The 57,671-nt window shown below is 46.8% G+C and carries 56 protein-coding genes, 3 tRNA genes and 1 pseudogene (2 of these 60 running past the window's edge); 40 read left to right on the top strand and 20 right to left on the bottom strand.

The features are described 5' to 3' along the window. A protein-coding gene (gene bamC / locus FAH67_RS04710) for an outer membrane protein assembly factor BamC (RefSeq protein ID WP_425271373.1) crosses the window boundary here: on the bottom strand, positions 1–159 show its beginning. It extends 927 nt beyond the left edge of the window; only the first 159 of its 1,086 coding nucleotides appear in the window; it begins with the start codon at positions 157–159; the stop codon falls past the left edge of the window. 126 nt (positions 160–285) lie between these two features. Further along, positions 286–1,161, bottom strand: coding sequence for a 4-hydroxy-tetrahydrodipicolinate synthase (dapA, locus tag FAH67_RS04705; RefSeq protein WP_003679022.1), 876 nt, complete (start codon positions 1,159–1,161; stop codon positions 286–288). A gap of 336 nt (positions 1,162–1,497) precedes the next feature. Here dapA and FAH67_RS04700 point away from each other — a divergent pair, with 336 nt between their 5' ends. The 4 genes from FAH67_RS04700 (at position 1,498) to nrdD (ending at position 6,843) form a co-directional block, all read left to right on the top strand. Then, positions 1,498–2,889 carry a nucleobase:cation symporter-2 family protein gene (locus FAH67_RS04700; protein WP_003679024.1) on the top strand — a complete coding sequence of 464 codons (1,392 nt, stop codon included), beginning with the start codon at positions 1,498–1,500 and terminating at the stop codon, positions 2,887–2,889. Between the two features lie 116 nt (positions 2,890–3,005). After that, positions 3,006–4,148 carry a THUMP domain-containing class I SAM-dependent RNA methyltransferase gene (locus FAH67_RS04695; RefSeq protein WP_003679026.1) on the top strand — a complete coding sequence of 381 codons (1,143 nt, stop codon included), beginning with the start codon at positions 3,006–3,008 and terminating at the stop codon, positions 4,146–4,148. Between the two features lie 286 nt (positions 4,149–4,434). Beyond that, on the top strand, positions 4,435–4,944 hold the full coding sequence (gene nrdG / locus FAH67_RS04690) for an anaerobic ribonucleoside-triphosphate reductase activating protein (RefSeq protein WP_003679030.1): 510 nt from the start codon (positions 4,435–4,437) through the stop codon (positions 4,942–4,944). 117 nt (positions 4,945–5,061) lie between these two features. Further along, a complete protein-coding gene (gene nrdD / locus FAH67_RS04685; protein WP_003679031.1) occupies positions 5,062–6,843 on the top strand; it encodes an anaerobic ribonucleoside-triphosphate reductase in 1,782 nt (593 codons plus the stop codon). A 266-nt stretch (positions 6,844–7,109) separates the two neighbouring features. Here the strand turns inward: nrdD and FAH67_RS04680 are convergent, their stop codons facing one another. From FAH67_RS04680 to rfbD, 5 genes are all read right to left on the bottom strand, one after another. Then, positions 7,110–7,583: an REP-associated tyrosine transposase gene (locus FAH67_RS04680; RefSeq protein WP_003679032.1), complete on the bottom strand. Its 474-nt coding sequence runs from the start codon at positions 7,581–7,583 to the stop codon at positions 7,110–7,112. 264 nt (positions 7,584–7,847) lie between these two features. Beyond that, positions 7,848–8,336, bottom strand: coding sequence for a hypothetical protein (locus FAH67_RS04675; protein WP_003679033.1), 489 nt, complete (start codon positions 8,334–8,336; stop codon positions 7,848–7,850). A gap of 14 nt (positions 8,337–8,350) precedes the next feature. Then, entirely contained in the window at positions 8,351–8,776 is a 426-nt protein-coding gene (locus FAH67_RS04670; RefSeq protein WP_003679034.1) for a hypothetical protein, read from the bottom strand. A 47-nt stretch (positions 8,777–8,823) separates the two neighbouring features. Further along, positions 8,824–11,673 (bottom strand): excinuclease ABC subunit UvrA, encoded by a 2,850-nt coding sequence (gene uvrA, locus FAH67_RS04665; protein ID WP_039863496.1) that lies wholly within the window; start codon positions 11,671–11,673, stop codon positions 8,824–8,826. A gap of 150 nt (positions 11,674–11,823) precedes the next feature. Continuing rightward, positions 11,824–12,687: a dTDP-4-dehydrorhamnose reductase gene (gene rfbD / locus FAH67_RS04660; protein WP_003679045.1), complete on the bottom strand. Its 864-nt coding sequence runs from the start codon at positions 12,685–12,687 to the stop codon at positions 11,824–11,826. 596 nt (positions 12,688–13,283) lie between these two features. On the opposite strand from rfbD, the gene FAH67_RS04655 reads away from it, so the two are divergent. From FAH67_RS04655 to dld, 4 genes are all read left to right on the top strand, one after another. After that, entirely contained in the window at positions 13,284–14,264 is a 981-nt protein-coding gene (locus FAH67_RS04655; RefSeq protein WP_003679046.1) for a calcium-binding protein, read from the top strand. A gap of 163 nt (positions 14,265–14,427) precedes the next feature. Then, on the top strand, positions 14,428–15,291 hold the full coding sequence (locus tag FAH67_RS04650; RefSeq protein WP_003679048.1) for a phosphoribosylaminoimidazolesuccinocarboxamide synthase: 864 nt from the start codon (positions 14,428–14,430) through the stop codon (positions 15,289–15,291). 233 nt (positions 15,292–15,524) lie between these two features. Then, complete coding sequence (pnp, locus tag FAH67_RS04640) at positions 15,525–17,648, top strand: polyribonucleotide nucleotidyltransferase (RefSeq protein ID WP_003679050.1); 2,124 nt, start codon at positions 15,525–15,527, stop codon at positions 17,646–17,648. A 165-nt stretch (positions 17,649–17,813) separates the two neighbouring features. Further along, entirely contained in the window at positions 17,814–19,505 is a 1,692-nt protein-coding gene (dld, locus tag FAH67_RS04635) for a D-lactate dehydrogenase (RefSeq protein ID WP_003679052.1), read from the top strand. A gap of 62 nt (positions 19,506–19,567) precedes the next feature. On the opposite strand, the gene FAH67_RS04630 is transcribed toward dld, so the two are convergent. From FAH67_RS04630 to FAH67_RS04615, 3 genes are all read right to left on the bottom strand, one after another. Next, positions 19,568–20,932 carry a sodium-dependent transporter gene (locus FAH67_RS04630; protein WP_003679054.1) on the bottom strand — a complete coding sequence of 455 codons (1,365 nt, stop codon included), beginning with the start codon at positions 20,930–20,932 and terminating at the stop codon, positions 19,568–19,570. A gap of 780 nt (positions 20,933–21,712) precedes the next feature. Further along, positions 21,713–22,396 (bottom strand): 16S rRNA pseudouridine(516) synthase, encoded by a 684-nt coding sequence (locus tag FAH67_RS04620; protein WP_003679061.1) that lies wholly within the window; start codon positions 22,394–22,396, stop codon positions 21,713–21,715. Positions 22,397–22,542: 146 nt separating this feature from the next. Beyond that, entirely contained in the window at positions 22,543–23,019 is a 477-nt protein-coding gene (locus FAH67_RS04615; protein ID WP_003679063.1) for an NGO0322 family iron-responsive protein, read from the bottom strand. A 341-nt stretch (positions 23,020–23,360) separates the two neighbouring features. Here FAH67_RS04615 and dnaQ point away from each other — a divergent pair, with 341 nt between their 5' ends. From dnaQ to FAH67_RS04590, 5 genes are all read left to right on the top strand, one after another. Continuing rightward, entirely contained in the window at positions 23,361–24,098 is a 738-nt protein-coding gene (gene dnaQ, locus FAH67_RS04610; RefSeq protein ID WP_003679064.1) for a DNA polymerase III subunit epsilon, read from the top strand. Then, on the top strand, positions 24,095–24,781 hold the full coding sequence (gene ispD, locus FAH67_RS04605) for a 2-C-methyl-D-erythritol 4-phosphate cytidylyltransferase (protein ID WP_003679069.1): 687 nt from the start codon (positions 24,095–24,097) through the stop codon (positions 24,779–24,781). Before dnaQ ends, ispD begins: the two co-directional genes overlap by 4 nt. 32 nt (positions 24,782–24,813) lie before the next feature. After that, complete coding sequence (gene ispF, locus FAH67_RS04600; RefSeq protein WP_003679071.1) at positions 24,814–25,293, top strand: 2-C-methyl-D-erythritol 2,4-cyclodiphosphate synthase; 480 nt, start codon at positions 24,814–24,816, stop codon at positions 25,291–25,293. Positions 25,294–25,336: 43 nt separating this feature from the next. Beyond that, positions 25,337–26,008, top strand: a complete 672-nt coding sequence (gene rpiA / locus FAH67_RS04595; protein WP_003679072.1) for a ribose-5-phosphate isomerase RpiA — start codon at positions 25,337–25,339, stop codon at positions 26,006–26,008. Positions 26,009–26,081: 73 nt separating this feature from the next. Further along, positions 26,082–26,819, top strand: coding sequence for a thermonuclease family protein (locus FAH67_RS04590; protein WP_003679074.1), 738 nt, complete (start codon positions 26,082–26,084; stop codon positions 26,817–26,819). Positions 26,820–26,998: 179 nt separating this feature from the next. Here FAH67_RS04590 and FAH67_RS04585 read toward each other — a convergent pair. From FAH67_RS04585 to FAH67_RS04575, 3 genes are all read right to left on the bottom strand, one after another. Then, positions 26,999–27,089 (bottom strand) — tRNA-Ser (locus tag FAH67_RS04585). Between the two features lie 63 nt (positions 27,090–27,152). Beyond that, positions 27,153–27,239, bottom strand: a tRNA-Leu gene (locus FAH67_RS04580). A gap of 38 nt (positions 27,240–27,277) precedes the next feature. Beyond that, a tRNA-Leu gene (locus FAH67_RS04575) sits at positions 27,278–27,364 on the bottom strand. 94 nt (positions 27,365–27,458) lie between these two features. Between FAH67_RS04575 and rnr the strand changes: the two genes are divergently transcribed. The 4 genes from rnr to recR all read left to right on the top strand — a co-directional run bounded on the left by rnr (position 27,459) and on the right by recR (position 33,055). Continuing rightward, entirely contained in the window at positions 27,459–29,939 is a 2,481-nt protein-coding gene (gene rnr, locus FAH67_RS04570) for a ribonuclease R (RefSeq protein ID WP_100066413.1), read from the top strand. Positions 29,940–30,020: 81 nt separating this feature from the next. Then, complete coding sequence (locus tag FAH67_RS04565) at positions 30,021–30,368, top strand: ArsC family reductase (protein WP_003679076.1); 348 nt, start codon at positions 30,021–30,023, stop codon at positions 30,366–30,368. A gap of 145 nt (positions 30,369–30,513) precedes the next feature. Continuing rightward, on the top strand, positions 30,514–32,367 hold the full coding sequence (locus tag FAH67_RS04560) for a SurA N-terminal domain-containing protein (RefSeq protein WP_003679077.1): 1,854 nt from the start codon (positions 30,514–30,516) through the stop codon (positions 32,365–32,367). A gap of 82 nt (positions 32,368–32,449) precedes the next feature. Continuing rightward, complete coding sequence (recR, locus tag FAH67_RS04555; protein WP_003679078.1) at positions 32,450–33,055, top strand: recombination mediator RecR; 606 nt, start codon at positions 32,450–32,452, stop codon at positions 33,053–33,055. Positions 33,056–33,117: 62 nt separating this feature from the next. Here the strand turns inward: recR and FAH67_RS04550 are convergent, their stop codons facing one another. Further along, entirely contained in the window at positions 33,118–33,405 is a 288-nt protein-coding gene (locus FAH67_RS04550) for a hypothetical protein (RefSeq protein ID WP_003679079.1), read from the bottom strand. 213 nt (positions 33,406–33,618) lie between these two features. On the opposite strand from FAH67_RS04550, the gene FAH67_RS04545 reads away from it, so the two are divergent. From FAH67_RS04545 to FAH67_RS04530, 4 genes are all read left to right on the top strand, one after another. Next, complete coding sequence (locus tag FAH67_RS04545) at positions 33,619–34,869, top strand: lipoprotein-releasing ABC transporter permease subunit (protein ID WP_003679080.1); 1,251 nt, start codon at positions 33,619–33,621, stop codon at positions 34,867–34,869. Continuing rightward, complete coding sequence (gene lolD / locus FAH67_RS04540; RefSeq protein ID WP_003679081.1) at positions 34,862–35,545, top strand: lipoprotein-releasing ABC transporter ATP-binding protein LolD; 684 nt, start codon at positions 34,862–34,864, stop codon at positions 35,543–35,545. The genes FAH67_RS04545 and lolD overlap by 8 nt, the downstream gene beginning before the upstream one ends. Before the next feature lie 132 nt (positions 35,546–35,677). Further along, entirely contained in the window at positions 35,678–37,441 is a 1,764-nt protein-coding gene (recD, locus tag FAH67_RS04535) for an exodeoxyribonuclease V subunit alpha (RefSeq protein ID WP_003679084.1), read from the top strand. A gap of 177 nt (positions 37,442–37,618) precedes the next feature. Continuing rightward, positions 37,619–38,737: a hypothetical protein gene (locus FAH67_RS04530; protein ID WP_370446686.1), complete on the top strand. Its 1,119-nt coding sequence runs from the start codon at positions 37,619–37,621 to the stop codon at positions 38,735–38,737. A 94-nt stretch (positions 38,738–38,831) separates the two neighbouring features. On the opposite strand, the gene FAH67_RS04525 is transcribed toward FAH67_RS04530, so the two are convergent. Next, positions 38,832–39,233: an RNA-binding S4 domain-containing protein gene (locus FAH67_RS04525; RefSeq protein ID WP_003679090.1), complete on the bottom strand. Its 402-nt coding sequence runs from the start codon at positions 39,231–39,233 to the stop codon at positions 38,832–38,834. Positions 39,234–39,439: 206 nt separating this feature from the next. On the opposite strand from FAH67_RS04525, the gene FAH67_RS04520 reads away from it, so the two are divergent. From FAH67_RS04520 to FAH67_RS04490, 7 genes are all read left to right on the top strand, one after another. Beyond that, positions 39,440–40,399: an acetyl-CoA carboxylase carboxyltransferase subunit alpha gene (locus FAH67_RS04520; RefSeq protein WP_003679092.1), complete on the top strand. Its 960-nt coding sequence runs from the start codon at positions 39,440–39,442 to the stop codon at positions 40,397–40,399. A gap of 89 nt (positions 40,400–40,488) precedes the next feature. After that, entirely contained in the window at positions 40,489–41,814 is a 1,326-nt protein-coding gene (gene tilS / locus FAH67_RS04515) for a tRNA lysidine(34) synthetase TilS (protein ID WP_003679093.1), read from the top strand. Positions 41,815–42,170: 356 nt separating this feature from the next. Further along, positions 42,171–42,530, top strand: coding sequence for a hypothetical protein (locus FAH67_RS04510; protein WP_003679097.1), 360 nt, complete (start codon positions 42,171–42,173; stop codon positions 42,528–42,530). 156 nt (positions 42,531–42,686) lie between these two features. Next, positions 42,687–43,286, top strand: coding sequence for an RNA polymerase sigma factor RpoE (rpoE, locus tag FAH67_RS04505; protein ID WP_003679099.1), 600 nt, complete (start codon positions 42,687–42,689; stop codon positions 43,284–43,286). 5 nt (positions 43,287–43,291) lie between these two features. Continuing rightward, positions 43,292–43,840, top strand: a complete 549-nt coding sequence (locus FAH67_RS04500; RefSeq protein ID WP_039863498.1) for a sigma-E factor negative regulatory protein — start codon at positions 43,292–43,294, stop codon at positions 43,838–43,840. 118 nt (positions 43,841–43,958) lie between these two features. Further along, positions 43,959–44,750: a TrmH family RNA methyltransferase gene (locus tag FAH67_RS04495; protein ID WP_003679103.1), complete on the top strand. Its 792-nt coding sequence runs from the start codon at positions 43,959–43,961 to the stop codon at positions 44,748–44,750. A 34-nt stretch (positions 44,751–44,784) separates the two neighbouring features. After that, positions 44,785–45,444, top strand: coding sequence for a YecA family protein (locus FAH67_RS04490; protein ID WP_003679105.1), 660 nt, complete (start codon positions 44,785–44,787; stop codon positions 45,442–45,444). A gap of 61 nt (positions 45,445–45,505) precedes the next feature. On the opposite strand, the gene FAH67_RS04485 is transcribed toward FAH67_RS04490, so the two are convergent. The 3 genes from FAH67_RS04485 to FAH67_RS04475 all read right to left on the bottom strand — a co-directional run bounded on the left by FAH67_RS04485 (position 45,506) and on the right by FAH67_RS04475 (position 47,595). After that, positions 45,506–45,994 (bottom strand): DUF456 domain-containing protein, encoded by a 489-nt coding sequence (locus FAH67_RS04485; protein WP_003679107.1) that lies wholly within the window; start codon positions 45,992–45,994, stop codon positions 45,506–45,508. Positions 45,995–46,153: 159 nt separating this feature from the next. Beyond that, positions 46,154–47,113, bottom strand: a complete 960-nt coding sequence (gene ttcA / locus FAH67_RS04480) for a tRNA 2-thiocytidine(32) synthetase TtcA (protein ID WP_003679109.1) — start codon at positions 47,111–47,113, stop codon at positions 46,154–46,156. 128 nt (positions 47,114–47,241) lie between these two features. Next, positions 47,242–47,595: a RidA family protein gene (locus FAH67_RS04475; protein WP_003679113.1), complete on the bottom strand. Its 354-nt coding sequence runs from the start codon at positions 47,593–47,595 to the stop codon at positions 47,242–47,244. 98 nt (positions 47,596–47,693) lie between these two features. On the opposite strand from FAH67_RS04475, the gene ybaK reads away from it, so the two are divergent. From ybaK to FAH67_RS04415, 12 genes are all read left to right on the top strand, one after another. Beyond that, entirely contained in the window at positions 47,694–48,179 is a 486-nt protein-coding gene (gene ybaK / locus FAH67_RS04470; protein WP_003679115.1) for a Cys-tRNA(Pro) deacylase, read from the top strand. 15 nt (positions 48,180–48,194) lie between these two features. Continuing rightward, entirely contained in the window at positions 48,195–48,782 is a 588-nt protein-coding gene (locus tag FAH67_RS04465) for a DnaJ domain-containing protein (RefSeq protein WP_003679117.1), read from the top strand. A gap of 3 nt (positions 48,783–48,785) precedes the next feature. After that, a complete protein-coding gene (locus FAH67_RS04460; protein ID WP_112890791.1) occupies positions 48,786–49,658 on the top strand; it encodes a DMT family transporter in 873 nt (290 codons plus the stop codon). 160 nt (positions 49,659–49,818) lie between these two features. Continuing rightward, a complete protein-coding gene (locus tag FAH67_RS04455; protein ID WP_003679122.1) occupies positions 49,819–50,529 on the top strand; it encodes a DUF6973 domain-containing protein in 711 nt (236 codons plus the stop codon). Positions 50,530–50,561: 32 nt separating this feature from the next. Continuing rightward, positions 50,562–51,563, top strand: coding sequence for a porphobilinogen synthase (gene hemB, locus FAH67_RS04450; RefSeq protein WP_039863499.1), 1,002 nt, complete (start codon positions 50,562–50,564; stop codon positions 51,561–51,563). Between the two features lie 465 nt (positions 51,564–52,028). Next, positions 52,029–52,676 (top strand): heteromeric transposase endonuclease subunit TnsA, encoded by a 648-nt coding sequence (locus FAH67_RS04445; RefSeq protein ID WP_003679124.1) that lies wholly within the window; start codon positions 52,029–52,031, stop codon positions 52,674–52,676. After that, positions 52,673–54,010 carry a helix-turn-helix domain-containing protein gene (locus FAH67_RS11505; RefSeq protein WP_003679125.1) on the top strand — a complete coding sequence of 446 codons (1,338 nt, stop codon included), beginning with the start codon at positions 52,673–52,675 and terminating at the stop codon, positions 54,008–54,010. Before FAH67_RS04445 ends, FAH67_RS11505 begins: the two co-directional genes overlap by 4 nt. A 1-nt stretch (position 54,011) precedes the next feature. Further along, a complete protein-coding gene (locus tag FAH67_RS12050) occupies positions 54,012–54,524 on the top strand; it encodes a Mu transposase C-terminal domain-containing protein (protein ID WP_003679126.1) in 513 nt (170 codons plus the stop codon). After that, entirely contained in the window at positions 54,521–55,414 is an 894-nt protein-coding gene (locus FAH67_RS04430; protein ID WP_003679127.1) for a TniB family NTP-binding protein, read from the top strand. Before FAH67_RS12050 ends, FAH67_RS04430 begins: the two co-directional genes overlap by 4 nt. Continuing rightward, on the top strand, positions 55,411–56,169 hold the full coding sequence (locus FAH67_RS04425) for a TniQ family protein (RefSeq protein WP_003679128.1): 759 nt from the start codon (positions 55,411–55,413) through the stop codon (positions 56,167–56,169). The genes FAH67_RS04430 and FAH67_RS04425 overlap by 4 nt, the downstream gene beginning before the upstream one ends. A 332-nt stretch (positions 56,170–56,501) precedes the next feature. Beyond that, the gene (locus FAH67_RS04420) at positions 56,502–56,774 is read left to right on the top strand and encodes a type II toxin-antitoxin system TacA family antitoxin (protein ID WP_003679131.1); all 273 of its coding nucleotides are present in this window, start codon (positions 56,502–56,504) and stop codon (positions 56,772–56,774) included. Then, positions 56,771–57,238 carry a GNAT family N-acetyltransferase gene (locus FAH67_RS04415; protein ID WP_003679134.1) on the top strand — a complete coding sequence of 156 codons (468 nt, stop codon included), beginning with the start codon at positions 56,771–56,773 and terminating at the stop codon, positions 57,236–57,238. Before FAH67_RS04420 ends, FAH67_RS04415 begins: the two co-directional genes overlap by 4 nt. A 131-nt stretch (positions 57,239–57,369) precedes the next feature. Here FAH67_RS04415 and FAH67_RS04410 read toward each other — a convergent pair. Continuing rightward, positions 57,370–57,657, bottom strand: a pseudogene (locus tag FAH67_RS04410) (site-specific DNA-methyltransferase); the annotation flags it as partial. 9 nt (positions 57,658–57,666) lie between these two features. Then, on the bottom strand, positions 57,667–57,671 hold the 3' portion of the coding sequence (locus FAH67_RS04405; RefSeq protein WP_003679139.1) for a hypothetical protein. The gene runs 1,492 nt beyond the window's last position; 5 of the gene's 1,497 nt are visible here — the last part of the coding sequence; its start codon lies beyond the right edge, outside the window — the gene reads right to left on this strand; it ends in the stop codon at positions 57,667–57,669.

Genomic DNA, 57,671 nt, shown 5'->3' with positions numbered 1-57,671 from the left:
GCTGGCGCGGACGGCGCCGCTGCCTGCCGGTAATTGATAGAGGTTGCCTTGGTCTGGGTTGTTCAAATCAGGTGGTACTTCCAGTTTGACCAAGCGGTGTGATTGACTTTGATAGTCGAGTTTGGGTTGTTCTTTTTTGCTGCCGGAACAGGCAGTCATGCTAATCAGGGCGAGGGCTACTACGATGGGTTTGATATAGGTCATCTTGTTTTCCTGTGGATGAAGTTCTTAACAGGGAGGCCGTCTGAAAAGGGTGTTTGGGATTCAGACGGCCTTATTTTCGGATCAGATTTGTCCTGATTTTTCCAGAGCGGCTCGGACTTTGGCTTGACCGGCTTCGGTCAGTGCTACCAAAGGCAGACGAACATGGGGTTCGCATTTGCCCAATAAGCTCAGACCCCATTTGGGCGCGGCTGGGCTGGGCTCGCAGAACATGGTGTTATAAATTGGGATAAGTTGCTCGTTTAGACGACGGGCGGTCGCAATATCGCCCTCAAGGGCGGCTCGGCACATGTCGGCAAAGAGTTTCGGTGCAACGTTGGCTGCGACGGTTACCACGCCATGACCGCCACACAGCATGAAAGGCAGGCCGGTAGAGTCGTCGCCGGATAAAACGGCAAAACCTTCAGGAGCGCTGTTGATCAATTCGATGTTGTTGCCGATATTGCCGCTGGCTTCTTTCACACCAACGATATTCGGAATTTCGGCCAAACGTAAAATAGTGTCATTGCTCATGCTGACGACGGTACGGCCGGGAACATTATAGATAACCATCGGAATCGAAGTGGCTTCGGCGATGGCTTTGAAATGTTGGTAAATGCCTTCTTGCGAAGGTTTGTTGTAGTAGGGAACAACAGATAAGGTGTAGTCCGCACCGGCTTGCTCGGCGGCTTTGGAAAGGGCGATGGCTTCGACAGTATTGTTGGCGCCTGTGCCGGCGATAACGGGAACGCGCTTGTTGACGTGTTTGACAGTGGCTTCAATAACGGCCAAATGTTCTTCGACAGGCAGGGTGGCTGACTCGCCGGTGGTGCCGACTGCGACGATGCCGTCGGTGCCGTTTTCAATGTGCCAGTCGATTAAGTCATGAAGTTGTTCGTAGTTGATGCTGCCGTCTTGATTCATCGGAGTAATCAGGGCAACCAGACTGCCTTTTAACATACGGAAACCTTTAATTTTATGGTGTGGGTGAATTATGCAGTGGATTGTAGCTTACTTTGTTGTTTGTGTGAAACATATCCGCTAAGCGGCTTTGACGTTTAATGGTGACTTGTCATTATCTTAATGAATAATACATTTTTAAATCATTGGTTTGTTTGTTTTGAGATGGAAAAATGATGTCAAGAATTAAAATGTGTTAAGGCGGTTTGAGGCCGTCTGAAAACGGTTGGGCGGAACTTTCAGACGGCCTGATGGTTTTGAATTTGCTGATACATTTCAAATTGGTTAAAATACGCATCTTAATATTTTTTAACGATTCTTGAGAGAAGGTTCAACATGGCCGGAATGACAGAAAAACAGGCGGAATCGCTTGATTTGGTTTATGGTTTGGAAGATAAGCCGCCGTTTGGAAATGCGTTGTTGAGTGCGGTTACGCACCTTCTGGCGATTTTTGTTCCGATGATTACTCCGGCACTGATTGTCGGCGGAGCATTGGAGTTGCCGGTTGAAATGACGGCTTATTTGGTGTCGATGGCGATGGTGGCTTCCGGTGTCGGTACTTATTTGCAGGTCAACCGTTTTGGACCGGTCGGTTCGGGCATGTTGTCGATTCAGTCGGTCAACTTCTCTTTTGTTACCGTGATGATTGCACTCGGTACCGGCATGAAAGAGGGCGGTTTGACTGAAGATGCGATGATTTCAACGCTTTTGGGCGTGTCCTTTGTCGGTGCGTTTTTGGTGTGCTTCTCCGCTTGGCTTTTGCCTTATTTGAAAAAAGTGATTACGCCGACGGTAAGCGGCGTGGTCGTCATGCTGATCGGCTTGAGCTTGGTACATGTCGGCATTACCGATTTCGGCGGCGGCTTCGGTGCGAAAGCAGACGGTACGTTCGGCTCGATGGAAAACTTGGGTTTGGCATCGCTGGTGTTGCTGATTGTATTGGTTTTCAACTGCTTGAAAAATCCATTGCTGCGTATGAGCGGTATCGCGGTGGGTTTGATTGTCGGTTATATTGTTGCGCTGTTTTTGGGCAAAGTGGATTTTTCCGCCCTGCAAAACCTGCCTCTGATTACTCTGCCTGTGCCGTTTAAATATGGTTTTGCATTTGATTGGCACGCGTTTATCGTTGCCGGTGCGATTTTCTTGTTGAGCGTATTTGAGGCGGTAGGCGATTTGACGGCGACTGCGATGGTCTCCGAGCAGCCGATTGAGGGTGAGGAATATACCAAACGACTGCGCGGCGGCGTATTGGCAGATGGTTTGGTGTCTGTGATTGCGACTGCGTTGGGCTCTTTGCCTTTGACCACTTTTGCGCAAAACAACGGCGTGATTCAAATGACCGGCGTGGCTTCACGCCATGTGGGCAAATATATTGCGGCAATTTTGGTATTGCTGGGTTTGTTCCCTGTCATCGGCCGCGCGTTTACCACGATTCCGAGTCCGGTTTTGGGTGGCGCGATGGTGTTGATGTTTGGTCTGATTGCGATTGCTGGTGTGCGGATTTTGGTCAGCCACGGTATTCGCCGTCGTGAAGCAGTCATTGCGGCTACTTCTGTCGGTTTGGGTTTGGGCGTGGCGTTTGAGCCGGAAGTGTTCAAAAACCTGCCGGTATTGTTCCAAAACTCAATTTCAGCCGGCGGTATTATGGCGGTATTGTTGAACTTGGTGTTGCCGGAAGATAAAACCGATAAAGCGGTTAAGGTTGAAACCGACAGTTTGGATCACTAAGCAAGCTTTGTTCAAAGGCCGTCTGAAGTTTCAGACGGCCTTTGGTTTTTCGGCTATAATATTGTTTTTATTTGTTATCCGAGTGGTTCGGATAGCTCTACCCGGAAAGGTTTTATATGACGGTTTATTCACTTTTTATCACTTGTCCTCGCGGTTTGGAAGCGCCTTTGACGCAGGAACTCGAAAACATGGCATGTCAGGATATCCGCGCTGTTGACGGCGGTGTGGCATGTAAAGGCACGATGGAGCAGGTGTATCGCATCAACCTGCATTCGCGCGTTGCCAGCCGTGTTTTGCTGCGTTTGACCAAAGGCGGTTATCGCAACGAACACGATATCTACAAACTGGCACGAAATCTGCATTGGACAGGTTGGTTTAAGCTGGAGCAGACCTTTAAAGTTAAAGTCGAAGGCAAACGCGCCAATGTGAAAAGCTTGGATTTTGTCGGTTTGAAAATCAAAGATGCCGTCTGCGATGCCTTCCGCGATATTTATGATGCGCGTCCGAGCGTGGGCAAAATCAACCCCGATATCCGCATTCATGCCTTTATCGATGAGCGCAATGTGGAAATCTTTATCGATACTTCCGGTGAAGCACTCTTCAAACGCGGCTATCGTCAGGATACCGGCGAAGCGCCATTGAGAGAGAATTTGGCGGCAGGTTTGCTGCTTTTGGCAGGCTATGACGGTACGCAGCCTTTCCAAGACCCGTTTTGCGGCAGCGGTACGATTGCCATCGAGGCTGCATGGATTGCGACACACCGTGCGCCAGGTTTGATGCGCCGTTTCGGTTTTGAAAAACTGCAAAACTTCGACAAAGAAAAATGGCAAGCTCTGCGCCGTGAGGCTGAAAAACAAATCAAACCGGCCGCTGCGCCTATTTCCGGCAGCGACAACGACCGTTATATGATTCGTGCCGCATTGGCCAATGCCCAAGCCGCCGAAGTGGATAACTTCATCCGCTTTGACGTGCAAGATGCGCAGGCCGCGCGGCCAAACGGCGAACACGGCATTATGGTTTCCAATCCGCCTTATGGCGTGCGCCTTGCCGAAATTCAGGCTTTACAGGCGCTTTATCCTCAACTGGGCACATGGTTGAAACAGCATTACGCAGGCTGGCTTGCCGGAATGTTGACCGGCGATCGCGATATGCCGAAATTTATGCGCCTTTCTCCGAAGCGTAAAATTCCATTGTTCAATGGCAACTTGGATTGCCGATTGTTTTTGATGGATATGGTTAAAGGCTCGAATCGGGGCTAAAACCTGAAATAGAGGCCGTCTGAAAGATGATTTCAGACGGCCTTTTTTGTTTTATTTAGATAGACTTTGCTATAACGGAGTTTGCTTTTCTTATTTTAATTTCAGGCCGTCTGAATCGTGTTCAGACAGCCTTTTTATTGGCTTAAAACTGCTATTTTATAGTAATAGACAATCATATAAATAATAAAAATCTATCATATGAGTAAAATGCATTGTTAAATAAAAATACTATATCTAGTAGTCTTGTGTTTTAATTCGCACCATATCTTGTGTTTATGGTATTGCAATGAGCAGCTTGAAATTTACGGTTGAGCAAATTGTTTGGCAGGAAGTGCCGGGTGAAGTGTCGCTGGCGTTTCTGTTTTCAGGCTGTCCGCTGCGTTGCAAAGGTTGCCACAGTGCCGATACATGGAAAGAGGGCATTGGCACGGAATTGACCGAGGATTATTTAAAAGGCCGTCTGAAACGCTATCGCGGATTAATCAGCTGCGTGTTGTTTATGGGCGGGGAGTGGCAACCGAAAGCCTTGCAGAAAATGCTGGCCATTGTTGCCCAGGAAGGTTTGAAAGCCTGCTTGTACACCGGCCTGGAGCGTGAGGAGCTGGAAGCGGTTTCAGACGGCATCCTGCCTTATCTGACGTATCTGAAAACCGGCCGCTGGCAGATGGAGCTGGGCGGCTTGGACAGCCCGACCACCAATCAGAAGTTTGTCGATTTGCGCACGGGCGAAGTGTTGAACCAATTGTTTATCAAAGACAAACCTACGCCCAAAGTTTTTCCAGTGGCTTCAATTTAGCTCAATGTTGTATTGCACTGATTTAAATTGAATTTATTGTATTCGCTGACAGCGATGTTTCAGACGGCCTGACCGTCATTGCTTGATAAATCATTCAAACCTTACAGGAGAATTAACATGATTCGGCTGCATCCCGAACAGTTAAACGGAAAACTACAATTCATGCACGACTACATCAGCGCGCAAAACGCGGCGGACGGTTCGAAAATGGACGCCAACGCCAACGTTACCCAGAAAAACATTGCCACGATGGAAGCGGAAATCATGAAAGACTTTTTCGTGCAGATTAACCGCGCCCAAGTGTCGCGCAAAATCGCCGAAATTTTCGACCAATCCGTTGCCAACGAATACATCCGCCAGATTGAGGCGCACGAGATTTATGTGCACGACGAAACCAGCCTCAAGCCTTATTGCGTATCGGTTACGCTGTATCCCTTCCTGCTCGACGGGTTAAGCAAACTCGGCGGCGAATCCAAGGCGCCGCAGCATCTGGCTTCGTTTTGCGGTTCGTTTATCAACCTGGTGTTTGCCATCAGCGTGCAGTTCGCCGGCGCGGTGGCGACGGTGGAATTTCTGACTTATTTCGACTACTTCGCCCGCAAAGACTACGGCGACGATTATTTGGAAACCCACGGTAAAGAAATCGCCAACCACATGCAGCAGGTGGTGTACAGCATCAACCAGCCTGCCGCCGCGCGCGGCTATCAGAGCGTGTTTTGGAATATTTCCGTTTATGATCAATACTATTTCGATGCGATGTTCGGCGATTTCGTCTTTCCCGATTTCAGCAAACCAGTGTGGGCGAGCGTAGCGAAGCTGCAAAGCTTCTTCCTCAAATGGTTCAATCAGGAACGCACCAAAGCCGTTTTGACTTTCCCCGTCGTGACCGCCGCGATGCTGACCGGCGGCGGCAAATGCAAAGACACCGTGTTTGCCGATGAAATGGCGAAAGAGTTGGCGGAAGGCAATTCCTTCTTCGTCTATCTTTCCGACAACCCCGATTCGTTGGCTTCCTGCTGCCGCCTGCGCAACGCCATTGAAGACCGCACCTTCAGCTACACACTCGGCGCGGGCGGCGTAGCGACCGGTTCCATCAACGTCATCACCATCAACATGAACCGACTGGAACAAGACGGGCGCGACCTTGCCGCCGAAGTTGCCAAAATCCACAAATACCAATACGCCTACCGCAAACTGATGGAAGAATACCAAGCCGCCGGGATGCTGCCCATTTACGATGCAGGCTTCATCACGCTGGACAAACAATTCCTCACCATCGGCATCAACGGCATGGCGGAAGCCGCCGAATCGCAAGGCATCAAAGTCGGCTACAACGACGACTACATCAACTTCGTCCAAGGCCGTCTGAAAACCATATTTGAAGCCAACCAAGCCGCCAGCAAATACTACGGCGTGAAGTTCAACGCCGAGTTTGTCCCCGCCGAAAATCTCGGCGTGAAAAACGCCAAATGGGACAAAGCCGACGGCTACAAAGTCAGTCGCGAATGTTACAACTCCTATTTCTACGTCGTCGAAGACGAAGAAATCAACGCGCTCGACAAATTCCTGCTGCATGGTAAAGAACTGGTGGATTGGCTCGACGGTGGCTCCGCGCTGCACCTGAACCTCGACGAAGCCTTGCCCGAATCCGGCTACCGCTCGCTCTTGGACATCGCCGCGCAAACCGGCTGCAACTACTTCTGCGTGAACGTGCGCATCACCATTTGCAACGAATGCGGCCATATCGACAAACGCACCCTGCACGCCTGTTCAGCCTGTGGTAGCCACGACATCGACTACGGCACCCGCGTCATCGGCTATTTGAAGCGTGTATCTGCATTCAGTAGCGGTCGTCGCAAAGAACACGCGCTACGGCATTACCACCGCAAAGCGGCGTAATCGTTGAAAAAAGGATTACTTACAAAAGCAAAGGCCGTCTGAAATTTCAGACGGCCTTTAGGATGTTTGGATAGACTGATTCTTTCAGCTGCATGATTTTAATTAAATTAAACAACAATGATTGACACTTTAATATTTTGAAGTTCCGTGTGATTCGCAAGTAGGGTATGTGGCGCAGCCACGCACGCGGTCGGTAGTTTTTATAGCATTCACTCCCCAAAACTCATTACTGCCGTTTCTTTCGTTCCGCCCCAATCTAATGGTAGCTATCCATCCCGCACATAACGGTGGAACGATGAAAACGCCCAATCGCGGACATTGTCGCACAATCCATGTTTGACAGGATTGAAATGGATGTAGTCCGCGCAACGTTGCAAATGCGTTTCGTCGCGCACGGTGTGTTCGTAAAAACGCCGTTGCCAAATACCGCGTTCGTTCCGCCGCTGTTTGCTGGCGGACAGGTTTTCGGCACGAGGGAAGTGTGTGGAGAATTTGGTTTTAATCAGCCGCCAGCGCAGGGAATAATCCGCATCGTCAGGCGGCAGCGTCCAAATGGCGTGAATGTGGTTCGGCAGCACGCATACGGCGACGGTTTCAAAGGGATATTGTTTTTGCACATCCATATAAGCCGCACGCAATAAGTCGATATGTTCGACAAGCAGGCGCGATTTTGAGTCGGCGAGTTTGACAGTGAAAAAGAATGTGCCGCCGGCAATGAAGTTTCTGCGATAACGCGCCATAGGATTTTTGTTTGTGGTTTGGGTGTTGGAGAAGGAATAGTTTGTTGTTTAAGGTTTTAACTTTGTTGAAGCTGATGTTTTCAGACGACATTGGAGGCCATCTGAAATGTTGAAACGGCAAACCGTCAATCAAGCAACTGCGTGCGTACCGCACACACCCTACACGTTGGCTTTGAAGTTCCGTGCGATTCACAGGTAGGGTGTGTGGCGTAGCCACGCACGCGGTCGGTTGGATATGCAGGCTACGGCTTGCTTGCTTACTCGTTATATTTTGTTCACTTTGCTATTTTCTTTTGTTTTTCTCAGTAAGCTGGATTGTGGATATATTTCAGCAAAATCAACCGTCATATAATCACTATGATTGTCTATAAAATTTTTCATATGCTTATTAAAGTTACTTATAGACTCATTATCATTAGGGTTAAGAAAAATTGAGATTATGCTATTTTGTGTTAAATGTCTTTTTAATTCTTTATTTTCTAAAGATAATTTTTCTATTTGCGATTCAAGATTACTCTTTTGCTCTTCTAGTTTCTTGTTGTATGTGTAATTTTCCACATAATCTATAATATAATTTACGATTAGTCCAAGTAAATAAATTATAATGGTATACAATAAAAAAGTAATAAAGGAAGAATATTTATCTTCAAGCTTAAGAGTTTTTTTAATAATATTATTAATATCATCTATATATTTACTATTGGAAATGATAGAGCTGACTAATGAAATTATAATTAAAGTAGCATGTTTCATTAGAAACCCTTTTTTTAGATTTCTTCTTTAATTGACATGAATATTATTGGTAATGAATTTACAGCAGGTTTGACAATAGCCCCAGGATTACCAATAGAGCTCTCAACTAAAGCAGCACAACTTAATCTAAATATTGCTGTTTTATCTTTATTGTTTAAATCATCCAAAGATATTTTTACATTTATATAGAGTTTATTTGCCTCTTGGATAGATTTTTTTATTTTGCTTATTGTTTTTTTTGTATTTGTTTCTATCATTAGAGTAATGGTAAATAATATTAAGTTTTCCTTTATATTTTCTGCAAAAATATAAGATAGCCCATTAAAATCAAAACTTCCTGATATTAGATTTTCATTAACGCGAGATGAGTTAAAATTAGAGAAATCATCAATATTGGTTTGAATAAAATCTGTAAATATAAATTTATTTTTGGTGTTCATAATAGAATCCTTACATAATAATGGTTTAAGATTTTTAAGAAATTTGGTTATTCTAAAATATCCTTCAAATATTTCCCAGTATAACTCCCCTTAACCTTCGCCACCTGCTCGGGGCTACCTTCCGCAATAATCCTGCCGCCGCCATCGCCACCTTCCGGTCCTAAATCCACAATCCAATCCGCCGTTTTAATCACGTCCAGATTATGCTCGATAATCACAATCGAGTTGCCTTTGCCTTTCAGACGGCCTATGACTTCCAGCAGCAGGGCGATGTCGGCGAAGTGTAGGCCGGTGGTGGGTTCGTCGAGGATGTAGAGCGTTCTGCCGGTGTCGCGTTTGGAGAGTTCCAAGGCGAGTTTGACGCGCTGGGCTTCGCCGCCGGAGAGGGTGGTGGCGGATTGGCCGAGGCGGATGTAGCCGAGACCTACGTCCATCAGGGTTTGCAGTTTGCGCGATACGGTGGGGACGGCGTCGAAAAATTCGCGGGCTTCTTCGACGGTCATGTCGAGGACTTGGCTGATGTTTTTGCCTTTGTATTGGATTTCGAGCGTTTCGCGGTTGTAGCGTTTGCCGTGGCAGACTTCGCAGGGGACGTACACGTCGGGCAGGAAGTGCATTTCGACTTTGATGACGCCGTCGCCTTGGCAGGCTTCGCAGCGGCCGCCTTTGACGTTGAAGGAGAATCTGCCGACGTTGTAGCCGCGTTCGCGCGAGAGGGGTACACCGGCGAAGAGTTCGCGGATGGGGGTGAACAGGCCGGTGTAGGTGGCGGGGTTGGAGCGCGGGGTGCGGCCGATGGGGGATTGGTCGACGTTGATGACTTTGTCGAGGTGTTCGAGACCGTGGATGTCGTCGTATGGGGCGGGTTCTTCTTGGGCGCGGTTGAGTTCGCGGGCGGTAATTTTGGCGAGGGTGTCGTTAATCAGGGTGGATTTGCCGCTGCCGGATACGCCGGTGATGCAGGTAATCAAACCGAGCGGTAATTCGAGGGTGACGTTTTTGAGGTTGTTGCCGCGCGCGCCTTTGAGGACGAGCATCCGGTCGGGATTGACGGGCGTGCGTTCAGACGGCACGGCAATGGATTTTTTGCCGCTGAGGTATTGTCCGGTAACAGATTTTTCGCATTGGGCGACGTTTTCAGGCGTGTCGGCAATCAGTACGTTGCCGCCGTGTTCGCCCGCGCCGGGGCCCATATCGACGACGAAATCGGCTTCGCGGATGGCGTCTTCGTCGTGTTCGACCACAATCACGCTGTTGCCCAAATCGCGCAGGCGTTTGAGGGTGGCGAGCAAGCGGTCGTTGTCGCGCTGGTGCAGGCCGATGGAGGGTTCGTCCAAAACGTACATCACGCCGGTCAGGCCGCTGCCGATTTGGCTGGCGAGGCGGATGCGCTGGGCTTCGCCGCCGGAGAGGGTTTCGGCGGAGCGGGAGAGATTCAGGTAATCCAGCCCGACATTAATCAAAAAGCCGAGACGTTCGGTAATTTCTTTGAGGATTTTTTCGGCGATTTGTTTTTTGTTGCCGTCCAAATCCAGCGTTTCAAAGAATTGGTGGGTTTTGGTCAGCGGCCAGGCGGAAACTTCGTGCAAGGGTTCGCCGCTGACGTAAACGTAGCGGGCTTCTTTGCGCAAACGTGCGCCGCCGCAGCTCGGGCAGGCGCGGTGGTTTTGGTATTCGCGCAGTTTTTCGCGCACGGTTTCGCTGTCGGTTTCGCGGTAGCGGCGTTCGAGATTGGGGATGATGCCTTCGAAGGCGTGGCTGCGGTTGAAGGTGGTGCCGCGTTCGGACAGGTAAGTGAAATCAATGACTTCCTTGCCCGAGCCGTGCAACACGACTTTTTTGATTTTTGCAGGTAGGGTTTCCCAAGCAGCCTGCACGTCGAAACCGTAATGCCGCGCCAGCGACTGAATCATTTGGAAATAGAACTGGTTGCGCTTGTCCCAGCCGTCAATCGCGCCCGAAGCCAGCGACAATTCGGGATGCGCGACCACTTTTTCGGAGTCGAAGAAATTGGTGTTGCCCAAGCCGTCGCAAGTCGGGCAGGAGCCCATCGGGTTGTTGAAGGAAAAGAGGCGCGGCTCTAATTCAGGCAGGCTGTATGAACACACGGGGCAGGCGAAACGCGCGGAAAACCAATGCTCTTCGCCGCTGTCCATCTCCATTGCCAGCGCGCGCTCGTTGCCGTGGCGCAGCGCGGTTTCAAAACTTTCCGCCAGCCGCTGCTTGATGTCCGCCTTCACTTTCACGCGGTCGATGACCACGTCGATGTTGTGCTTGATGTTTTTTTCCAGCTTCGGCACTTCGTCAAGCTGATAGACCTCGCCGTCCACACGCACCCGTGCAAACCCCTGTGCCTGCAAGTCGGCAAAGAAATCGACAAACTCGCCCTTACGCTCGCGCACCGCCGGCGCAAGAATCATCACGCGCGTGCCTTCCGGCAGCTTCAACACGGCATCGACCATCTGCGACACGGTTTGGCTGGATAGCGGCAGCTTGTGTTCGGGGCAATACGGTGTGCCGACGCGGGCGTACAAAAGGCGCAGATAGTCGTGGATTTCCGTTACCGTGCCGACAGTGGAACGCGGATTGTGGCTGGTGGATTTCTGCTCGATGGAAATCGCGGGCGATAAGCCTTCGATCAAATCGACATCGGGTTTGTCCATCATCTGCAAAAACTGCCGCGCATACGCCGAAAGGCTCTCGACATAACGCCGCTGCCCTTCGGCATACAGCGTGTCAAACGCCAGCGACGACTTGCCGCTGCCCGATAAGCCTGTTACCACTACGAGCTTGTGGCGCGGAATGTCCAAATCGACGTTTTTCAAATTATGCGTGCGCGCGCCGCGGATGCGGATGGTGTCATTATCGTGTGAATGTTTGGGATGATGGTTGCACATATTGTCAGGCCGTCTGAAAAATAAAATAAACGGCTATTGTAGCACTTTTCAAATGGCAGACTGGATAGATAAAGCATTTGATATAAAAGAAACAAAGAGGCCGTCTGAAAATATGTTTTCAGACGGCCTTGATATAGATGGATCAGCTTATCAGTCGATTATGCGGAGAATTTCGCGCAGGGCTTTTTGCCAGTCGGACGGTTTGATACCAAACTCGGTTTCGAGGCGTGAGCAATCCATAATGCTGTATGCCGGACGCGGAGCGGGCAGGGGGTATTTATCGGTGGTAATCGCGTTCAGTTCCGGAATGCGGAAGCTGTCGTCTAATTGGTGGGCCGTCTGAAAGATGGCTTTGGTAAATTCGTACCATGTTGCCGATTTATTGCCACAGTAATGGAAGATGCCGCGTGGGGAAGTAGGCTGTTGCAATAAACTGATGATGGCATGAGCCAAGTCGCCTGCATAAGTCGGGCAACCGGTTTGGTCATGAACGATGGAGAGGGAGTCGCGTTCTTTGGCAAGGCGTAACATGGTTTTAACGAAATTGCTGCCGTATTCGCTAAACAGCCATGAAGTACGGACGATTGTACTTTCCGGATGAGCGGCTAAAGCTAAAAGCTCGCCTGCTACTTTGGATTGACCGTAAGTGCTGCGCGGATTGGTGTAGTCGGTTTCGCGGTAAGGGCGTTTGCCTTCGCCGTCGAATACATAATCAGTGGAAATATGAATAAAGCGCGCATGTGCGGCGCGGGCGGCTGCGGCCAGGTTGTGAACAGCGGTTGCGTTGACGGCAAAAGCAGCCTCTGCGTTTTCTTCCGCTTTATCGACGGCAGTGTAAGCCGCGGCATTAACGATGGCATCTGGTTGGAAGTTTTTAATCATATGATGCACGGCTTCGGTATCGGTAATGTCCAGCGAAGTAGAATCGGTAGCAATCAGTTCCCAATCTTCGGGCAGGCGGTCGCGCAGACAACGGGCAAGCTGGCCTTTGGCTCCGGTCAATAAAGTACGCATGGTTGAGTATCTCCTCTGATAGCTGTTAAATAGGTATTCGTGTCATTATAGTGTAAATACGACAAATTCACATTATTGGCGTAGAACAAAATGCGGATGCGGCTGTATTTGGGCAAATTATCGATATTATCTATCCATAATAATAACCACTTATTGGTATTATGTTTGTTTACTATAACTAGAGTTAAAGTTCAGCTTTTAATAAGATAGATAAAGGATCTATGCTGTTTGAGAGAGTGTGAATCAATGTTAATGTTTTTATTGTTACTAGGATGATGGAATTTAAAAACAGGCGAGGCTCCGTCCTTTTGTCGGCAAATTCTACCGTTTGATATTTTTGAGTAAATATTTTGAAAAATATTACTAAAATAATAATTGAGCAAGGGTGGATTTGCTCGTTCCGCTCGCTCGATATCTTTATTAACTATTTTGGGAGTAATTATTATGGCATACTGTTACGGGGGTATTATACTAGACCCCTGGTTAGTTCTTACTGCGCTCCTGCGCCTAAGGCTTCCTACTCTTCTTACTACTGCGCTCCTGCAGCGAAATCTTCTGTTTCTATCGGCAGCATCGCTAGCATTGCCAGCGTCGGCGTGTCAGTAGTTAATGCGGTAACTGGTTTGGTTTCTGCTATTGCGGCTTTCTGCCCACCAGCAAAAACTCCTAACTATAAATGTGTTCCGGTTTGCCAACCTTACAACTGCAATCCGATCAAACCGATCCCATGTCCAAAACCACAACCAAAACCTCAACCAAAACCTGAGCCTAAACCTGAGCCTAAGCCAAAACCAGAACCTAAGCCAGACTGCAAAGACTGTGTTGACGACCATAACCAAAACAGCTCATACGGTCACGAAGATAAAAACCCAGGTAATGTCATCCGAGCTGAAGACTGCAAAGACGGCAACGTTATCCGCGGTACTGATGCTAAAGATACCATTTATGGTACTGCTTGCGAAGACATCATCTACGGTGGCAACGGCACAGACGTAATCTACGCCGGTGCTGGTAACGACACTATTTACGGTGATGCCGATGGTGACTCTCTGTACGGTGAAGAAGGTAAAGACTACCTGCAAGGTGGTGCCGGTAATGACTACCTGAACGGTACCGGTAACTCTTTGAACAACAACATCGAAGGTAACGGCGGCAACAACCATCTGTACGGTTTGGCCGGCGATGACTGCTTGGTTGGTAAAGACGGTAACGACTACCTCGACGGCGGTGTCGGCAACGACATCCTGATCGGCGGTACCGGTAACGACACTTACTTCTTCGACAAAGGTTACGGTCACGACACTATCCGTGAGGAAAGCGGTAATGACACCCTGTTGTTCGGTAAAGGCGTTGCAGCTTCTGACGTATTGCTGAGCAAATCAGGTGCTAACCTGACTGTTTCTGTCGGTACTAACGACAGCATCACCATCGACGACTGGTTCACCGGTAACAATCACAAAGTTGAAAACTTCAAGTTTGCTGACGGTAGCACTTACCAAGTAACCGGCCACGGCGACTACTACTCTCTGTCTGCTGTGAACCAAATCCAAGATCAGACTCAGGCTTCTGTAATCTGATAGGATGGTGATTTTCAGGGTTATTCTCTGAAATCAACGGTTAAGGCCGTCTGAAACCAAAATATAAGGTTTCAGACGGCCTTTATTTTGTAAACAATCTGACGAAAAATTCCAAATTGAGCTAAAATATCATATTCTTCTGTCTATCTAAGAGATACCCGAAATGTCTGAAATCAGCTTGAAAAAAATCTACTCCGGCAAAGTCCGCGATTTGTACGAAATTGACGATAAACGAATGTTGATGGTTGCTTCCGACCGCCTGTCTGCATTCGATGTGATTTTGGATGACCCGATTCCGGGCAAAGGGGAGATTCTGACGCAGATTTCCAATTTTTGGTTTAAAAAACTGGCGCACATTATGCCGAACCACTTTACCGGCGATACGGTTTACGACGTTTTGCCTGAAAACGAAGCCAAAGTTTTAGAAAAACGCGCCGTCGTGGCGAAAAAACTCACGCCGGTGAAAGTGGAGGCGATTGTGCGCGGTTATCTGGCGGGCAGCGGTTGGAAAGATTATCAAAAAACAGGCTCGGTTTGCGGTATTCGGCTGCCCGAAGGTATGCGGGAAGCGCAACAACTGCCCGAAGTGATTTTTACGCCCTCAACCAAAGCCGCAGTCGGCGATCACGATGAAAACATCAGCTTTGAAGAATGCGGACGCATTATCGGCAAAGAATTGGCGGAAGAAGTGCGCGCCAAAGCGATTCAGCTTTATACAGAAGCGGCCGAATATGCCAAATCGCGCGGCATCATCATTTGCGATACCAAATTTGAATTCGGTTTGGATGAAAACGGTACGCTGACGCTGATGGATGAGGTATTGACTCCCGATTCGAGCCGCTTCTGGCCTGCCGACCAATACAAAGTCGGCACCAATCCGCCGTCTTTTGACAAACAATTTGTCCGCGACTGGCTGGAACAAAGCGGTTGGAACAAAAAAGCGCCTGCGCCTAAAGTGCCTGCTGATGTGATTCAAAAAACAGTCGAAAAATATCAGGAAGCATTGACTTTGCTGACTCAGGATTGATTTTTAAGTTTAAAGGCCGTCTGAAAGAGATATGTTTCAGACGGCCTTTTTATTGTATCAATACTGGATTTTAAGGATAGTTGCCTTTATAATCGAGAGTTGTTTTCAGCGACTGAAAGGCCGTCTGAAAGCTTGTTTATAACCTGCCGCACGGTCTGAAACCCTAACTATGCACATTCGGATTTTAGTGTGCATTATTAGTGTTTTAGCAGTGCGGTATTTTGAAAGGAACAATGATGTTCAATAAACACGTTAAGACCTTCCAATACGGTAATCAAACCGTTACTTTGGAAACCGGCGAAATTGCTCGCCAAGCCGCTGCTGCCGTTAAAGTATCTATGGGCGACACCGTTGTTTTGGTTGCCGTTACTACCAACAAAGAAGTAAAAGAAGGTCAAGACTTCTTCCCTCTGACTGTCGATTACCTCGAGCGTACTTACGCAGCAGGTAAAATCCCCGGCGGTTTCTTCAAACGCGAAGGAAAACAAAGCGAAAAAGAAATCCTGACCAGCCGTCTGATTGACCGTCCGATTCGCCCTCTGTTCCCTGAAGGTTTCTATCACGACATCCAAATCGTAGCGATGGTGGTGTCTGTTGACCCTGAAATTGATTCTGACATTCCTGCAATGTTGGGCGCATCTGCCGCGCTGGTGTTGAGCGGCGTACCGTTTGCCGGTCCGATTGGTGCGGCACGCGTGGGTTATGTAAACGGCGTGTACGTTTTGAATCCGACTAAAGCCGAATTGGCTAAATCACAATTGGACTTGGTTGTTGCCGGTACTTCTAAAGCCGTGTTGATGGTGGAATCTGAAGCCGACATCTTGTCTGAAGAAGTGATGCTGGGTGCGGTTGTTTACGGTCACGATCAAATGCAAGTGGCCATTAACGCCATCAATGAGTTTGCCGACGAAGTCAACCCGGAAGTTTGGGATTGGAAAGCACCTGAAACCAATGAAGAATTGCTTGCCAAAGTACGCGGGATTGCCGGCGAAACCATTAAAGAAGCGTTCAAAATCCGTCAAAAACAAGCGCGTTCCGCCAAATTGGACGAGGCTTGGAATGCGGTAAAAGAAGCCTTGATTACCGAAGAAACCGACACTTTGGCCGCCAACGAAATCAAAGGCATTTTCAAACACTTGGAAGCCGATGTTGTCCGCAGCCAAATTTTGGACGGACAACCGCGTATCGACGGACGCGACACACGCACCGTCCGCCCGCTGAACATCCAAACCGGCGTATTGCCGCGCACGCACGGTTCTGCCTTGTTTACCCGTGGCGAAACCCAAGCTTTGGCGGTTGCAACTTTGGGTACTTCGCGCGACGAGCAAATCATTGACGCGCTGTCCGGCGAATACACCGACCGCTTTATGCTGCACTACAACTTCCCTCCATACTCTACCGGCGAAGTGGGTCGCGTAGGTGCGCCGAAACGCCGTGAAATCGGTCACGGCCGTTTGGCTAAACGTGCATTGTTGGCCGTATTGCCGAAACCTGAAGATTTCAGCTACACCATGCGCGTTGTCTCCGAAATTACCGAATCCAACGGCTCTTCCTCTATGGCTTCCGTCTGCGGTGGCTGCTTGAGCCTGTTGTCTGCCGGCGTGCCTTTGAAAGCACACGTTGCCGGTATCGCGATGGGTCTGATTTTGGAAGGTAATAAGTTTGCCGTTCTGACCGACATTTTGGGCGACGAAGACCACTTGGGCGATATGGACTTTAAAGTGGCCGGTACGACCGAAGGCGTAACCGCGCTGCAAATGGACATCAAAATCCAAGGCATTACCAAAGAAATCATGCAAATCGCTTTGGCGCAGGCCAAAGAAGCGCGTCTGCACATCTTGGATCAGATGAAAGCCGCCGTTGCAGGCCCACAAGAGCTGTCTGCACACGCGCCACGCTTGTTTACGATGAAAATCAACCAAGACAAAATCCGCGAAGTTATCGGTAAGGGCGGCGAAACCATCCGTTCGATTACCGCTGAAACCGGTACGGAAATCAATATTGCCGAAGACGGTACGATTACCATTGCCGCGACGACCCAAGAAGCCGGCGATGCGGCGAAAAAACGCATCGAACAGATTACCGCCGAAGTGGAAGTGGGCAAAGTGTACGAAGGTACTGTGGTGAAAATCCTCGACAACAACGTCGGCGCGATTGTCAGCGTGATGCCGGGCAAAGACGGTTTGGTACACATCAGCCAAATCGCCCACGAGCGCGTACGCAATGTCGGCGACTACCTGCAAGTCGGTCAGGTCGTAAATGTAAAAGCATTGGAAGTAGACGATCGCGGCCGCGTACGCCTGTCTATCAAAGCTTTGCTGGAAGCGCCTGCACGCGAAGAGAAAGCCGCCGAATAATCTGATTATTCAAGCTTAAAACAAAAGGCCGTCTGAAATTTCAGACGGCCTTTTGTTTATTTATAAAGATGAGGTTAAAAAATGGGTTTCGCCTTTACTTTGATAAAAGGGATTACTACAATGTTTGCAATTTAATAAATATATTAATCTCTCAAGGAGTATGCAATGAATGCTACGCAATTAATCAGCCGGCTGACGCAAACTGTCGGCGAAAAATATATCATCACAGACCCGGCAAAAACCGAACAATACCGTCAAGGCTATCGTTTTGGCGAAGGCAAGGCGTTGGCAGTTGTCCGTCCGGGTACGGTTTTGGAAATGTGGCAAATTTTGCAGGCGTGTGTTGAGGCTGATGTTATCGTGATTACGCAGGCTGCCAATACCGGTCTGACCGGCGGCTCGACTCCTGACGGCAATGATTACGACCGCGATATCGTGATTGTGAATACCATGCGTCTGAACATCATTCAGCCGATTAACAATAACGAACAAGTTGTCTGCCTGCCCGGTTCTACCCTGAATCAATTGGAGCTGCTGCTGAAACCTTTAGGCCGTGAGCCGCACTCTGTAATCGGTTCGTCCTGTATCGGTGCTTCTGTATTGGGTGGCGTATGTAATAACTCGGGCGGTGCATTGGTACAGCGTGGCCCGGCTTATACGGAAATGGCTCTGTTTGCACAAATCAACGAAGAGGGCAAACTGGAGCTGGTCAACCATTTGGGCATTCATTTGGGCGAAACCCCTGAAGAGATTTTGACCAACTTGCAAGGTTTCCATTATCAGCGAAAAGACATTACGCAAGATGCCGGCAAGGGTCATGACCATGCTTATTGCGACCATGTGCGCAAAGTGGATGAGCCGACGGCCGCACGCTTTAATGCCGACCCTGCACGCCATTACGAGGCTTCAGGCTGCGCGGGCAAGCTGATGGTGTTTGCCGTGCGTCTGGATACTTTCCCGCAAGAAAAACAAACTGCCGTGTTCTATATCGGCACCAATGACATCAATGAATTGACCGATATTCGTCGTGCCGCTTTGGGTGAATTTAAAAGCCTGCCTGTTTCCGGCGAATATATTCACCGTGATGCTTTCGATATCGCCGATGTATATGGCAAAGACACATTCTATGTGATTAAGAAATTCGGTACGCACCAATTGCCGAAATTGTTTGATTTTAAAGCGCGCGTCGATAGATTCGGTAAAAAAGTCAGCTTCCTGCCTAAGCATTTTTCCGATAAATTCATGCAGCTGGTCAGCAAAATCTTGCCGGATCATTTGCCTAAATCTATGCGCAATTATCGCGACAAATACGAACACCATTTGATCTTGAAAATGGGTGGCGAAGGCGTGGCAGAAGCGCGTACGTTTTTGAAAGAATATTTTGCAACCCATGGCGGCGCATTCTTTGAATGTAATGCCGAAGAAACGCAGGCGGCCATGTTGCATCGTTTCGCCGTGGCTTCTGCCGCTATCCGCTATCGTGCCGTGCATGATGATGAAGTAGAAGATTTGGTTGCGCTTGATATTGCCTTGCGCCGTGATGATCGTGATTGGTTTGAAACACTGCCGCCGGAAATTGACAATAAAATCATCCATAAATTGTATTACGGACATTTTATGTGTCATGTGTTCCATCAGGACTACATCATTAAAAAAGGTAACGACTGCATGGCCTTGGAACATGAAATGCTCCATCTGCTTGACCAACGCGGCGCGCAATATCCTGCCGAACACAACGTCGGTCATCTGTATGAAGCCAAGCCTGCGCTGAAACAGTTCTATAAAAAACTTGACCCGACCAACAGCTTCAACCCAGGTATCGGTAAAACCAGTAAGAAGAAAAACTGGGCTGAATAAGGCATAGTAAAAAAACAAAGGCCGTCTGAACATTTCAGACGGCCTTTTTATATGTTTGCTTATCAGAACAGGTTGCTAATGAAAATCAGCAGAATGACCAAGGGCACAAGGTATTTCACATAGGCAAACCAGATATTGACGGTGGTCTGGTTGCCTTTGTAGAGCAATTCGTCCTTCGCTTCATCTTTCATCACAAAACCGACAAACAAGGCAGAACCAAGCGCGGTCAGCATAAACAGAATGTTGCCGCTGATATAGTCAAAGGCATCAAAAATATTTTTACCAAACACGGAAATATCTTTCCATGGGCCGTAGCTCAAGATGGAAGGGATATTGCCGAAGATAAAAATACCTGCCAGTACGATGGTAATCGCAGCTGCGCGGCGGATTTTGGTTTTCTCCTGAATCGTCGTAATCAACACTTCATAAATGGTCAGAGAAGTGGTCAGCGCGGCAATCAGAAGCAGTGAGAAGAAAATCACTGCAAACACGGGGCCTGCCCACATATTGGAAAACACGATCGGCAGGCTTTGGAACACCAGCGTCGGGCCGGAGTTAGGGGCAACGCCAAAGCTGAAGAGGGAAGGGAAAATCATAAAGCCGGCCAATACAGCAATCAATGTGTTGGTAATCGCGGTAATTACGGCCGTCTGAACCAGATTTTCGTTTTTATCCAGATAGCTGGATAACGTAATCATCACGCCGAAACCCAAGCTCAAGGCGAAGAATACTTGTCCTAAAACGAAGACGAACAGTTTAGCAGTAACTTTGCTGAAGTCAGGTTTCAGATAGAAGGTAATGCCTTCCATTGCGCCCGGCAGGGTAACGTTGCGTACAACCATGGCAATCAGGAATAAAAACAGCAGCGGCATCAGGTATTTTGCTGCTTTTTCAATACCGCCGATCACGCCTTTGACCAAGATCCATTGGTTCACAACCACAAATAGGAAGGTGTAGAAAGCAATTTCCCAAGGGCTGTTTTCGATGTGTTCGGTAAAGAAACTTTTGGTGACTTCCCCGGAAACCGGGCTGGAAATGTCCAAGTTACCGCCGATGATATTGATGATGTAGCTGATAACCCAGCCGCCGAGCACCATGTAATAGGCCATGATGCCGAATGCGCCGAGCAGGCCCATCCAACCGACCAATTTCCAAACTTTGGCAACGGGTTTGCCATTCATTGTGCCGCCAAACGAATCCAGCGCGTTCACGCCTTTACGGCGACCGATGACATTTTCCACCAAAATCATCGGAATACCAATGACCAGCATGGCGATACAGAACAGAAACACATACGCGCCGCCACCGTTTTCACCAACCAAATACGGGAAACGCCAAGTTGCGCCAAAGCCGACAGTCGCGCCGGCAACGGTAAGGATGTAAGTCAAACGGTTGGACCAAGTTTGACGGGGTTGATTGGAAGACATAAATACTCAGATGTATAAAAATAAAGACAACATTTTACCGCAAAGATTTAACGAATCTTGACTAAAGTCTAAAAAGAAAATTAGTTAAAAAAACCATGTAATGAAGAATTTTTAGTGGGTTTCTCTAGTTTTCTTGGTATTGAAACCTGCAAACAGAGAATTTGGCTGAAGCGATATGAATGATCGAAAGAGCCGGAACGATAAAGGCCGTCTGAAAGTGGGAAATGGGAAAGGGGTATTGTGAGGAGATTGGATAGCACTAAGGTGTGCTTTCAAGAGTATGTCGGCAACAAAGATGGTATTTCTCTAAGACTGTCTAATAACATCCTGTAACCTTGGCTTGGATAGTCGCCGATAGTTTTTCTTTCTATAAAACGATTTGCCTGAAATTGGAACGGCACAGATTGATGCGGAAGAGACGAGAAAGAGAAAAGGGATAATGGCAAGTTAACGAGTGGAGATGGGGTTTAGAAATGATGGCTTCTTTAGAGATAAGAAGGGCCGTCTGAAAGTACGCCCGCTTGATTGCCAAATTTTAGATAAAAAAAACCATCTATACAAAGGGGAAAGTATAGATGGCCAAACACATTACGGGGAAAACGTCTTACTGACTTACTCACTTCTTTCGAAGCAAGTGTTACTCAGACAGACGAATTATACAATAGTTCAGTCTTTGCAGTGTTAAATTCTGTTAAATAAAAGTAATAAGGTTTAGATATTTGATTTTAAATAAAAAAATCTATATTGTTTAAAAAATTATCGAAAAAATTTGGAATTTTTTTAGATTTGGATAAATTTCCATTCTCCGGCGGCCAAATCATCGACATTCCAGTCGCCGAATTTCTCACGGTGGAGCTGCTCGACACGGTTGCCTGCGGCTGCAATCATGCGTTTAACCTGATGGTATTTACCCTCGGTAATGGTCATCATCAATGTGGTTGGGTCGGCCAATACTGCTTCGGCTGCGGCGACGGTTTCATTATCGTCATGCAGAAGGACGCCGTTTTTGAGTGTGGTGCAAAGGGTATCGTCGGCAGGATGTTTCAAAGTGACGCGGTAGAGCTTCGGAACTTTGTGTTTGGGCGAGGTAACGCGGTGGTTAAATTGCCCGTCGTTGGTAATTAGAATAATGCCGGTTGTGTCTGCATCCAAGCGGCCGACTGCCTGCATATCGATATTGCGCATGTGGTCGGGAAAAAGGCTGAAGATGCTTGGATATTGCTGGGGTTTGTGCGAAGTCTCGTAATCTGCAGGCTTATGAAGCAGAATGTAGAAATGGGGCATGGGGACGGCGGCAATTTCTTCGCCGTCAACAGACAGGGTGTGCACTTGAGACGGGTCGATATCGTCTTTGGCACGATTATGGATTTCGCCGTTGATGGCAATGCAGTCATTGTCTATCAGCCATTGGCATTGCTTGCGGCTGCCGAGGCCTTGCGATTGGATGTATTTGAGCAGTTGCATGGTTGGTTGAAAAGTAGGAAATGTTCAGACGGCCTTTATTGTACTGGAAAACCGGTGTTTAGGCCGTCTGAAAAGTAGGGGCAAAAAAATCGCCCCTTTAAAATTTTAAGGGGCGCAAAAGGAACACAAACCACTACCAAAAACTGTTACAGGGCAAATTCTCCTATTTGATGTGTTGCCGGATAAAGTGCTTTCATCAAGTCATGTGGTGAAAGCGAGAAATCTTTGCTGTTTGTCGTCAGACGGCCTTGCTGCGGCGTCAGCTCAAGCAATCGGGCGTTTGCCGACTGGATAAATTTGTTTTTCGTGCGCTGCATTTTTCTTTGCAGGGCGGAAACAACGCGGTTGTACAGACTGTCTTTTTGTTTGACTTCGCGTGTACCGGCAATCCAACTCAAGCGTGTATTGCCGTCTTCATCTTCAATCAGCAGGATGCCGGTTTCTGATTGGGGCGATTTGCCCATGCAAGGGAGCCAAACATAATATCGGCCATCTAAAGTAATGAATACTGCGTCATGTACTTCGCATTCGTCGCAACACTTGGTGGCGATTAAAGAGCGGATGGCTTGTTGGTGCAGTCTCAGAATGTCAAGGGAGACTTGCTTAAAAATACTTTCGGGCATTTTCTTCTCCTTTCATTCTGTTGTGCGGTTGTTTTGTTTCGATGGGTTGTATTATACGGCGATTTTTTAAATTTGCAAATGATAATTGTTCCTATTATTTAATTTGTAAGTAAGGTATTAATTATTAAAGAAATTAAATTTAAAAATTTTTTTAGAAATTGGGTTTTCTGCTCGAAAATGTCGTAATAGATGGCTATTAGATGAAAAAAGAATAAAGGCCGTCTGAAAAAATCCAGCTATAAAAGGGTATTTCAAAAGCAGCTAAAGTTTTGCTGACTATACATTTTAGACGGCCTTCAGTATGATTCAGGACGTTTTGATAATTGCAGAAAGCACCAACCATGAGCCAACGTCAGATTATCCTCGATACGGAGACCACGGGTCTTTATCCTGAAAACGGCGACCGTCTGGTCGAATTTGCCGGCTTGGAAATGATCAACCGCCAAATGACCGACTCCAACCTTCATTTATATGTCCACCCCGAGCGCGATATGCCGGAGGAAGCGGCGAAAGTGCATGGTTTGACGATTGAAGTATTGGAAGCGAAGAATGCACCGCCGTTTGCCCAAGTGGGTAAACAGATTGCCGATTTTCTGCGTGGCGCAGAGCTGATTATCCATAATGCCAAGTTTGACGTCGGCTTTCTGAATATGGAATTCCGCCGCATGGGCTTGCCTTCTATTGAAGAACTCGGTTGCAAAGTGACTGACACGCTGGCCATGGCGCGTGAAATGTTTCCGGGGCAAAAGGCAAGCTTGGATGCGTTGTGCAACCGCTTTTCCGTTGACCGCAGCAAACGGGTCTTGCACGGCGCGTTAATCGACTGCGAGCTTTTGGGTGAAGTCTATCTTGCCATGACGCGTCAGCAGTTCGACCTGATGGGCGGAGAGGCGGAAGAAGAGGGCGAAGTCAAACAAACCGTTATTGCCGAAACCAAACGTACGTCGCAGTTGAAAGTCGTCAAAGCCAACGCAGACGAGCTGGCCGCACATGAAAAATATCTAGACGATTTGGGCGAAGCGTGTGTATGGCGCAAGGCCGAAACTTCTGATGAGGCCAATGCCGGAGCGTCAGCATGATGCGCCGCAATATTGCTTTGATTCCTGCTGCCGGTGTGGGAGCGCGATTTGGTGCAGGAAAACCCAAACAATATGTTGAAATCAATGGTAAAACCGTATTGCAACATACCATAGAAATCTTTGAGCAACATTCCCGCATAGATTTAATTGCCGTTATTCTTTCGCCGGAAGATTCGGTTTTTCAGACGGCCTTGTCTGAGAAAGTACACGTCTTTCGAGTAGGCGGCGCAAGTCGTGCCGAAACGGTACGCAATGGTGTGTCCGTTTTATTGGCGCAAGGTTTGGCTGAGGTGCAAGACAATATTTTGGTTCATGATGCCGCACGTTGTTGCCTGCCTGCTGAAGCGTTAACACGTTTGCTTGATGAGGCGGGTGAGAGTGATGAAGGCGGTATTTTGGCCATACCGGTGGCCGATACGCTTAAGCGCTCAGACGGCAATTATCATATTGATGAAACCGTTGCGCGCGCAGGATTATGGCAGGCGCAAACGCCGCAGCTTTTTCAGACGGCTTTGTTACACCGAGCTTTATCGGTTGATAATTTAAGTGCGATTACGGATGAAGCGTCAGCGGTTGAAAAACTGGGTATCCGGCCACGCTTGGTGCAAGGCGATACGCGCAATTTGAAATTGACGCTGCCGCAAGACGAATACATTGTCAGATTGTTGCTCAAGGCCGTCTGAACAATCAAAATCCATTATTTAAGGAAACAAATATGAATATCCGTGTCGGACAGGGCTATGATGTCCATCAGTTGGTCGAAGGCCGAGATTTGATACTCGGCGGCGTCAACATTCCGTTTGAAAAAGGCTTGCTGGGTCATTCAGATGCTGATGCGTTATTGCATGCGATTACCGATGCCCTGTTGGGGGCGGCCGGTTTGGGCGATATCGGCAGTCACTTTCCTGATACTGCCGCCGAATTCAAAGATGCTGACAGCCGTGTACTGTTGCGTGAGGCTTATCAAAGCGTGCAGGCATTAGGTTGGAAGGTGGTTAATGTCGATACGACCGTGATTGCGCAAAAGCCAAAACTTGCGCCGCACATTCCGGCAATGCGCGCCAATATCGCTGCAGATTTGGGTTTGCCTGAAAACTGCGTGAACATCAAGGGTAAAACCAACGAAAAACTTGGCTATCTGGGACGTATGGAAGCCATTGAAGCGCAAGCGGCAGTATTGCTGATTAAAGCCTAAGAGCTTAAAATTACTTTATTATTCAAACTGAAAGACTGACAACATGGCAACTCAAGACGAACTCAAACGTATTGCCGCCGAAAAAGCGGTGGAATTTGTTCCTGAAAACGAATACATCGGTATCGGTACCGGCTCTACCATCAACTTCTTTATCGAAGCCTTGGGTAAAAGCGGTAAGAAAATCAAGGGTGCCGTGTCTACTTCTAAAAAATCCAGCGAGCTTTTGGCGAAATACGAGATTCCAGAAGTTTCACTGAATGAAGTGATGGGTTTGGCGGTTTATGTTGACGGCGCAGACGAAGTCAACCACGCGCTGCAAATGATTAAAGGCGGCGGCGGTGCGCATTTGAACGAAAAAATCGTGGCCAGCGCATCCGATAAATTTGTCTGTATCGCCGATGAAAGCAAATATGTTTCCCGTTTGGGTAAATTCCCATTGCCTGTAGAAGTCGTTGAAAATGCCCGTTCGCTGGTGTCGCGCAAACTGCTTGCCATGGGCGGACAGCCTGAGTTGCGTGTCGGCTATACTACTTTCTATGGCAACCAAATCGTTGATGTTCACGGACTCAATATCGACCAAGCCCTGAAAATGGAAGACGAAATCAATAAAATCACCGGCGTACTCGAAAACGGTATTTTTGCCCGCGATGCCGCCGATGTGTTGGTTTTGGGTACGGCAGAAGGCGCAAAAGTCATCCTGCCTTGTCAGGATTAATGAAGATTAATCAATCTTAAAGGCCGTCTGAAAGTGCATTAGGTCTTTCAGACGGCCTTCAATTTGGCAAAATATGCAAATCAGTAAAATTATAAAATGGTTGCCCGTTGTTTTATCCGTTTTGGGCGCACTTGGTTACAGCTCACGCGATACCGAGTTGATTCGTACAGGGGTAAGCGTTGCTGCAACATTGGCACAAGGAGACAATATCGGTTTGGAAAAGGTCAATGAATGGCTGGGTGAAAATGTTGTCAAAGCCACATCTGACACCAAAGCCGAAGCTAGCCCCAAACCGGAACAAAAACAAAAGTCATCTCGACAATCCTACACATACAACGGAAAAATCATCAAAATCCATGATGGCGATACCATGCACATTATCGATAGCGACGGCAGGAAACACAAAATCCGCATGGCCTATATCGATGCACCGGAAATCAATCAGGCCTATGGTACGCAATCACGAGACAATTTGATTGATGCCGCATTGCATAAAAAAGCCAAAGTCCGCGTGTTTGAAGCCGACCGTTACCAGCGCGAAGTCGCCCAAGTATCAGTCGGCACGATTGACCTGAATTTGATGCAGATACGGGATGGCGCCGCATGGCATTACGAAAGTTATGCCAAAAAACAACAAAGTAAAACCGCTTACACCGACTATTCGGCCGCACAAAAACAAGCCAAAGAAAAACGTAAAGGCTTATGGAAAAAAGACAATCCGCAAGCGCCTTGGCAATTTCGCCGTCAAAACCACGAGCAACAGAACGGCAATAAAAAGCAATCTGATAAACAATGGTTTGGGATTTGGTAAGTTTTAAGAAAGAGGCCGTCTGAAAACTTTCAGACGGCCTTTAATCATTACAATTTAGTATAAGATAAGAATGGGTGGCAGGTTTCTGATTAGAGGGTAAGAGAAATAAAAGTGTAATGTAATATTTTTAAGAAGGGCAGATATGAAAAAAGACACCGTTAGCTGGTGTCTTTAGTATCTGGCAGAGAGGAAGGGATTCGAACCCTCGATACGCTATTCACGTATACACGCTTTCCAGGCGTGCGACTTAAACCACTCATCCACCTCTCTGTGGACTATTATTCTGAGTTGTTATTCAGAATAATATGAAAACTTGACTGATTGATTTATTAGTGGTGCCCAGGAGAAGACTCGAACTTCCACACCCGTGAGGATACTAGCACCTGAAGCTAGCGCGTCTACCAATTCCGCCACCTGGGCAATTTAAATTTTCTTAAGCAAAGAAGCACCAAATTATTTGGTGCCCAGGAGAAGACTCGAACTTCCACGCCCGTGAGGACACTAGCACCTGAAGCTAGCGCGTCTACCAATTCCGCCACCTGGGCTTTGCTTTATTCTTCAATTTAAGGTAGAGTTGACTACCTGAACTGCGAAGAAGCAGCTATTATATATTTTAAAAAAAGAATGTCAACTATCAAAATGAACAAAAATACTAAATCTTTAAATTTACGAGAAAAAGACCCGTATTTGGAGCGGGAGAAACAACGTTACGCTCATCCGTTGCCCAGCCGCGAATGGGTCATTGAATTATTGGAACAAAAAGGTGTGCCGACCAAAATCGAAGCGTTGGCACATGAATTGTCGATTGCAGAAGATGAATATGAATTCTTCGAGCGCCGTCTGAAAGCAATGGCGCGTGATGGTCAGGTGTTGATCAACCGACGTGGTGCGGTGTGCGCGGCAGAAAAATTGGCATTGGTTAAATGCCGTGTCGAAGCGCATAAAGACGGCTTTGGTTTTGCCGTGCCGCTAACGCCGACAGGCGAGGGCGATTTTGTTTTGTATGAGCGTCAGATGCGCGGTGTGATGCACGGGGATATTGTTACTGTTCGCCCTGCCGGTATCGACCGCAGGGGGCGTCGTGAAGGTACGGTTTTGGATGTAGTAGAGCGTGCGCAGTCTAAAGTGGTCGGCCGTTTTTATATGGATCGCGGTGTGGCTATTTTGGAGGCCGAAGACAAGCGTTTGAGCCAAAGTATCGTGTTAGAGCCTGAAAGCGTGGCGCACTTTAAACCGCAATCTGGCCAAGTGATTGTGGCTGAAATTGAGACGTATCCTGAAGCGCATCGTCCTGCAGTAGCTAAGCTGATTGAAGTGTTGGGCGATTATGCCGACAGCGGTATGGAAATCGAAATCGCTGTACGTAAGCACCATTTGCCCCATCAATTCAGCGAAGCATGTGTCAAAGCTGCGAAGAAAATTCCTGATCATGTGCGTAAAACCGACTTGAAAGGACGCGTGGACTTACGCGATTTGCCTCTGGTAACCATTGACGGCGAAACTGCGCGGGACTTTGATGATGCGGTTTTTGCTGAAAAAGTCGGCCGCAATTACCATTTGGTGGTAGCGATTGCCGATGTCAGCCATTATGTCCGTCCTGATGACGGAATTGATATAGATGCTCAGGAACGCAGTACCAGCGTGTATTTCCCACGCCGTGTGATTCCAATGCTGCCGGAGAAGTTGTCTAACGGTATCTGCTCGCTCAATCCTGATGTCGAACGCCTGTGTATGGTGTGCGATATGGTGATTACTTATGCCGGCAATATCAAGGAATACCGTTTCTATCCGGCAGTAATGCGTTCTCATGCGCGACTAACCTATAATCAAGTTTGGGATTGGATTTCAGACGGCCAGGATCATCCGTTTAAACAGCAAATAGATACTCTGTATAAGTTATTTAAAATTTTGCAGAAAAAACGCTTCGAGCGTGGCGCGGTTGAGTTTGAGAGCGTTGAGACTCAGATGATTTTCGATGACAACGGTAAGATCGACAAGATCGTTCCCGTTGTCCGCAATGATGCGCACAAATTGATTGAAGAATGTATGTTGGCGGCGAATGTTTGCGCGGCAGAATTTTTACTAAAAAACAAACATACGGCTTTATTCCGCAATCACTTGGGCCCGACTCCCGAAAAACTGGCCACTTTGCGCGAGCAGCTTGGTTTGCTGGGGCTGAGTTTGGGTGGCGGCGATAATCCGACGCCGAAAGACTATGCTGCGCTTGCCGAGCAATTTAAAAACCGTCCGGACGCGGAGTTGTTGCAAGTGATGATGTTGCGTTCTATGCAGCAGGCGGTTTATGAGCCGCATTGCGACGGTCACTTTGGTTTGGCTTATAGCGCATATGCACACTTTACTTCGCCTATCCGCCGCTATCCCGATTTGACGGTACATCGTGCCATTAAGGCTGTATTGAACGGACAAACTTACCAGCCCAATAAAACCTGGGAAGCTTTGGGCGTGCATACCTCTTTCTGCGAGCGCCGAGCCGATGATGCCAGCCGCGATGTGGAAAACTGGCTGAAAACTTATTATATGCGCGACAAAGTCGGTGAAGTCTTCAGCGGTAAGATTTCGGGCATGACCAGTTTCGGTATTTTTGTAACCTTGGACGATATTCATATCGACGGCTTGGTACATATCAGCGATTTGGGAGAGGACTATTTCAACTTCCGTCCCGAAATTATGGCGATTGAGGGTGAACGCAGCGGTGTCCGTTTCAACATGGGCGATACGGTCACTGTAAAAGTCGCACGTGCCGATTTGGATACCAGCAAGATTGATTTGACCTTAATCAGCGGCGGTTCAGTCGGTAAGAAACGCGGCGGTAGAAAAGCAAAACCTGTAAGCAAGCCGATAGCCGCTGACAAGCCTGTCGAAAAGCGTAAGCGTAAACTTTCGGCTAAAGAAATTGATGAGGCGTTGGCCGCTCCTGTGAAGGCAAAGAAGAGTAAGGTGAAAAGTAAACCTGCCTCCAAGCCTGCCAAGCCAAGCAAACCTAAAGCCGTAAGCAAGAAAAAAGCGCAGGCGAAAACGGCCTCTGTCAAAGCCGAGCGTAAAAATAACGCTCAAGGCAAAAGCGTGAAGATTAAAGTGAAGAAAGCTGCTAAGAAATAAGCTGCATTCAATTCAGGCCGTCTGAAAAGTTTCAGACGGCCTGAATTTGTGATTTTATAAATAAAACCAAGGATCAATAAGATGATAAAACTATACGGTATTCCCAATTGCGATACGGTTAAAAAAGCGCGCAGTTGGTTGGTGGAAAACGGCATCGAGTTTGAGTTTGTAGATTTTAAGAAAAATGCCCCGACTGCCGAATTGATTGATGGCTGGCTGGAGCAGACAGCTTTGGAAATTTTGCTCAATAAAAGAGGCACGACTTGGCGCAAGTTGGATAAAGATGAGCAAGAATCTGCTGCTACAAAAGAAGGTGCCATTGCTTTGATGGTGGAAAATCCCAGCATCATCAAGCGGCCTGTATTGGTCAAAGAAGGACAGGTTCATGTCGGATTTTCAGTAGAGGCGTATCAGGAAATTTTCGGATAAGGCATTTTTAGGTTTTTAGGCCGTCTGAAAAAGCAAGCCTCGAAAAAATACGTTACAATACGCGCTTTGAGCCTGTTTTTAGGATTTTAAGATTTTTGCGGCAGCATTTTCCGTCTGCCGCGCCAAACTTTTCTTTCGGATAAATATGTTCCATATTGTTGAAAAATATAAAATACCCGCCCAGATTGTTTTAGGTATCATCGGTCTGACCTTTATCGGATTCGGTGCCAATAACTTGTCTTCGCCGGGTTCTGATTACATTGTCAAAGTCGGGGATGAGAAGGTTAGCGAGCATGCTTTACAGATTGCGATACAAAATGAGCAGGCTGCCGGCAATAATGCGCCTTCGCGTGATGCGATATTCCAATCTTTATTGCAACGTGCTTACCTGAAGCAGGGTGCCAAGCTGATGGGCATTGCTGTGTCTCAGGAACAAATCAAGCAAGTTATCGTGGATGATCCGAATTTCCATGATGCTTCCGGTAAATTCAGTCAGGATTTGCTCAAGAAGTATTTGGATCAGCGCAAAATGACCGAGGATCAGTTTGTTGAAGATATCCGCGAACAGTTCCAATTGCAAAATCTGTTGAATTTGGTGCAAAACGGTGCATTGGTCAGCGATGCGCAAGCGCGTCAGTTGATTAACCTGACCCAAGCCACCCGTACCATCCGTTCATTTACGTTCAGCCCTGAAGCATTTGCGGCACAAGTAAAAGTAGATGATGCGGCTTTGCAAAAGTATTATGAAGCGCATAAGAAAGATTACTTGATTCCTCAAGCCGTTAAGCTGGAATATGTGGCTTTGAACATCAAAGATTTGGCTGACAAGCAAAACGTCAGTGCGGAAGAAGTACAAAAAGCTTACGACAGTAAAAGCGTAGATTTGTCGCCAAGAGCCGAAATTGCGCATATTTTCATTCCGGTTATGCCTAACGGAGATGAAGCAAGCAATGCGGAAATTAAAGCCGAAGTAGACAAAATGGCTGCAGAGCTCAAAGCACACCCAGATGCTTTTGCCGAGCTGGCGGCCAAGTACTCCAAAGATTTGTCCAGCAGCAATAAAGGCGGCAATTTGGGCTACCTGAGCAAAAGCGGCGGCAGCGGCTTTGGACCTGAATTTGATAAAGCGGCATTTGCATTAGGCAAAGGCGAAGTCAGCGATACCGTTAAATCGTCTTTGGGTTATCACGTCATTAAAGTTTTGAATGTTGAAGCTGAGCCGACTTTGGAACAAGCCAAAGCGCGTATCGAAGCAGCCTTGAAACTGAAAAAAGCAGCTTCTGCCTTTAACGCTGCCAAAGAAAAATTGGGTGAAGATACCTTTAATGATCCATCTTCTTTAGCAAAAGCAGCCGCCAATTCAGGTTTGAAAGTGGAAAACTTGGATGAATGGGTAACCAAAGCGGACGCCAAAGAAGCCGGTTTGCCTGAAACGTTGATTAATGCTGCGTTTAGTGATGATGTACTGAAGAAAAAACACAATTCTGAAGTGATCGCCATCAACAACGAAACCGTTTGGGTTATTCGTGCGAAAGAAGTGCGCGAAGAGAAAATTGCACCATTTGCAGAAGTCAAAGATACTGTCCGTGCAGCATATCTGCGCTCTGAAGCTGCCAAACTGGCAGAGAAGAAAGCCCAAGAAACTTTGGCTGCGTTGAAAGCCGGTAAAGCTGCCGACGTTCAATGGTCGCCTGTTTCACAATTGAGCGCGCAAGATGCACGCAAAACCATGTCTCCGGAAGCTTATGCGGCTTTGTTGAAAGCGCGCTCTGTCGGCGGTAAACCTGCGTACGTATTATTGGAAGGTATGCCTGCACCGGTGATTATGGAAGTTCAGAGCGTTTCTGCTCCTGAAAATGCCGATTCACAGATTCCGGCTGCCAAACAGGCTTTGGTTCAGCAGCTTTCTGCGAATGTGTTCGATAGTTTACTCCAGTATTTGGGTAGGAAAATCGATCGTACGCAAGGTGCACAGCAAGTTAATAATGCTGCCGAATAAGCAGAGTATTTGAGTAGGGCAGCCGGATGAATTCCGGCTGTTTTCTTATTTTTAGCCATCTTTTTAAAGGCCGTCTGAAATCATGAGTAAAAATCCTGATGCCTTTGTCCGCTTGATTAATGCATTAAAAATCCTGCCCAATGTCGGCCCAAAATCCGCACAACGCATGGCTTACCAGCTTTTACAGTACAAACGCGAAGAAGCGCAGGAGTTGGTGGATGCTTTGCAGTTTGCTTTGAGACAGGTGCAGCATTGTCGGATGTGTAATACATTTTGCGAAGGCGATTTGTGTGAAATTTGTGCGGACGAAAAACGCGAAAAAAGCCGCTTGATGATTGTACATATGCCGGCGGATGTCTCCAGTATGGAGGCGGCCAATTGCCATGATGGCCTGTATTTTGTTTTGATGGGGCAAGTCAGTCCGGCGCAGGGCATGGATATTTCGGCAGTAGCATTAGATAAGCTGGTTGCCCGTTTGCAGGCGAGTGATATTGAGGAAATTATCATTGCAACCAACTTCACAGCCGAAGGTGATGCGACAGCATATGTATTGGCGGAATTATTTAAAAACCTTCCTTATAAAGTCAGCCGATTGGCAAGGGGAATACCTTTGGGCGGCGAGATGGAATATGTGGATGCCGGTACTTTGGCTCAGGCTGTTTACGATAGAAGAAATATCCAATCTTAAATGCCAATATAAAAAGGCCGTCTGAAAGTCTTTCAGACGGCCTTTTCATCGATTAAATCAGATTATTTGCAGCTGACGCCTTGAATTTGAGGCGTATCGCCGTTGCCGACTTTGAATGCACATTTGGTTGCGCTGCTGCCGGATACGGTAACAACACCGTTTCCGCTGTTGAGGCTGACAGGTTCTTTTACGCCCATGCCGACAGCAGTGGCTGCCAGTTTTTGAACATCGGCGTCAGAGTAAGCGGTATTGTTTGAACTGATTTTGATTTCTTTGGCGGCATATGCATTGAAGCTGAATGACAAACCTACAGCTACGGATACGAGGCCCAAGAATTTTTTGCTGTTCATTAGTGTATTTCCTTTTTGATGGTGACAAAGGTGTCACAGCTTCAGAATAAGGGCGATTGGCCGATTGTGCAAGTTTTTCGGCGGAATTTACGGGAAGATACATGGTTTTACATACACTTTATCCCTGAATGCTACATCAGTCGGGCAATCGGACGACCTGTCGGTTTTACGGTACAATAAGCGTTTTTTGACAAACGAATGAGGCATTTTTGAATGGCTTCTTTAGAAACTTGGATAGGCCTGCGCTATCTGCGTGCGAAAAAACGCAATGGCTTTATGTCATTTATTACCATGATTTCAATCGCCGGTATCGCCTTGGGCGTAACTGCACTGATTGTGGTTTTATCGGTAATGAACGGATTTCAAAAAGAGATACGCGGTCAATTGTTGAACGTTGCACCTCATGCGGAAATCGGCTATTACGATGTCGGTAGTGCGCCGGGTTGGCAGAATTTGCGCGAATTTGTAAAAGGCAAAAAGGAAGTATTGGCCAGCGCGCCTTATGTTTCCGATCAGGCTTTGCTTGCCAATGCCGGCGAAGTGCGCGGTGTGCAGATACGCGGTATTTTGCCGTCTGAAGAAAAAAATGTCGTTGATTACGGTAAGGATATGCCGGCCGGCAGTTTTGACGATTTGAAGCCGGGCGAATTTGATATTATTTTGGGTCAAGGGCTTGCTGAGGCATTGGGCACGGAGATTGGCGGCAAGGTTACAGTGATTACGCCAGAGGGTAATGTTACTCCTGCCGGCGTAGTGCCGCGCTTGAAGCAGTTTAATGTGGTTGGTGTGGTAAAAACTGGTGTTTATGAAGTCGATAATACCTTGGCCATGACGCATATCAAGGATGCGCAAGTCTTGTATCGGCTGGGAGAAAATGTCGGTGGGCTGCGTTTGCGACTGGCTGATCCTCAGAATGCGCCGTCTTTCATTGCCAAGTTGATTCCTGATACTAAAAAAGATGAGGTATGGGCGCGCGACTGGACGTTTAACAACCGCAGCTATTTTGAAGCCGTTGAGTTGGAAAAACGCATGATGTTCATCATTTTGACACTGATTATCGCGGTTGCTGCGTTTAACCTCGTCTCTTCCTTGGTAATGGCGGTAACGGAAAAACAAGCCGATATTGCGATTTTGCGCACGTTGGGTTTGTCTCCGGGCGGCGTCATGAAGATTTTCTTGGTGCAGGGCGCATTTGCGGGGTTCTTCGGTACGCTTGTGGGTGTGGTATGCGGTGTATTGCTGGGTTGGAATGTCGGCAAGATTGTCGCGTTTTTTGAAGATCTGTTTGGTGTGCATTTGATTAACTCACAGGTTTATTTCATCGATTACCTGCCTAGCGATGTGAACTGGAAGGATGTTGCCGTTATTGCCTGCATTTCGCTTGGCTTGGCATTTATCGCCACACTGTATCCGAGCTGGCGTGCTGCAAAAACCCAACCTGCGGAGGCTCTGCGTTATGAGTAAGACAATTTTGAAATGTATCGGCGTTGGCAAAAGCTATAATGACGGCGCATTGAATGTACAAGTGTTGAATCATTTAGATTTTGAAGTTGCCGAAGCGGAAAGCGTGAGTATCATCGGTTCGTCAGGCAGCGGTAAATCCACATTGCTGCACCTTCTCGGTGGCTTGGATATGCCGTCTGAAGGCAAGGTAATACTGATGGATCAGGATTTGGGCGGTTTGAGTCAAAAACAGTTGGGCGAATTGCGCAACCGTTATTTGGGCTTTGTGTATCAGTTCCACCATCTATTGCCTGAGTTTTCTGCTTTGGAAAATGTCATGATGCCGCTTTTAATCGGCAAAATGCCCAAGGCGATGGCCGAGGAAAAGGCTGTCAAGATGCTGAAAAAGGTTGGCTTGGACAAGCGTATGCTGCACCGTCCGAGCGAACTTTCCGGCGGCGAGCGTCAGCGTGCGGCGATTGCCCGTGCTTTGGTTAATGAGCCAAAATGCTTATTGGCAGATGAGCCGACGGGGAACCTTGACCGTAAAAATGCGCAAAATGTGCTGGACATGATGCTGGATTTGAAACGCGAATTGAACACCAGCCTGATTGTAGTGACCCATGATGACGAGCTGGCTGAGCGTTTTGACCGGGTAATGACCATGAAAGACGGCAGCCTGCAAGTGCTGCAATAAGGTTATTATTTCAGGCAAATATTTTATGCTTTGAACGGTATAATAGAGGCCGTCTGAAAAATAGGTTTTCATTTATGGAAATGCTGTTTTTCAGACGGCCTTTCTTTTGTCCGTATCAATCAAGCCTAAACCATGAATCCGACCGACTCTATCCTTTCCTCTGCCGCAGATGCGGCCATAGCGTTTTTCCGCCGCCACGAAGTACAGGGGGTATCCGTTATTGAGCCTTATGTGGTTCGGCTGTTTGCAGCCTTGCAAAACGGGCATTCGTTTATTTACTTGGATAAAGAGGATGTCGATGCCTTAAGCAACTTGCCGAACTTGGTCGGTAATGCGGATAAACCGCTTATCCTGCAAGGCCGGAAATTGTTTTTGGGGCGGATGTGGCAGTTGGAGCATGATTTGGCTGTTGAAATCAAACGGCTGGCCAGTGCAGAGGCGGAAGAAGTGAATTTCATGGCGGCTTCAAAAAGCCTGAGCGACTGGTTTGACCCTAAAGACAGTAAAGAGCAACGGGATGCTGCGGCTTTGGCTTTGCTGCAAAACTTTATGCTGATTACCGGTGGGCCGGGTACGGGTAAGACGACGACCGTAGCAAAGCTTTTGGGTCTGATTTGCAATAACAGTACGAAGCTGCCCCGTATCGCGTTGGCAGCGCCGACGGGCAAAGCGGCTGCGCATATGGCACGGGCTTTGCAGCGTGCTTTGGACGGTTTTGATTTGTCTCCGAGCATTAAAGCGCATTTGGAAAACTTGGAAGGGCAGACCGTCCATCGATTGTTGAAACTGAGGCCGCCGCAAATGCGCCCTGCGTTCAATCGTGAATATCCACTTGCTTTGGATGTTTTGGTGGTGGATGAGGCTTCGATGTTGGATTTGCCGCTGGTGTTGGATTTGTTGCGTGCCGTACCGACCGGCTGTCGTCTGGTGTTGCTTGGCGATGAAAACCAGTTGCCGTCGGTTGGTCTGGGAGCCGTATTGGCGGCATTGTCGCGTCCGACAGCTTTGGATAAAGAAACCGCTGAAAAGCTGGAGGTGTATCTGCCCAATCATGGCTTTGAGATTAAAGGGCAGCCACAGGCTTTATCGCAAAACAATGCCAAATTGACGTTCAGTCACCGTTTTGGCGCAGACAGCGGTATCGGTTGTTTGGCAAGGGCGGTGGTGTCCGGGGAAAAGCAAACTGCGGTCGAACAGTTTGACAAGTTTCCCAAAGAGTTGGAAATGAAATCAGGCCGTCTGAAAGAGCAGGTCGCCTTGCTGTATCAAAAGCAACAGAATTATTGGCAGGCCGTGGCAGAGAATAATGTCGCACTCGCTTACGGTCATGCGGCCGATGTGGTGGTATTGGCGGCTTGGCGGCAGGATGCGGATGATTTGAATCAGGCTTATCAAGAATATCTGCAACGACAAGGCAAGGTTTCGGGCGAAACGCCTTGGTTTGCCGGACAAATCATCATGATTACCCACAATGATTACATGCTGGAAGTGTTTAACGGCGACATCGGGCTGATTATGAAAGATGAAGAATCGTTGAATGGCTTGTCTGCCTATTTCCCTGAGAAAGATGGATTCAAAAAAATTGCCATCAGCCGTTTGCCTGATTTTGAATCGGCTTTTGCCATGACGGTGCATAAGAGCCAAGGTTCGGAATATCGGGAAGTATGGCTGTTGCCGCCGTCAGTGCCTGCAACGACGGAGGGCGAAGAGGAAGCTCGAGGGTTGGATAAGGCTTTGCTTTACACGGCCATTACCCGCGCGCGTGAATGTTTTGTGTTTTGGGGAAATGCAGAGGAATTGTGTCAGGCTGTGGGATGCCATCAAAAACGCAGGACAGCATTGGCCGATGCCTTGAAATGGCAGTTTGAACAGTCTGATGAGCAGGCTTCCGTTTGACCTGAATCAAGAGGCCGTCTGAAAGAGGATAAAGCGTTTAAATCTGCTTGACGGATTACACTAATTTACATACGATAAAAATAATTAGTAAATAAAATGAATAATTTATACGAAATTCATAGTTTTGTACGCTTTATCGAATACTTCACTTTCAATACCTTCTTTTGGAGAGTCGGCATGAAATTTCAAACCAAACTGATTGCAACCTGTATTTTATTGGCATCATCATCTTATTCTTTGGCAGAGAATGCTGATGGCGGACATGATGCGGCAGCTTTGGCTACCACCAACGATTACGTCAATTCCGGCAGTATCATTCGCAAGGATGACGATAAAATCAGCATTTTCAATGATTTGTTGACTGTGAATGGTGGTTTGCGCGTACGTGCGGATACCAAAGACATCAATGCCAACAACAGCGGCATCAATCCGACGCCTGAAGATACCAATGCCAACTTCAATGCGGAGTTTTGGTTACGCGCAAAACTGTATAAAGATTGGAAATTGGTGGCCCAAATTGAGCCGAATATTGATTTGGAAACCGGTAAATTCAACGGCGATCATGATGTGCCGGTCAATAAACTGTATGCCGAAGGTACTTTGTACAACAATATTAAAGCGCGTGTCGGTAAATTTGGTGCGTTCTCTTCCTACGGCCGCGTCTGGGATACCGAAGTAACCGGCGGCGAAATCTTCTTCGACAATAAAACCCTGCCTACCAAAATCTATGCGGGCCGCCGTACCGGCAATCTGAACGACAACACATGGGGCATTGGCGGCCGCCGCAGACATTTTGCCGCGGTTCAAAGTATGTTGCCTGTGAATGAGAATATCAACGTCGGCGCAACCGTCAGCTACATGAAAGACATCGATGTACGCGGTGCGAAGAAAAATGCGGTCTTCGGAGAAATCGGTACGGACATCAAGTTTAATGATGATTGGCATTGGATGGCCGCAGTCAGCAAGTCCAATATCAAAGCCTATAATGATGCCGGACAAGAAATCAAAAATGACGGCGTGTTTACTGAGGTACACTATAAATTGGCCGACTGGAACGTCCGTAATGCTTATGACGTATTCTTGAACTACCGCCGTGTCGGTTCGTTGTCCGGTGTCTCTTCTGTTGAGGATTACAGCAAAAATGTCCAAGGCGTGCAAATCGGTGCGACCTATATTCCTTGGAAAAACTGGAAACTCAAAGGCTTCTATTTGGCCGGCAAACAGGTTACGCCTACCGTAGGCACAGATAAGCAGGATGTAAACGTTATTCGTGGTCAGTTAGAATATAAATTTTAATCATCACAAATAAAAAACAGGCAGGATGTCCTGCCTGTTTTTGGTTTTCAGACGGCATGGATATAGGGCCGTCTGAAACAATGGAAGAAACGCTTTACCAGCTATCGCGCTTCATACGGTCAAGCTGGCGGCGGTCGCGTTTGGTTGGGCGTCCGTCCGGATAAGCGGCACTGATGCGGCTGGCTTGGTCGAGCTGTTTTTGAGCTTCGCGTTCGGCAGCCGTTTTCATGTCTTCTTCGTAGAGTAAACGTGCTTCCGGTGCCGGTCGGCGTTGATGATTGAGCGCGGCAACTTTGAATTTATAGGGAAGGGAGTTCAAAGTCATGTCGATGGTGTCGCCGGCAGAAATATTTTTGCTGTTTTTCACCTTCGAGCCGTTTACCAAAACCCTGCCCAGCTCAATATGTTTTTGTGCCAGCGCGCGGGTCTTGAAAAAGCGCGCGGCCCACAGCCATTTGTCCAAGCGCATGGACGAATTGTCATGATCGTTTTTCATAGCCTGTTTGAAATGATTGAACTGAATTGAAGTTTATCATAAGATACGGCACTCCATGCGTTTAGTGCAGATATACTATTTCTTTATTATAAAGGCCGTCTGAAAGATTTTTTATTGCAAAAGATGGCAGTTTCCCTTTGAGAAATGCTGTCAAATACGTCTGTTTAGCGTATCATGTCAGCAACCGTTACCGAGAGCTTTGTTTTATGAAACCCGTTTTTTTGGACTTCGAACAACCCATCGCCGAATTAACCAATAAAATTGACGAGTTGCGATTCGTACAAGACGAATCTGCCGTTGATATTTCCGACGAGATTGCCAGACTGAAAAAGAAAAGCAGCGAGTTGACCAAGTCAATTTTCAGCAAGCTGACTCCGGCTCAAATTTCACAAGTATCCCGCCATCCGCAACGTCCTTATACTTTGGACTACATCAACGGTATTTTTACCGATTTTGAAGAGCTGCACGGCGACCGCCATTATTCTGACGATCATGCCATTGTCGGCGGTTTGGCGCGTTTCAACGGCCAAAGCGTGATGGTTATCGGCCATCAAAAAGGTCGCGATACCAAAGAAAAAATCCGCCGCAATTTCGGTATGCCGCGTCCTGAAGGTTACCGTAAAGCACTGCGCTTGATGAAGACTGCCGAAAAATTCAATATTCCGGTCATGACCTTTGTCGATACCCCGGGCGCGTATCCGGGAATTGGCGCAGAAGAACGCGGCCAGTCTGAAGCCATCGGCCGTAATTTGTATGAACTGACCCGTCTGCATGTGCCGGTATTGTGCACCATCATTGGCGAAGGCGGCTCGGGGGGTGCGTTGGCAGTGGCTGTCGGCGACTACGTCAATATGCTGCAATACTCGACTTATTCGGTGATTTCTCCCGAAGGTTGCGCTTCTATTCTTTGGAAAACTGCTGAAAAAGCAGCAGATGCCGCGCAAGCATTGGGTATTACTGCCAAACGCCTGCAAGAATTGGATGTCATCGACACAGTGATTGATGAGCCTTTGGGTGGCGCACACCGTGATTTTGAAACCACGATGAAAAACGTCAAAACCGTTTTGGAACAGCAATTAAGCGAAGCGCAAAGCATGACCATGCCTGACTTGCTTTCTCGCCGTTTCGACCGCATCATGGCTTACGGTAAATTTACCGATAAATAAGTTTGACTGTTGAAAAAGCAAGCAGATGGTCGCTGCTTGCTTTTTTTGTGTTCTATTTTTGAGTAATTTACAATTTCAGGCCGTCTGAAATGTCGCAAGTATCCCCTGATTCCCTATTTAAAAGTTTTCAAGCAGCTTTTCCTGATTTGCCGAGCCATACTGTTTTTGAAGTTGGCTTAAGTGGCGGATTGGATTCTGTTGTCCTGCTGCATCTTTTGCATCGGATGCGCGAATTTCGCTATTTTGATTTGCGTGCTGTCCATGTTCATCATGGTTTAAGCACTAATGCCGACAGTTGGGCAAAATTTTGTCAGGATTATTGTCAGCGTCTGAATGTGGCTTTGCGGGTGTGCCGTGTCAATGTGGAAAAACAAGGAAAAGGTTTGGAGGCTGCGGCCAGGGCTGCACGATATCAGGCATTTTCAGACGGCCTGAAGAAAATTATTGTTTTGGCACATCACCGCAATGATCAAATCGAAACATTTATGTTGTCGGCTGTGCGCGGAGGCGGATTGCGCGGTATGGCGGCCATGCCGGTATGGCGTGATTTAAATGAAGAGATTCAAATCTGGCGGCCGATTTTGGCATTTTCCCGTCAGGAACTGGTTGAGTATGCGCAACAATGGGGATTGTCTTTTGTTGAAGACGAAAGTAATGAAGACTCCGGCTATTTACGCAATTGGATGAGAAATCAGGCTTTGCCGCAATGGCAGCAGCGTATCCCGAATTTTGAGCAGCAAATTTGTGCCAATGTTCGATTATTGCAGGAAGATTTGCAGCTTTTAGATGAATTGATTGAGTCTGAATACCAGCGCATCAGTCCAAACGGAATATTCAGTGTCAGTCTGTGGCGGCAATGTACACCGCTTTTGCGTCGTCGGCTGCTTTGGTATTTTTTGCGAAAGCAAACGGAATCATTGCCTTCTTATCACAGCATTGCCGATTTTGCCCGAGTATTGGAAACCGCTGATCAAGCGCAGTTGAATTTGTCAGACGGGGAACTGGTCGCATATCGGGACAAGCTGTTTGTTTGTCAGGAAAGTGAGTTTCAAAAACTGCCTTGGTGTAATGGCAGCGAAGTTCGAGGCCGTCTGAAAGATATTTTGCTTGAAAATGGTTTCGTTTTATTACCGTTTAAGGGAGGTTTGTCAGAAGAGGAATTGGAGAAGCAGGCGGTACTTCGAAGTGTAGTCAAAGGTGATGTGATTCATTCGGGAGAGAGGGAAAAATCAGTCGAAAAACTATTGCAAGAGTGTCATATTGTGCCACTCGTCCGTAAATATTGGCCGATTATCTTAAGTATGGGCAACAAGTGCCTTGCTGTTGTTAATCTTCGGGTGGGAAGCGATGTTCAAATAGGGGAAGGCTATCTGCCTGTTCATGAAAAGTTAGCTAAATATATAGCAGAAAAGTAAAGAGGCAAACTTTAAATTTAGTAAGTATTAGTAATTTAACTACTTGTACTAAGTGTAGGTATAATAAGCAATACAGCTTATATTAGAGCATCTACACGAATAAACTTTTGCGATTAAGGGAGAATCATCGGCTATAACCCGACCACCACCGAAACCAATACCCGACACAAATCACGGCTTCGCCATTGGGTAGATATATTCGGCCCCGGTAGCTCGCCGCACAACTGCCACGGTATCGGCAACAAGCAATGCGTCAAAGACGGCTACCGTACAGAAGAAGATATCGGCGTGATGCCGAAAACCAAGCGTATCTACGACTACCTTAATCCGCAACCCAGCAAACAGGAGAAGTAAACATGATGAAAACCGCAACCGTATTGGCCTTAGGTCTGTCCACCCTAGCGGCAGGCTGCACTTTTGAAGGGTTCAGACTACCGCCTGATGCCGCCCTAGACTGGAAATTGTGCAACGAAAGGAAAATTTATCCTGACATTCATATCCCCCCAGGTGAGAGCATAGAAAGGCAGCGAGAAATGTTAAGGCAAATGGGGCTAAGGGATAAAAGAAAAGACGATGATATGTACGCCTGCGGCTACAACCCCATAGCGGGCGGAGGCCGGGAAGCCGATGCCTGTGTGCGCAAAAAAGGCTGGTATGTGTGGCGGAACGATATTTTTCCCGAAAACAAAATCTACGAGCAATGCCAGCACGATTAGTCCGGCTTTACCGCTTTCAGGCTGCCTGCAAAGGCAGCCTGAAAGCCTAACGGGAATGTAATCTTGTGGAACTATTTCAAAGCGATGCTGTCTTTATTGTGCACAGCACGCTTTACTATTTTTGGTTTAAAGCAGTAAAACGATTAAAGGTTGGGTATGAACGATCGCCAAATAGATCAAGTTTTGGTGGAGCGCGCGCAGAAAGGTGACCATAAGGCATTCGAGATGCTGATGTCCAAGTATCAGCGTCGGCTAAACAGACTGATTTCCCGTTTTATTCAGGATGAGCATGAAGTGCACGATGTAACCCAAGAGGCAATGATTAGGGCTTATCGTGCGCTGGTTAATTTTCGCGGTGAGAGTGCATTTTATACATGGCTGTACCGTATCGGTATCAATACGGCAAAGAATTTTCTGACCACTTCGGGTCGCCAGTTTTTTGTCAGTTCGGAAGCAGCCAATGAGGATGGAGATGTTCTTGATTTAACCGATCAGATTGCGGATTACCATACGCCGGAAGCTGAAATGATGAATTGGGAAATCTTGCAGACCGTCGAAGCAAGCATTGCGCAACTGCCGGACGATATGTGTCAAGCCATTACGCTTAGGGAAATGGATGGCTTGTCTTACGAAGAAATAGCTCGGATAGTGGATTGTCCGATAGGTACTGTACGTTCGCGTATTTTCAGAGCGCGTGAACTGATTGCAAAAGATTTGCGGCCGCTGTTGGATACTTCTGAAGAACAAAGGTGGTAATAAAAATGAATGATAAAACAAATAAAGCATTGGAGTATGTGTCTGCATTGATGGACGGTGAAGCATTGACTGATGAGATGCCGGATGCCGTATTGGCAGACGAGGAAGCCTTGCGCGCTTGGCATGAGTACCACATTATCGGCGACTGTATCCGTCAGAGTGCAGCGGCGAGTGTTGCCGGTGAAACCATGCAAAGCAAAGCATTTACAGTGCCTCAAACCGAGGCTGAAGGCAAACAGGAAAAATATGCTCAGCGCGAAGCGGCCAATAGCGGCTTCTTCAAATTCTTCGCGGCTGCTGCCAGCGTGTGTGCAATTGCTGTTGCTGTATGGCAATTTACACCGCAAACTTCTCGTGGCGCTATGCCGGTTGCAGAGAAGTCTAATGTTCAGCCTGTCCAAAATATTATTCCGGTAAGCGATACGCCTAGTGATAAAGCAGCTTCCGAGCCTGGCGAGACTGTTGTGCCGAATGCGGCAAAAGACGGCAAACTTGAAAACCGTCCGACTGTCCGCATTGAGCAAAAAAATGAGCAGCAGACTGTTGTGCAGTAAAAAATGAAATCATGCAAAACCCTTGCTTCATTGCAAGGTTTTTTTATTTTCGAAGCAAAATAGTCAGGCCGTCTGAAAGCATAGCTTCAACGAAGTCAAAACAGTTATAATGCGCTCCATGAAACTGATTACCTCTGCTCAAAACGAACAGCTCAAACATTTATTCCGTCTGCTGACGCAGGCCAAAGCAAGGCGTGAAAGCGGCGAAACCGTATTGGAAGGCGTACATCTGCTGCAATCTTATTTGCAAAGCGGTGGTACGCCCAAGCAGGTTTATCTGCCTGAAAAGAAACAGCAACATCCTGAAATTCAAGAAATTACGGCGCAGTTGGATGAGGGATTGATTACTTGGGTCGGTAACGAAGCGCTATCTAAAATCACCAGTCTGAGCGATGCCGATGATGTGATGACTTGGATTGATATTCCGAAACAGGCAGGTTTGCCTTCAGACGGCGATTGCGTGGTATTGGAGCGGGTACAAGACCCCGGCAATGCAGGCACGATTTTGCGCAGCGCGGCAGCGGCCGGAGTCAGGCAAATCGTGTGCGGCAATGATTCAGTGGATATCTGGTCGCCCAAAGTGTTGCGAGCGGGGATGGGGGCGCATTTTCTGCTGTCTATTTTCAGTCGAGTGGAATTATCTGCTTGGATGGAAACGTATCAGCATCAAATTTGGGCAACCGCCTTGGGCGGTCGCAATATCGGTTTGTATGAGATGGACCTCAGTCAAACTTGTGCTTGGGTGTTTGGCAACGAAGGCAGCGGCGTGAGCGAAACGGTAAAAGAGAAGGCCGATGCCTGTGTCAAAATTCCCATGTTGGGACAAACCGAATCCTTGAATGTCGCGATGGCGGCGACGGTTTGCCTGTTTGAACAAATGCGGCAACGTATTCATGCCCAGGCCGTCTGAAAACAATAATACGATTTTATTTTAAGGAACAAAAATGCAAATACTGACTTTTGATGAAGTGGCACGCAGCCGCTTGATGGAATTGCTGGATGCCAAATCCGAAGCCCACAACACCATGCGTTGTGATGAGGTTCAAGGTTTCATGATGGCGTTATTGAGCGGTCCGGATGCTTTGAACCCGACCAACTGGCTGCCTGAGATTTTGGGTGAGGAATCTTTGTTTGATGCCAAAGAGCGCACCGAAATCGAACGTTTGGTCATGGCAATGGCCGCCGATATGCGCATGAAGCTCAATGAAAAAATTCTGCCTGATTTGTGGTTTTATGAAGATGAAGCCGGCAATCCGGATTTCTACACTTGGTGTAACGCCTATCTTTACGCACTGGATATTGTGCCTACCGATTGGTTTGAAGCCGTCGATCAGGAAGAATTTGAAGATCTGTTCTATCCGATTATGGCTTTGGGCGGTATCTATGACGATGAGGAAAACGGCGAAGTCATCTTGCATCTGAATGAAAAAGAGCTGACCCAGCTGGAATCTGACTTGCCGCATGTCCTGCTTGATATTTACTGGTACTGGCAGGCCATCATCAATAAGCCGCAAACCGTACGTCGTGAAGGCGAAAAAGTGGGTCGCAATGATCCTTGCCCATGTGGCAGCGGTAAAAAGTACAAAGCCTGCTGCGGCAAATAAACCATGAAATAAAAAGGCCGTCTGAATGCTTGGAATTCAGACGGCCTTTAATGTTTTTTGTTTAGAAGAATGAGGCTAACCAAACAAACAGGATGGTCAGTGCGATGGTCAATGCGCAGCCGATTTTGGCCACAGTACCGATGATGAAGCCGATAAACGTACCAATACCGACTTTGCCTGCCTGCCATGTGTCTTTGCGTGCGATAAATTCGCCGATGGCCGCGCCGGTCAACGGGCCGAGCAACAAGCCGGGAATAGAGAAGAATGCGCCGACGATACCGCCGATAAACGCACCCCAAACCGCGGTTTTACTTGCGCCGGTATATTTTGCACCCAATGCACCCGCCACATAGTCCATCGCAGTGCCGAATACGGCAACGATGGCCAAAAAGGTTAGCGTACCCGAGCCAAACACTTGATAATCGCCGGCATAACCCAATAGCCATGCGCCACCAAACATCAAACCCAGTCCGGGCAAGGCAGGGTAAATCGTTCCCAGAATACCGACAGCGATGGCGATCAAGCCGAGGATAATCAGAATGGTGGTCATGGTTTTCCTTTTGATTGAGGGGTGGACAACGGCGGTATTATGAGGGCGTTTTGCCGGATTGCGATAAAGGTTTATGCAAGAAAATGAAAATATGCCTAAATATTCAGACGGCCTTTCAGTCAATAGCTACCGAAAGGCCGTCTGAACGTTTAAACGCCGTTACATGCCGCAGGTTTTGGGTTTGTTTGCCAAAATATTGATGACTTTGCGTTCGGCTTTTTGCGGTTCGATTTTGATTTCGCTTTCGTCTTCTTCGCTGCCGTCGGAGAAACGTTCCGGCATTTTTTCGCTGTCAAACGCCAAGTCGCCGCCGTGTTTCAGGCTTTGACCGCGTTCCAAGCTGACAAAGTCGAAAAGTTCGGTATCGGCCAAATGCGATGGAACGACGTTTTGCAGGGCAGAGAACATAGACTCGATACGGCCGGGGAAGCGTTTGTCCCAGTCGCGCAACATATCGCCGATGACTTGGCGTTGCAGGTTGGGCTGAGAGCCGCAGAGGTTGCACGGAATAATTGGGAATTGCTTCAGCTCGGCGTATTTGATCAAGTCCTTCTCTTTGACATACGCCAGAGGACGGATGACGATGTGTTCACCGTTATCGCTTACCAGTTTGGGCGGCATGGCTTTGAGTTTGCCGCCGTAAAACATATTCAGGAACATGGTAGCGAGGATGTCGTCGCGGTGGTGTCCCAAGGCGATTTTGGTGCAGCCCAATTCTTTTGCAGTGCGATAGAGGATGCCTCGGCGCAAGCGACTGCACAGCGAGCAAGTCGTTTTGCCCTCTTCCAATACGCGTTTAACTGTGGAATAAGTGTCTTCTTCAACGATTTTGTAGGGAACGCCGATGCTTTCGAGATAGGTCGGTAATACTTCTTCAGGGAAGCCCGGTTGTTTTTGGTCGAGATTGACGGCGACCAGTTCAAAATCAATCGGCGCACTGGCTTGTAGCTGGCGTAGAATGTCTAAAAGGGCGTAGCTGTCTTTGCCGCCTGAGAGGCAGACCATGATTTTGTCGCCCGGCTCGATCATATTGAAATCGTTAATGGCATCGCCGACGGCGTGGCGCAGGCGTTTGCTGAGTTTGTTGTTTTCTAATTCTTGCTTGGTTTTTTTGGACATGGCTGTTTGTGCTTTGAAATAATAGAAAAATTTAAGGGCGGTATTGTACCGCAAAAGAATAAAGGCCGTCTGAAAAACTACGAGTGCTTGATTGAAGCGGCGTTTTCAGACGGCCTGATATTTGTGCTTTATTTGATTTGAAGGGCGGTAATTTTGATTTCAACCTTCCAGTCGGGCGAAGCAAGTTTCGCCTCTACGCAGGCACGGGCGGGAGCGCGTTCAGGTGCTGTCCATGCGTCCCAGGCTTCGTTCATGGCGGCGTAGTCGTTCATATCGGGCAGATAGATGGTGGCTTCTAAAATATGGGCTTTGTCGGATTGGCATTGTGCGAGCCATGAATCGATTTGCGCCAAAACATTTTCAGTTTGCGCTTTGGCATCGGCTTCAGGATTTTCGGGAACCATGCCGGAGAGGAAAACCAAGCCGTTGGCTACGACGGCTTCCGAATAGCGTTTGCTTGTACCAAGATAGCAGATGTCCATGTTGTCTCCTGATTTCAAAAAGAAGGTATGGTAACATTGCGACTGTTTACGTTCCACATTTAAGAGGGGCCGTCTGAAAAGGATGGCGGAAAGCGACCATGAGTAAAGCAGAATATCCGGTTACACAGGCAGTACGCTTTTTACGCAGTAAGAAAATCGATTTTGTCCCTTATGTTTACGCGTATGAAGAACACGGCGGTACGGCGCATTTTGCCGAATGTACGGGCAAGCCCGAGCATCAGGTCATCAAAACGATTGTCTTGCAGGATGAGCATAAAAAAGGTTTGGTTGTTTTAATGCACGGCGACAAACATATTTCCACCCGCAATCTGGCGCGTGAACTGGGCTTGAAACACATCGAGCCGGCAACAGCGGATCAGGCGGCGAAATGGACAGGATATTTGGTCGGCGGTACGTCGCCGTTCGGTATGAAAACCGCGTTGCCGGTTTATGTGGAAGAAAGCATTTGGGCTTTGGATGAAATTTTTATCAATGGCGGCAAACGTGGGTTTATCGTAGGCATGAAGCCTGAAAACCTGCGGACGCTCAATCCGCAAAATGTTCATGTTGCAGTGGACGCGTAAAGGAGGGGAATACAGATGGAACAAGTGAATTTATACGAAATCTTGGGTGTATCTCAGGATGCTGATATCAACGTTATCCGTGAGGCTTACGGCAAATTGGTGGCCAATCCGGATATTCAGAAAGATGAGGAGCGGTTTAAAGCCATCGGGCAGGCGTTTGAAGTATTGTCTCATCCGGAAAAACGGTTAGCTTATGATGCGGCTATGCAGTACGAGCGTCAGGAAACCAATACCAACAACTTCACTAATATGGCGACAAATGTGGTTAACACGCCCAGCTCTGACGTGAAAAACTATGTTTTTATCGCTTATGTGACATATGCTGTGGGTTTATTGATTTTGTTTACCCCCGTTGTCGGTGTGATCATGGCGTATGTTAAACGCGATGAGGCTCAAGGCAGTATTTACGCCAGCCATATCGATTATTTGATTAAGACATTTTGGGTGTCTTTAGTGGGTACGGTTTTGGGAACTTTTACTACACTGATCTTAATTGGTTGGCTGATTTTGTTGGTAACTGCCATTTGGTTTATTTACCGTGTAGTCATCGGACTGATTAAACTGAATGAAGATAAGCCCGTTTCTACTCAAGGATGGTTTTAAAGCATGGCATATTTATTGGCAAGTATCGTTTGCAGCGTGTTGGTTTCCGTATTGTTGAAAGTGGCACGCAAGCAAAAAATCAATATCGAGCAGGCGGTAGCGGTGAACTACATCGTTGCCGTCACTTTGACCATGCTGGTGTTAAAGCCTGATTTGAGCAATCCGCAGGTATTTTTGCCGACTTGGTGGCTTTTTGTGGCCTTGGGCATTTTGCTGCCAACCGTGTTTGTCATTATGGGTAAATCCGTAGATGCGGCAGGTATCGTCAAATCAGATGCGGCGCAACGCCTCTCGCTGTTTTTACCCATTGTTGCTTCGTTTACGCTGTTTCATGAGCAACTGACCGAAGGTCGTCTGATCGGTTTGGTATTGGCATTTACGGCACTGTTTTTCTTGCTTTGGAAAAGCGATGGCGGCAAGAAATCCGGCGGCCTCAGTACGCAAGTAATGCTGCTTTTGGGCGTTTGGTGCGGCTACGGTGTCATTGATATTTTGTTCAAACAAGTGGCGAAAAGCGGTACCGCGTTTGCCGGTAATTTGCTGGTGGCGTTTTGTTTGGCCGGTATCTTGATGTTTGGCTACCTGTTTGCCAAAGGAAGCAAATGGACCAAAGAGGGCATAGTGGGCGGTATGATTTTAGGCTGCCTGAATTTTTTGAATATTGTTACTTACATTACGGCACACCAAATCATGAAGGATAACCCGACCTTGGTATTTGCCGGTATGAATATTGGCGTGATTGTTTTGGGTACGCTGATTGGTGCGGCAATATTTAAGGAAAAAATCAGCAGCATTAATGCAGCCGGTATCAGCATCGCTATTTGCTCGATAGCCTGCCTGTTTTATTGGCCGCAGATTCGCAGCTTGGTAGGCTAAAAATACTTATGCCGTCTGAAAATTTTCAGACGGCCTTATTTTTATTATAAAATAGCCATTCATGCGCCGATTTGGCCGTATGGAAATTATTTTACGCTTACGGGTGTTTCTATGTTAAACAAAGAAGTTGAACTCACACAATAATATCGATAGTTACATCATGAAACATATTAAAAAACACATTCAATGCGCCGTTCTCGGCATGCTGGTATTGTCCGGCTGTCAATCGTATCGAGAAGATCAAAGCCGCCGCAGTAAAATGGCTCAATTCGCGCTGAACCATCCCGTAGCCGCCCAAGTTATCGGTATGGAAGACGAAGGCCTAATCAATATGACCAGCAATGCCGCACGTTTTGCCGAGCGTTCAGGTTTGGACGACAAAGCAAACGGCGACAGCAAGGGAACACAAGTCAATGCCGTACGCCAAGCATTGTGGCAGGCGGCGATTGCTTCCAAATTCGACAGCATTATTGCAGAAAAAGCAGGTAATGCGCGTCTGACGGATATGGAATTGCGTGAAGGTAAAGACGACTACTTCAGCCGCTACCTTGCCGACCAAGCGGTCGATCAGCGCAACAACCGTATCGGCCGCAGTATCGGCAGTGCCAAGCCCGACAGCGATATGAAAACGCTGGCAGCAAGCATTTTGTTCTACTACAACAAAGTAGGCTTGTGGACGGCTTCCGAAGTGAATAACCGTTGGCACATCAAACAGGAAAAACTTTCAGACGGCCAGTATGCCGAGGCATTGAAAAACATCGCCAAATTGGATCAAAACGGCATGACCGAACAGGAGCGCAGCGGTTATAAAACCGATACGCTCAGCGAAATCAAACGTTCGGTTAAGGCCATGCGTCAAGTCGAAGACTGATTTTAAGACTTCATCATTTAAAGGCAATTATTATGAATTTCCCTCCGCGTTATGTCTCAAACACCCGTATGCGCCGTATGCGTAAAGACGATTTTTCACGTCGCCTGATGCGCGAACATACTTTGACGGCAGATGATTTGATCTATCCTGTTTTTGTATTGGAAGGCCAGAATCAGGAAGAGGCAGTCCCATCCATGCCGGGTGTCAAACGCCAAAGTTTGGACAAATTGTTGTTTACCGCTGAAGAAGCACTGAATCTCGGTATTCCTATGCTGGCTTTGTTTCCCGTGGTAACGCAAAACAAAACCGAGTTTGCGGAGGAAGCTTATAACCCTGAAGGCTTGGTACCGACAGTGGTACGAACCCTGCGCGAAAAATTCCCAGAACTGGGTATCATGACCGACGTTGCCTTGGATCCCTATACCATTCACGGTCAAGACGGTTTGACTGATGAAAATGGCTATGTCCTCAACGATGAAACCATTGAAGTTTTGGTAAAACAGGCTTTGTGTCATGCTGATGCAGGCGCACAAGTCATTGCCCCATCCGACATGATGGATGGGCGTATTCTTGCCATCCGCGAAGCTTTGGAAGATGCCGGACATATCCATACACGCATCATGGCATATTCGGCAAAATATGCTTCAGCGTTCTACGGCCCGTTCCGCGATGCTGTCGGCAGCTCAGGCAATTTGGGTAAGGCAGACAAGAAAACCTACCAAATGGACCCTGCAAACACTAACGAAGCTTTGCACGAAGTAGCATTGGATATTCAAGAGGGTGCAGATATGGTAATGGTAAAACCGGGTCTGCCGTATCTGGATGTCGTCCGCCGAGTCAAAGACGAATTCGGCGTGCCGACTTATGCCTATCAAGTTTCCGGCGAATATGCCATGCTTCAGGCAGCCATTCAAAACGGTTGGTTGGATGGCGAAAAAACCATTTTGGAAAGCCTATTGGCATTCAAACGCGCCGGTGCCGATGGCATTTTGACTTACTATGCGATTGAAGCGGCAAAATTGTTGAAGAAGTAAAATAAAGAAATAAATCAAAAAGCGGCAAACAGTGTTTATCCTGTTTTGCCGCTTTTTTGTATTACTTAAAATTGACTCAATAGAGCCCGACTAAGGTTTATTTTTTTAAATCTAAAAAATCTTGTATAGTTATTTTGACCAAATAAAGGCCGTCTGAAAAATCAGGGAACTGTTTTTTCAGACGGCCTTATATAATTTAAACCTTAGTGATGGCTACAACCGCCGTGGGTTTCACTGTGAATTCCAACGCTATTTGCGACTAGATAGCTCACTTCTTGCCATTTTTCACATCGTTGTTTGCGACTGGTTTCATTCACTCGACCAAATTTTATCAGAATACAGAGCTATTTGCGACTAGATTGTAAAAATCATCAAAAAGTTTAAACCGTATTGCAGCCCAATTTAATACGACTAATTTGATGTTTTAAAATAAATTCACAGATATTTAATCTTTATAGGTGTGCTATGCCAATCCGCAAAATCCCTAAAAATTACCGCAACATCACAGGCATTGCGCCACACAATAAAGCTGTTGGCGCAGCAGCTTATGAATCATCATTAGAACGAGATTTCTTGATACTTTTGGCATTCAATCAAGATGTGCAGCGTTTTGAAGTTCAGCCATTGGCGATTGAATGGTTTGATACTGCTGGCAAACACCATGTTTATACGCCTGATGTGTTGGTGCATTATCAATGTGATGTGATTGTGTATGAAGTGAAATATCGCAGCGATTTACGCGAAAATTGGCAGCAACTAAAACCAAAATTTCAGGCAGCCTTACGTTTTTGCAAACAAAATGGCTGGCGGTTTAAATTGATTACAGAAGTAGAAATTCATACGGACTTTTTGCGAAATGCGCAGTTTCTTTTACCGTATCGGCAGCATGGTTTGGCAGGTAAATACAGCGATCCTTATATGGATTTGTTGTATGAAACATTGCGTGAATTAAAGCAATCTACGCCTAATGCGCTGATTCAACATATTTTTCAAAATGAAGATAATCAAGCCAAGTTATTGCCTGTGTTGTGGTATTTGATTGCTACACAGCAAGTTGGCGTAGATTTAAATCAACCTATCACAATGAAATCAACAATATGGTTTAAAAAATGAAAGCAACTTTGAATGTGAATGTAGGTGCAATGGTTTTGTTTGATAACAAAGTTTGCACGATTACGGCTGTTTTAGATTTAGACACATATCAATTACGCGCCAATACAACAGGTGCAACTTATCAAGCGCAATTAGCGGATTTGTTCGCTTTTCAGGCTGCCGATATTCATCATGTAGATAGTGTTTCCGAGTCAAAATGGGAATTGGCGCAACAGCATTTTGATGTGATTGAGCCACTTATTCGCCAATCCAGATACACAAAAGCAGATGTTCAAGCGCGAGCAGCAGAATGTGGTGTTCACGTTAGTACTGTGTATCGTTGGTTAAAAATGTATCGGGAAACTGGCGTTTTAACTGGTTTAACGCGCAAACAGCGCAGCGATAAGGGAGTAACTCAAATTTCCGCAGAAGTAGAACAAATTATTCAGCAAGTTTTAGAAGTGGATTATTTGAATATTCAACGCAAATCCGCGCAAAAAATCATTACAGAAATTTCGCGCCGTTGCCACGAGCAAAATTTACCTATTCCCCATACCAATACCATTCGCAATCGTATTCAAAAAATTGCACCACAAATCAAAATGGCAAAACGGTTAAGTCGTCAAGCTGCTGAAATGAAATTTTTGCCATTACAAGGTAATTTTCCAAATGCGGATTATCCGCTTGCAGTCGTGCAAATAGACCATACTAAACTGGACATTATCCTAGTAGATGATGTGTATCGTAAACTAATCGGCAGACCGTGGATTACGTTAGCGATTGATGTATTCAGCCGTATGGTTACTGGATTTTATGTGTCGTTTGACCCACCGAGTGCGTTATCGGCCGGATTGTGTTTGTCGCACAGTATTTTGCCAAAAGAAAGCTGGTTGGCGAAACATGAAGTGAAAGGACGTTGGGCTGTGTGGGGTTTACCACGCAAAATTCATTTGGATAATGCCAAAGAGTTTCGCGGTAAAGTGTTAGAAAAAGCGTGTCAGCAGTATGGCATTGAAATTGAATGGCGACCTGTGGCAAGACCTAATTTTGGCGGACACATTGAGCGGTTGCTTGGCACAATTTTAGGCGAAATTCACGGTGTAACAGGTACAACTTTTTCCAATACACGAGAACGACAAGATTACGATTCAGAAGAAAAGGCTGCCTTAACTTTATCGGAATTTGAAACGTGGCTAACGGTATTTATTACCGATGTTTATCATCAACGAGTGCATTCCGCTTTGGGAATGTCGCCATTAGCCAAATGGAAACTGGGGGTTTTAGGCGATGATGATTCCGTAGGTGTGGGGCTGCCTGAAAAAGTGGCTGATGAAACTTTATTGCGCTTAACTTGAAATGCGAACTGTACAGCAATATGGTGTTGCCATTCATAAAATCACTTATTGGCATGATGTTTTACGCACTTGGATTGGTGCAACCGACCCAACCAATCCAAAGCAAGCACGACAATTTATCTTTCGTATAGACCCACGCGATTTAAGTGTGATTTGGTTTTATGCCCCTGATTTGTTGATGTATTTCCCTATTCCTTATCGGGATAGTTCGCACCCGGTTATTAGCATTTGGGAATTACGCGAAATTCAACGCCAACTAAAACGCGAGCAAAAGCAAAATATTGATGAAAACATGATTTTTGCAGCATACAGCCGAATGCGTGAATTAGAACAGCAAGCCAAAGGCAAAACCAAAGCGATACGCCGTGCCGAGCAACGCCGTCAATTAGACCAACGCACACGAGCCGCATTACCCACGCCCAAAGATGATTTTCAGGCTGCCATGCTGCCTGAAACGCAAAATCATGAATTTGACGATATTCAACCTTTTGATGATTTGGACGACTTATCATGAATTATCCGCACTTATCGCCCAAAGCAGCCGAGCAACTGAATTTAGATGATTTAGCGCGTATTGAATACATACGTTCCCCACGTTGGATAGGCTATCCTCAAGCACAACAAATTTTGACGAAATTGGAAGATTTGCTTGTATTCCCCAAACAGAACCGTATGCCCAATATGCTATTGGTTGGCGATACAAACAATGGCAAAACGATGTTGGTTTCCCATTTTCTGCGCCAACACCCTGCACATGATAACCCAAACGGCAACGGCATTATTGCGCCAGTTGTGCTAATCCAAGCACCGCCAACGCCTGATGAAAGCCGTTTTTACAATGCTATTTTGGATTTACTGTTTGCACCCTACAAAGCCCACGACAGAACCGATAAGAAATTAGCGCAAGTGCTGCATTTACTCAAATATATCAATACGAAAATGCTGATTATTGATGAAATTCATCACATTCTTTCAGGCAGCCTGAATAAGCAAAAAACCTTTTTGAATGTGATTAAATACATGGGAAATGAATTGCAAATTCCGATTGTCGGTGTAGGCATAAAAGACGCATACCGCGCCATTCAAACCGATAGCCAATTAGCCAATCGTTTTGAGCCAGCCGTTTTGCCACGTTGGGAAATGGACAAAAATTTCCCACGTTTGTTGATGAGTTTTGAACGAATGCTGCCACTCAAACAGCCGTCTAATTTGCATGAAATATCGTTAGCTACACGACTTTACAGCATGAGCGAGGGCTATATTGGCGAATTATCGCGCCTACTCACACAGGCAGCCGTAACCGCCATTCAACAAAAAACAGAGTGCATTAACGAACCAATTTTGCAGTCAATTAACTGGATTTCGCCTAGCCAACGCAAGCGCCAACTGGATAAATTGCTATGATTTTGCCAGCACACCCGAAACCTTATCCCGATGAATTGCTTACATCGTGGTTGATTCGGTTAGCTCATGCCAATGGTTTGAAAGTGCAAACTTTTTACCATTTGCTGTTTCCTGATTACGAAATTTGGAATAGAGATATAGACCGACACGCACCTGATTGGTTAATCCACGCGCTAGCCGAAAAAACAGGCTGCCCGATTGCGCAAATTCATGAAACAACACTAGACAGCCTAAAAGGTAAATTATTTGAATACAATAGAATTTCCAGCCAATTAGCATGGATAAGCAGCCTGAAAGCCAATCATCGCAAACGCGACAACAACGCCATTGCCTATTGCCCCAAATGCCTTGCAGAAGACCAAGAATCGTATTTTCGCAAATCATGGCGCGTAGCTTTGCACACCTTTTGCCCCAAACATCAAACCATGTTACACGACTGCTGCCCTGAATGCGGTGCATACATTGCCTTTCATCGCCAAGAATTAGGCAGACCGAATTTGCACCATTTCACAGCATTAAAATACTGTTGGCATTGCCAATACGATTTAAGTCAAAGCCCAAGTGAAAGCGTTGTATTTACTAACGATAAAATAGGGCAACAATGGCAAACGTGGTTAAACCAAATTGTCGACCCACATTATCATTTCAGGCAGCCTGAAATAGATTGGCTGAAAATTTTGCACCATTTCGTTGTGATTGTCACATCACAACGACTTGCGCCCAATCTATACGCCTATTTATGCGATCAAATTTAACAGCAACCACTCAACCTAGACCGCAGCAAACGCCTAATTTGGGAAAGCCGTAGCCTAGCCGAGCGACACAGCACCATTCACGCTTGCTTATGGTTGCTGCAAGATTATCCCAACAACCTAATTCAGGCATGGCAGGATAAAGCAGTTCGCTACAACCATTTACTGAAAGATTTTCGGGATTGTCCTGATAGCTTTCAGAAAATGGTGTCGCAAATGAATCGGAATGTGCATAAAGAGTTGTATATGTCTTCAAATTCACAATAAAACATTTCACAAAATGTGGCAATTTGCCGTAAAATAGAATTTACTTAATTAGAAAAAGGATAAGGAAAATGTCCACGACTTATGCCCGAATTGAAGCGCGTATTCCTATTGAAATTCAGCAAATAATTAAACAAGCTGCTAATTTGGAGGGAAGAACACTAACCGATTTTATGATTAAAGCACTATCAGAAGCAGCCAAACAAACCATTGAAGAAAATCAAATGGTTAAATTATCTATGGCAGACCAACAGCGTTTTGTAGAAATCATGCGATCGTCCAACCAACCTACCGTAGCCATGCAGGAAGCAATGAAACTGCACGAAAAAATGGTTCAGTCATGATTAAAATTAAAGCATTTGATAAATCCATCAATCGCAAAACTTTTCATTGCACGTCAGAACCGCTTAATCACTACTTTCAGAAAACCGTTAGCCAAGATGTAAAACGTAAATTGAGTTCGTGTTTTGTGGCGGAAAATGAACAAGGCGAGATAGTTGGCTTTTACACGGTGGCAGCGACAGGTATTTGCCTTGACTTGCTGCCTGAAAGCGAAGCCAAAAAATTGCCGAAATATCCGCTTATTCCGTGTGTATTGTTGGGACGATTAGCAGTTGATGAACGATTTACAGGACAAGGATTAGGGCGCGTATTGTTGGTTGATGCAATTCAGCGCGTGAGCCGTTCTGATATTGCTGCGTTTGCTGTGATGGTAGAGGCAAAAGATGAATCAGCTAAATTGTTTTACGAAAAAATGGGTTTTCAAGCATTGATTGATGAACCATTGCGATTGTTTTTCAAATTATGACCTTTAGGCCGCCTGTTACTTGTTCAGGCAGCATGAAATTATGCTAATTGTCAGGTAAATCAACTCAATGGAAATAACTGGTCAAACTTATCATATTGTTTAGGATTTTTCTCTTTATCAGCAAAAAACGGCAAGCCAATGCGATTGGCGTATTTTGTGTAGGAATTATTGATACTGTGTTTGACCAAGAAAAAACGAAAATCCTGCAATTTAAACACCAAAACACCATTCACTTCCACAAAAAATGGCGTTTTAACTCATCATGTCCCAATAACAAACTGATAATAGTCGGGTCGGTTTTTTTCTACCAAATCCAAGAGAATGTTTTTGGCTAAAATGGTTTTTTCTTCGTTTACCCATACTTTTTCGTGTGACAGTAGGGCTTGGGTTAATTGGTCTTGAATTTTACTATCTATCATTGGAAATCCTTACT

The sequence above is a fragment of the Neisseria flavescens genome, assembly GCF_005221285.1.
Lineage (GTDB): Bacteria > Pseudomonadota > Gammaproteobacteria > Burkholderiales > Neisseriaceae > Neisseria > Neisseria flavescens.
This window is presented reverse-complemented; position numbering and strand designations above follow the sequence as displayed.

Coding starts and splice junctions, on each gene's coding strand:
- FAH67_RS04530 (WP_370446686.1), top strand. CDS start 37,619: ATGAAATTTCAAACCAAACTGATTGCAACCTGTATTTTATTGGCATCA.
- FAH67_RS11505 (WP_003679125.1), top strand. CDS start 52,673: ATGAAAGCAACTTTGAATGTGAATGTAGGTGCAATGGTTTTGTTTGAT.
- FAH67_RS04510 (WP_003679097.1), top strand. CDS start 42,171: ATGATGAAAACCGCAACCGTATTGGCCTTAGGTCTGTCCACCCTAGCG.
- FAH67_RS04455 (WP_003679122.1), top strand. CDS start 49,819: ATGAAACATATTAAAAAACACATTCAATGCGCCGTTCTCGGCATGCTG.
- pnp (WP_003679050.1), top strand. CDS start 15,525: ATGATGTTCAATAAACACGTTAAGACCTTCCAATACGGTAATCAAACC.
- FAH67_RS04420 (WP_003679131.1), top strand. CDS start 56,502: ATGTCCACGACTTATGCCCGAATTGAAGCGCGTATTCCTATTGAAATT.
- dapA (WP_003679022.1), bottom strand. CDS start 1,161: ATGTTAAAAGGCAGTCTGGTTGCCCTGATTACTCCGATGAATCAAGAC.
- FAH67_RS04680 (WP_003679032.1), bottom strand. CDS start 7,583: ATGGCGCGTTATCGCAGAAACTTCATTGCCGGCGGCACATTCTTTTTC.
- rnr (WP_100066413.1), top strand. CDS start 27,459: ATGAACAAAAATACTAAATCTTTAAATTTACGAGAAAAAGACCCGTAT.
- tilS (WP_003679093.1), top strand. CDS start 40,489: ATGTCGCAAGTATCCCCTGATTCCCTATTTAAAAGTTTTCAAGCAGCT.
- rfbD (WP_003679045.1), bottom strand. CDS start 12,687: ATGCGTACTTTATTGACCGGAGCCAAAGGCCAGCTTGCCCGTTGTCTG.
- FAH67_RS04495 (WP_003679103.1), top strand. CDS start 43,959: ATGAAACTGATTACCTCTGCTCAAAACGAACAGCTCAAACATTTATTC.
- rpiA (WP_003679072.1), top strand. CDS start 25,337: ATGGCAACTCAAGACGAACTCAAACGTATTGCCGCCGAAAAAGCGGTG.
- FAH67_RS04545 (WP_003679080.1), top strand. CDS start 33,619: ATGGCTTCTTTAGAAACTTGGATAGGCCTGCGCTATCTGCGTGCGAAA.
- nrdD (WP_003679031.1), top strand. CDS start 5,062: ATGATTCGGCTGCATCCCGAACAGTTAAACGGAAAACTACAATTCATG.
- rpoE (WP_003679099.1), top strand. CDS start 42,687: ATGAACGATCGCCAAATAGATCAAGTTTTGGTGGAGCGCGCGCAGAAA.
- FAH67_RS04490 (WP_003679105.1), top strand. CDS start 44,785: ATGCAAATACTGACTTTTGATGAAGTGGCACGCAGCCGCTTGATGGAA.
- FAH67_RS04465 (WP_003679117.1), top strand. CDS start 48,195: ATGGAACAAGTGAATTTATACGAAATCTTGGGTGTATCTCAGGATGCT.
- recR (WP_003679078.1), top strand. CDS start 32,450: ATGAGTAAAAATCCTGATGCCTTTGTCCGCTTGATTAATGCATTAAAA.
- recD (WP_003679084.1), top strand. CDS start 35,678: ATGAATCCGACCGACTCTATCCTTTCCTCTGCCGCAGATGCGGCCATA.
- FAH67_RS04695 (WP_003679026.1), top strand. CDS start 3,006: ATGACGGTTTATTCACTTTTTATCACTTGTCCTCGCGGTTTGGAAGCG.
- dld (WP_003679052.1), top strand. CDS start 17,814: ATGAATGCTACGCAATTAATCAGCCGGCTGACGCAAACTGTCGGCGAA.
- FAH67_RS04460 (WP_112890791.1), top strand. CDS start 48,786: ATGGCATATTTATTGGCAAGTATCGTTTGCAGCGTGTTGGTTTCCGTA.
- FAH67_RS04500 (WP_039863498.1), top strand. CDS start 43,292: ATGAATGATAAAACAAATAAAGCATTGGAGTATGTGTCTGCATTGATG.
- FAH67_RS04520 (WP_003679092.1), top strand. CDS start 39,440: ATGAAACCCGTTTTTTTGGACTTCGAACAACCCATCGCCGAATTAACC.
- nrdG (WP_003679030.1), top strand. CDS start 4,435: ATGAGCAGCTTGAAATTTACGGTTGAGCAAATTGTTTGGCAGGAAGTG.
- FAH67_RS04415 (WP_003679134.1), top strand. CDS start 56,771: ATGATTAAAATTAAAGCATTTGATAAATCCATCAATCGCAAAACTTTT.
- FAH67_RS12050 (WP_003679126.1), top strand. CDS start 54,012: ATGCGAACTGTACAGCAATATGGTGTTGCCATTCATAAAATCACTTAT.
- FAH67_RS04700 (WP_003679024.1), top strand. CDS start 1,498: ATGGCCGGAATGACAGAAAAACAGGCGGAATCGCTTGATTTGGTTTAT.
- ispF (WP_003679071.1), top strand. CDS start 24,814: ATGAATATCCGTGTCGGACAGGGCTATGATGTCCATCAGTTGGTCGAA.
- FAH67_RS04485 (WP_003679107.1), bottom strand. CDS start 45,994: ATGACCACCATTCTGATTATCCTCGGCTTGATCGCCATCGCTGTCGGT.
- FAH67_RS04630 (WP_003679054.1), bottom strand. CDS start 20,932: ATGTCTTCCAATCAACCCCGTCAAACTTGGTCCAACCGTTTGACTTAC.
- FAH67_RS04430 (WP_003679127.1), top strand. CDS start 54,521: ATGAATTATCCGCACTTATCGCCCAAAGCAGCCGAGCAACTGAATTTA.
- FAH67_RS04425 (WP_003679128.1), top strand. CDS start 55,411: ATGATTTTGCCAGCACACCCGAAACCTTATCCCGATGAATTGCTTACA.
- lolD (WP_003679081.1), top strand. CDS start 34,862: ATGAGTAAGACAATTTTGAAATGTATCGGCGTTGGCAAAAGCTATAAT.
- FAH67_RS04560 (WP_003679077.1), top strand. CDS start 30,514: ATGTTCCATATTGTTGAAAAATATAAAATACCCGCCCAGATTGTTTTA.
- FAH67_RS04550 (WP_003679079.1), bottom strand. CDS start 33,405: ATGAACAGCAAAAAATTCTTGGGCCTCGTATCCGTAGCTGTAGGTTTG.
- FAH67_RS04650 (WP_003679048.1), top strand. CDS start 14,428: ATGTCTGAAATCAGCTTGAAAAAAATCTACTCCGGCAAAGTCCGCGAT.
- dnaQ (WP_003679064.1), top strand. CDS start 23,361: ATGAGCCAACGTCAGATTATCCTCGATACGGAGACCACGGGTCTTTAT.
- hemB (WP_039863499.1), top strand. CDS start 50,562: ATGAATTTCCCTCCGCGTTATGTCTCAAACACCCGTATGCGCCGTATG.
- uvrA (WP_039863496.1), bottom strand. CDS start 11,673: ATGTGCAACCATCATCCCAAACATTCACACGATAATGACACCATCCGC.
- FAH67_RS04590 (WP_003679074.1), top strand. CDS start 26,082: ATGCAAATCAGTAAAATTATAAAATGGTTGCCCGTTGTTTTATCCGTT.
- FAH67_RS04565 (WP_003679076.1), top strand. CDS start 30,021: ATGATAAAACTATACGGTATTCCCAATTGCGATACGGTTAAAAAAGCG.
- FAH67_RS04675 (WP_003679033.1), bottom strand. CDS start 8,336: ATGAAACATGCTACTTTAATTATAATTTCATTAGTCAGCTCTATCATT.
- ispD (WP_003679069.1), top strand. CDS start 24,095: ATGATGCGCCGCAATATTGCTTTGATTCCTGCTGCCGGTGTGGGAGCG.
- FAH67_RS04445 (WP_003679124.1), top strand. CDS start 52,029: ATGCCAATCCGCAAAATCCCTAAAAATTACCGCAACATCACAGGCATT.
- FAH67_RS04670 (WP_003679034.1), bottom strand. CDS start 8,776: ATGAACACCAAAAATAAATTTATATTTACAGATTTTATTCAAACCAAT.
- FAH67_RS04475 (WP_003679113.1), bottom strand. CDS start 47,595: ATGGACATCTGCTATCTTGGTACAAGCAAACGCTATTCGGAAGCCGTC.
- ttcA (WP_003679109.1), bottom strand. CDS start 47,113: ATGTCCAAAAAAACCAAGCAAGAATTAGAAAACAACAAACTCAGCAAA.
- FAH67_RS04620 (WP_003679061.1), bottom strand. CDS start 22,396: ATGCAACTGCTCAAATACATCCAATCGCAAGGCCTCGGCAGCCGCAAG.
- FAH67_RS04615 (WP_003679063.1), bottom strand. CDS start 23,019: ATGCCCGAAAGTATTTTTAAGCAAGTCTCCCTTGACATTCTGAGACTG.
- ybaK (WP_003679115.1), top strand. CDS start 47,694: ATGAGTAAAGCAGAATATCCGGTTACACAGGCAGTACGCTTTTTACGC.
- FAH67_RS04525 (WP_003679090.1), bottom strand. CDS start 39,233: ATGAAAAACGATCATGACAATTCGTCCATGCGCTTGGACAAATGGCTG.